Origin of the sequence: Gluconobacter japonicus (assembly GCF_015244665.1) — a bacterium.
GTDB lineage: Bacteria > Pseudomonadota > Alphaproteobacteria > Acetobacterales > Acetobacteraceae > Gluconobacter > Gluconobacter japonicus.
Map to the genome: position 1 here is coordinate 56377 of NZ_JABCQN010000004.1, position 57671 is coordinate 114047.

51 protein-coding genes (2 of these 51 only partly in view) are annotated in these 57671 nt (G+C 53.9%); 38 read left to right on the forward strand and 13 right to left on the reverse strand.

Annotated elements, in window-relative coordinates; all coding sequences use genetic code 11:
- Positions 1–1037, forward strand: partial view of a YihY/virulence factor BrkB family protein gene (locus HKD32_RS09605; RefSeq protein WP_026017465.1) — the 3' portion only. It extends 85 nt beyond the left edge of the window; only the last 1037 of its 1122 coding nucleotides appear in the window; its start codon lies beyond the left edge, outside the window; its stop codon occupies positions 1035–1037.
- A gap of 30 nt (positions 1038–1067) precedes the next feature.
- Here HKD32_RS09605 and HKD32_RS09610 read toward each other — a convergent pair whose 3' ends face one another.
- Positions 1068–1685 (reverse strand): septal ring lytic transglycosylase RlpA family protein, encoded by a 618-nt coding sequence (locus HKD32_RS09610; protein ID WP_010502273.1) that lies wholly within the window; start codon positions 1683–1685, stop codon positions 1068–1070.
- Positions 1686–1839: 154 nt separating this feature from the next.
- Here HKD32_RS09610 and aroQ point away from each other — a divergent pair, with 154 nt between their 5' ends.
- From aroQ to HKD32_RS09630, 4 genes are read left to right on the forward strand one after another with little or no spacing between them, the layout of a single operon-like run.
- Positions 1840–2289 (forward strand): type II 3-dehydroquinate dehydratase, encoded by a 450-nt coding sequence (aroQ, locus tag HKD32_RS09615; protein ID WP_023943307.1) that lies wholly within the window; start codon positions 1840–1842, stop codon positions 2287–2289.
- On the forward strand, positions 2286–2741 hold the full coding sequence (locus HKD32_RS09620) for an acetyl-CoA carboxylase biotin carboxyl carrier protein (protein WP_026017464.1): 456 nt from the start codon (positions 2286–2288) through the stop codon (positions 2739–2741). The genes aroQ and HKD32_RS09620 overlap by 4 nt, the downstream gene beginning before the upstream one ends.
- The gene (gene accC / locus HKD32_RS09625) at positions 2741–4090 is read left to right on the forward strand and encodes an acetyl-CoA carboxylase biotin carboxylase subunit (RefSeq protein ID WP_010502269.1); all 1350 of its coding nucleotides are present in this window, start codon (positions 2741–2743) and stop codon (positions 4088–4090) included. Before HKD32_RS09620 ends, accC begins: the two co-directional genes overlap by 1 nt.
- A gap of 16 nt (positions 4091–4106) precedes the next feature.
- Positions 4107–4676, forward strand: coding sequence for an NIPSNAP family protein (locus HKD32_RS09630; RefSeq protein WP_010502261.1), 570 nt, complete (start codon positions 4107–4109; stop codon positions 4674–4676).
- 61 nt (positions 4677–4737) lie between these two features.
- Here HKD32_RS09630 and HKD32_RS09635 read toward each other — a convergent pair whose 3' ends face one another.
- The 3 genes from HKD32_RS09635 to HKD32_RS09645 form a co-directional block, all read right to left on the reverse strand.
- The gene (locus HKD32_RS09635) at positions 4738–6936 is read right to left on the reverse strand and encodes a peptidase domain-containing ABC transporter (RefSeq protein WP_010502259.1); all 2199 of its coding nucleotides are present in this window, start codon (positions 6934–6936) and stop codon (positions 4738–4740) included.
- An 11-nt stretch (positions 6937–6947) separates the two neighbouring features.
- A complete protein-coding gene (locus tag HKD32_RS09640) occupies positions 6948–8240 on the reverse strand; it encodes an HlyD family secretion protein (protein WP_061932261.1) in 1293 nt (430 codons plus the stop codon).
- A gap of 140 nt (positions 8241–8380) precedes the next feature.
- Positions 8381–8770, reverse strand: a complete 390-nt coding sequence (locus HKD32_RS09645; RefSeq protein WP_061932262.1) for a hypothetical protein — start codon at positions 8768–8770, stop codon at positions 8381–8383.
- Positions 8771–9241: 471 nt separating this feature from the next.
- Here HKD32_RS09645 and HKD32_RS09650 point away from each other — a divergent pair, with 471 nt between their 5' ends.
- Positions 9242–10990, forward strand: coding sequence for a Hint domain-containing protein (locus HKD32_RS09650; protein WP_082905352.1), 1749 nt, complete (start codon positions 9242–9244; stop codon positions 10988–10990).
- An 85-nt stretch (positions 10991–11075) separates the two neighbouring features.
- On the opposite strand, the gene HKD32_RS09655 is transcribed toward HKD32_RS09650, so the two are convergent.
- On the reverse strand, positions 11076–11756 hold the full coding sequence (locus HKD32_RS09655; RefSeq protein ID WP_061932506.1) for a YfdX family protein: 681 nt from the start codon (positions 11754–11756) through the stop codon (positions 11076–11078).
- 428 nt (positions 11757–12184) lie between these two features.
- Here HKD32_RS09655 and edd point away from each other — a divergent pair, with 428 nt between their 5' ends.
- The 16 genes from edd to HKD32_RS09735 all read left to right on the forward strand — a co-directional run bounded on the left by edd (position 12185) and on the right by HKD32_RS09735 (position 29295).
- Entirely contained in the window at positions 12185–14032 is a 1848-nt protein-coding gene (edd, locus tag HKD32_RS09660) for a phosphogluconate dehydratase (RefSeq protein ID WP_062018811.1), read from the forward strand.
- An 11-nt stretch (positions 14033–14043) separates the two neighbouring features.
- Positions 14044–14667: a bifunctional 4-hydroxy-2-oxoglutarate aldolase/2-dehydro-3-deoxy-phosphogluconate aldolase gene (eda, locus tag HKD32_RS09665; protein ID WP_010502249.1), complete on the forward strand. Its 624-nt coding sequence runs from the start codon at positions 14044–14046 to the stop codon at positions 14665–14667.
- A 200-nt stretch (positions 14668–14867) separates the two neighbouring features.
- Positions 14868–15431 (forward strand): metal-dependent hydrolase, encoded by a 564-nt coding sequence (locus tag HKD32_RS09670; protein ID WP_082905353.1) that lies wholly within the window; start codon positions 14868–14870, stop codon positions 15429–15431.
- On the forward strand, positions 15428–17005 hold the full coding sequence (gene purH / locus HKD32_RS09675; protein ID WP_061932266.1) for a bifunctional phosphoribosylaminoimidazolecarboxamide formyltransferase/IMP cyclohydrolase: 1578 nt from the start codon (positions 15428–15430) through the stop codon (positions 17003–17005). The genes HKD32_RS09670 and purH overlap by 4 nt, the downstream gene beginning before the upstream one ends.
- Positions 17002–17355, forward strand: a complete 354-nt coding sequence (locus tag HKD32_RS09680; protein WP_010502245.1) for a hypothetical protein — start codon at positions 17002–17004, stop codon at positions 17353–17355. Before purH ends, HKD32_RS09680 begins: the two co-directional genes overlap by 4 nt.
- A gap of 104 nt (positions 17356–17459) precedes the next feature.
- Positions 17460–18800, forward strand: a complete 1341-nt coding sequence (locus HKD32_RS09685; RefSeq protein ID WP_228118933.1) for a hypothetical protein — start codon at positions 17460–17462, stop codon at positions 18798–18800.
- A gap of 14 nt (positions 18801–18814) precedes the next feature.
- The gene (locus tag HKD32_RS09690; protein ID WP_061932269.1) at positions 18815–19558 is read left to right on the forward strand and encodes a flagellar hook assembly protein FlgD; all 744 of its coding nucleotides are present in this window, start codon (positions 18815–18817) and stop codon (positions 19556–19558) included.
- 165 nt (positions 19559–19723) lie between these two features.
- Entirely contained in the window at positions 19724–21391 is a 1668-nt protein-coding gene (fliF, locus tag HKD32_RS09695) for a flagellar basal-body MS-ring/collar protein FliF (RefSeq protein ID WP_061932271.1), read from the forward strand.
- Between the two features lies 1 nt (position 21392).
- Positions 21393–22406, forward strand: coding sequence for a flagellar motor switch protein FliG (locus HKD32_RS09700; RefSeq protein WP_010502237.1), 1014 nt, complete (start codon positions 21393–21395; stop codon positions 22404–22406).
- On the forward strand, positions 22403–23050 hold the full coding sequence (locus tag HKD32_RS09705) for a hypothetical protein (RefSeq protein ID WP_061932273.1): 648 nt from the start codon (positions 22403–22405) through the stop codon (positions 23048–23050). The genes HKD32_RS09700 and HKD32_RS09705 overlap by 4 nt, the downstream gene beginning before the upstream one ends.
- 16 nt (positions 23051–23066) lie before the next feature.
- Positions 23067–23402, forward strand: a complete 336-nt coding sequence (fliN, locus tag HKD32_RS09710; protein ID WP_026017461.1) for a flagellar motor switch protein FliN — start codon at positions 23067–23069, stop codon at positions 23400–23402.
- Positions 23403–23500: 98 nt separating this feature from the next.
- Positions 23501–25654 carry a flagellar biosynthesis protein FlhA gene (flhA, locus tag HKD32_RS09715; RefSeq protein ID WP_194257923.1) on the forward strand — a complete coding sequence of 718 codons (2154 nt, stop codon included), beginning with the start codon at positions 23501–23503 and terminating at the stop codon, positions 25652–25654.
- A 25-nt stretch (positions 25655–25679) separates the two neighbouring features.
- Entirely contained in the window at positions 25680–26753 is a 1074-nt protein-coding gene (locus HKD32_RS09720) for a flagellar biosynthesis protein FlhF (RefSeq protein WP_010502229.1), read from the forward strand.
- Positions 26750–27616: an AAA family ATPase gene (locus tag HKD32_RS09725; protein WP_228118934.1), complete on the forward strand. Its 867-nt coding sequence runs from the start codon at positions 26750–26752 to the stop codon at positions 27614–27616. The genes HKD32_RS09720 and HKD32_RS09725 overlap by 4 nt, the downstream gene beginning before the upstream one ends.
- Positions 27617–27688: 72 nt before the next feature.
- Positions 27689–28531 carry a carbon-nitrogen hydrolase family protein gene (locus HKD32_RS09730; RefSeq protein WP_194257924.1) on the forward strand — a complete coding sequence of 281 codons (843 nt, stop codon included), beginning with the start codon at positions 27689–27691 and terminating at the stop codon, positions 28529–28531.
- A 5-nt stretch (positions 28532–28536) separates the two neighbouring features.
- Positions 28537–29295, forward strand: coding sequence for an NAD kinase (locus HKD32_RS09735; RefSeq protein ID WP_010502223.1), 759 nt, complete (start codon positions 28537–28539; stop codon positions 29293–29295).
- 2 nt (positions 29296–29297) lie between these two features.
- On the opposite strand, the gene HKD32_RS09740 is transcribed toward HKD32_RS09735, so the two are convergent.
- Genes HKD32_RS09740 through HKD32_RS09750 form a run of 3 tightly spaced genes read right to left on the reverse strand, consistent with a single transcriptional unit; the run spans position 29298 to position 31700 of the window.
- Positions 29298–30230, reverse strand: coding sequence for a 2-hydroxyacid dehydrogenase (locus HKD32_RS09740; RefSeq protein ID WP_061932276.1), 933 nt, complete (start codon positions 30228–30230; stop codon positions 29298–29300).
- A gap of 22 nt (positions 30231–30252) precedes the next feature.
- Positions 30253–30738 (reverse strand): low molecular weight protein-tyrosine-phosphatase, encoded by a 486-nt coding sequence (locus HKD32_RS09745; protein WP_061932278.1) that lies wholly within the window; start codon positions 30736–30738, stop codon positions 30253–30255.
- Entirely contained in the window at positions 30720–31700 is a 981-nt protein-coding gene (locus tag HKD32_RS09750) for an AEC family transporter (RefSeq protein WP_061932280.1), read from the reverse strand. The genes HKD32_RS09745 and HKD32_RS09750 overlap by 19 nt, the downstream gene beginning before the upstream one ends.
- A gap of 32 nt (positions 31701–31732) precedes the next feature.
- On the opposite strand from HKD32_RS09750, the gene HKD32_RS09755 reads away from it, so the two are divergent.
- From HKD32_RS09755 to holA, 6 genes are all read left to right on the forward strand, one after another.
- Positions 31733–32173, forward strand: coding sequence for a hypothetical protein (locus tag HKD32_RS09755; RefSeq protein WP_228118935.1), 441 nt, complete (start codon positions 31733–31735; stop codon positions 32171–32173).
- A gap of 1011 nt (positions 32174–33184) precedes the next feature.
- Entirely contained in the window at positions 33185–35317 is a 2133-nt protein-coding gene (locus tag HKD32_RS09760) for a hypothetical protein (RefSeq protein WP_228118936.1), read from the forward strand.
- 74 nt (positions 35318–35391) lie between these two features.
- The gene (locus HKD32_RS09765; RefSeq protein WP_010502210.1) at positions 35392–35973 is read left to right on the forward strand and encodes a DUF3576 domain-containing protein; all 582 of its coding nucleotides are present in this window, start codon (positions 35392–35394) and stop codon (positions 35971–35973) included.
- A gap of 7 nt (positions 35974–35980) precedes the next feature.
- Positions 35981–38578, forward strand: a complete 2598-nt coding sequence (gene leuS, locus HKD32_RS09770) for a leucine--tRNA ligase (protein WP_061932375.1) — start codon at positions 35981–35983, stop codon at positions 38576–38578.
- Between the two features lie 2 nt (positions 38579–38580).
- Entirely contained in the window at positions 38581–39237 is a 657-nt protein-coding gene (locus HKD32_RS09775) for an LPS assembly lipoprotein LptE (RefSeq protein ID WP_010502206.1), read from the forward strand.
- On the forward strand, positions 39237–40238 hold the full coding sequence (holA, locus tag HKD32_RS09780; protein WP_061932377.1) for a DNA polymerase III subunit delta: 1002 nt from the start codon (positions 39237–39239) through the stop codon (positions 40236–40238). Before HKD32_RS09775 ends, holA begins: the two co-directional genes overlap by 1 nt.
- 203 nt (positions 40239–40441) lie before the next feature.
- Here holA and HKD32_RS09785 read toward each other — a convergent pair whose 3' ends face one another.
- Entirely contained in the window at positions 40442–42919 is a 2478-nt protein-coding gene (locus HKD32_RS09785) for a TonB-dependent receptor plug domain-containing protein (RefSeq protein ID WP_234781793.1), read from the reverse strand.
- A gap of 183 nt (positions 42920–43102) precedes the next feature.
- Here HKD32_RS09785 and HKD32_RS09790 point away from each other — a divergent pair, with 183 nt between their 5' ends.
- Positions 43103–44320, forward strand: a complete 1218-nt coding sequence (locus tag HKD32_RS09790) for an SMP-30/gluconolactonase/LRE family protein (RefSeq protein WP_061932381.1) — start codon at positions 43103–43105, stop codon at positions 44318–44320.
- Between the two features lie 48 nt (positions 44321–44368).
- Here the strand turns inward: HKD32_RS09790 and HKD32_RS09795 are convergent, their stop codons facing one another.
- The 4 genes from HKD32_RS09795 to minC form a co-directional block, all read right to left on the reverse strand.
- Complete coding sequence (locus tag HKD32_RS09795; protein WP_023943159.1) at positions 44369–44731, reverse strand: YidB family protein; 363 nt, start codon at positions 44729–44731, stop codon at positions 44369–44371.
- Between the two features lie 76 nt (positions 44732–44807).
- The gene (gene minE, locus HKD32_RS09800; protein ID WP_010502196.1) at positions 44808–45089 is read right to left on the reverse strand and encodes a cell division topological specificity factor MinE; all 282 of its coding nucleotides are present in this window, start codon (positions 45087–45089) and stop codon (positions 44808–44810) included.
- Positions 45086–45904, reverse strand: coding sequence for a septum site-determining protein MinD (minD, locus tag HKD32_RS09805; RefSeq protein ID WP_061932522.1), 819 nt, complete (start codon positions 45902–45904; stop codon positions 45086–45088). Before minD ends, minE begins: the two co-directional genes overlap by 4 nt.
- A gap of 158 nt (positions 45905–46062) precedes the next feature.
- Entirely contained in the window at positions 46063–46800 is a 738-nt protein-coding gene (gene minC / locus HKD32_RS09810; protein WP_061932383.1) for a septum site-determining protein MinC, read from the reverse strand.
- 81 nt (positions 46801–46881) lie between these two features.
- On the opposite strand from minC, the gene fzlA reads away from it, so the two are divergent.
- From fzlA to HKD32_RS09855, 9 genes are all read left to right on the forward strand, one after another.
- Complete coding sequence (gene fzlA / locus HKD32_RS09815; RefSeq protein ID WP_023943153.1) at positions 46882–47550, forward strand: FtsZ-binding protein FzlA; 669 nt, start codon at positions 46882–46884, stop codon at positions 47548–47550.
- Positions 47551–47564: 14 nt separating this feature from the next.
- Positions 47565–48740 carry an aminoacetone oxidase family FAD-binding enzyme gene (locus tag HKD32_RS09820; protein ID WP_194257925.1) on the forward strand — a complete coding sequence of 392 codons (1176 nt, stop codon included), beginning with the start codon at positions 47565–47567 and terminating at the stop codon, positions 48738–48740.
- A gap of 103 nt (positions 48741–48843) precedes the next feature.
- Positions 48844–49095: a hypothetical protein gene (locus tag HKD32_RS09825; protein ID WP_228118938.1), complete on the forward strand. Its 252-nt coding sequence runs from the start codon at positions 48844–48846 to the stop codon at positions 49093–49095.
- 44 nt (positions 49096–49139) lie between these two features.
- Positions 49140–50366 (forward strand): DNA recombination protein RmuC, encoded by a 1227-nt coding sequence (locus tag HKD32_RS09830; RefSeq protein WP_194257926.1) that lies wholly within the window; start codon positions 49140–49142, stop codon positions 50364–50366.
- Between the two features lie 47 nt (positions 50367–50413).
- Positions 50414–51145 (forward strand): response regulator transcription factor, encoded by a 732-nt coding sequence (locus tag HKD32_RS09835; protein WP_026017459.1) that lies wholly within the window; start codon positions 50414–50416, stop codon positions 51143–51145.
- Positions 51132–52556 carry a sensor histidine kinase gene (locus tag HKD32_RS09840; protein ID WP_061932526.1) on the forward strand — a complete coding sequence of 475 codons (1425 nt, stop codon included), beginning with the start codon at positions 51132–51134 and terminating at the stop codon, positions 52554–52556. The genes HKD32_RS09835 and HKD32_RS09840 overlap by 14 nt, the downstream gene beginning before the upstream one ends.
- A gap of 170 nt (positions 52557–52726) precedes the next feature.
- Positions 52727–55894, forward strand: coding sequence for an efflux RND transporter permease subunit (locus HKD32_RS09845; protein ID WP_061932387.1), 3168 nt, complete (start codon positions 52727–52729; stop codon positions 55892–55894).
- A 23-nt stretch (positions 55895–55917) separates the two neighbouring features.
- Complete coding sequence (locus HKD32_RS09850) at positions 55918–57183, forward strand: efflux RND transporter periplasmic adaptor subunit (protein ID WP_373317466.1); 1266 nt, start codon at positions 55918–55920, stop codon at positions 57181–57183.
- A protein-coding gene (locus HKD32_RS09855) for an efflux transporter outer membrane subunit (RefSeq protein WP_023943140.1) crosses the window boundary here: on the forward strand, positions 57183–57671 show its beginning. 1128 nt of this gene lie beyond the right edge of the window; 489 of the gene's 1617 nt are visible here — the first part of the coding sequence; it begins with the start codon at positions 57183–57185; its stop codon lies beyond the right edge, outside the window. The genes HKD32_RS09850 and HKD32_RS09855 overlap by 1 nt, the downstream gene beginning before the upstream one ends.

Here is a 57671-nt window from a genome sequence, read left to right on the forward strand (position 1 = left end):
CGCCGGAGCCGGATGAGGAGGATATTCGTCAGGCTCGCAAACTTGGGCCAGATGCGCCGGGAACCGGAGCTGCGTCTCCTCTCGCTATGCCAAAAGCGGGCTGGAAGATTGTCTTTCGCCAGGTCTTTTCTGAAGTGGGGTCTTCCCAAACCTCCTTGTCAGCAGCAGGCTGCGCTTTTTACGCGACGTTGTCGCTTTTCCCGGCCATCTCCAGTCTGATTTCGCTTTATGGGTTGGCGTTTGACCTTCAGACTGTTGAGCCACAGCTTGAAGTGTTGCGTCATCTGCTGCCACCCACGGCTTATTCGTTGATTGGGAACCGCATTCATGAACTGGTTTCTCAGCCGCATACCTCTCTGACGATAGGACTGATTTTTTCCCTGTCTGTGGCGCTCTGGTCTGCGTCGGCCAGTACAAAGTCGATTCTGTCTGCTCTGAACATGGCTTATAATGCGACCGAGACCCGGAGTTTCCTGCGCTTTCAGGCAACAGCACTGGCGACGACATTCATGGCTGTGTTTGGCGCAGCGCTTACACTGGCTCTGATGGTTGCGGCTCCTGCGCTTGTTGATTATCTGCCGCGCATTTTGGGTTTCCGGAAACCACCACCACCCTTTGACCTGCTGGTTTCCTATGGGGCACCGCTGGTGGTGCATACGCTCGCGCCGCTTCTGATGTTGCTGTTCGTGTTTGTGGCTGTGACGATGCTCTACCGTTTTGCACCGTGTCGTGATGCTGTGAAGTGGCGTTGGATCGTGCCCGGCTCTGCAATCGCGACAGTCCTGTGGGTTCTGCTATCCCTCGGATTTTCTTGGTATGTCGCACATTTTGCGAGTTATGGCGCAACGTACGGACCCTTGGGCGCCGTTGCCGCCATCATGATGTGGTTTTTCGTGAGTGCGTATGTTGTGCTGTTCGGTGCGGAATTGAATGCCGGGCTTGAAGAGCGGGCTCGGGGCGCACACCCGCGCATTGCCGGGCTGCCCCAGCCTGATCCACTAGTCGCTGAGGCTGTTACCGCAGAACATTCACCCTGATCGTTTCAGGGTGAATGTTTCTCTCCTCGCTTAAGGTTGGCGAGAAGCTTTTCTTGAAGATGTCTGACCCGAAGCAGCCTGAATGGCTTCTTCGCTGGTGTCATGCGATTCGGCTTCAGCCACTTCGCTTGCGGCATCCGTTGCAGGCTGGTTGGCAACTTGAGCAATCGTCACATGCGCGGTGCCGCTGTGCAGCATACCGATCCGTTCGGCTGCAGCATGGGATAGATCAATGATCCGGCTGTTGAAAGGCCCACGATCGTTGACTGTAACAATCACTGAGCGACCCGTATCTTGAGATGTGACAAGCAGCTTCGTACCAATCGGCAACGAAGGGTGGGCTGCCGTCATGTCATTGGTATTGAAAACCGCACCACTGCTAGTGCGATGCCCATGAAAATGGCGTCCATACCAGCTTGCAACACCATGCTGCGTCCAGGAGGCAGCTTTGTGCGCCCTGTTTGCCAGCGCAGTCCGAACCGAATCTGCCCAGCTTGTTCTGACTGTTCCTGCTGAACCATCCGGAGACTCGTCAGCCGCATGGGCGATCGAGGCGCCGCTCATTCCTGCCAGGGCGACAGCAAATGTCATGCCGCGCAGAGGAACCAGACGTAGGGACGGACGTAGGGCAGACAGGACAAATTGCACTAGACTGGTATCTTCTCCAGTTGACGAAAGCGGGCTCGAACCATGCTCGATAGCATAAAACCGAGGCCCTGTCCCCCTTTGAACCCTGCGAAGACGGCAGGAATAGGGCGATGACGCTTTCATGACGGCTCCGAAAGTGCTATCGCGCGGCCAGATGAAACGTCCTCTCATAGCCGTTCTCAACGGCCCGAACCTCAACATGCTGGGTCTTCGCCAGCCTGGAATCTACGGTCACGCTACGCTCGACGATGTTGAGCAGGTGTGCATTCAGGCTGCTGAACGCCTGGACGTTGCTATTGATTTCCGCCAGACGAACGGGGAGGGCGAACTCGTGTCCTGGGTGCAGGAATGTCGCGGCCGTGCTGATGGAATCGTGATCAATCCTGCCGCCTATGGGCATACCTCGATTGCTCTGCTTGATGCGCTTCTTGCCGTCGAGCTGCCAATCGTTGAAGTTCACATCTCGAATATTCACCGCAGGGAGCCATTCCGGCATCATACCTACGTCTCGCAGGCCGCCATCGGTGTGATCTGCGGCCTCGGCGTCAGGGGATACGCGCATGCGCTTCAGGCAATAACCGACATGATCGAAGACGAAGGATGAGCCGTATGCTCGTGGACAAAGATGCCATTCGGGCATTGGCCGATATTCTGACGGAAACCGGCCTGACCGAAATCGAGATCTCTGAAGCGGACAGCCGCATCCGCGTGGCGCGCAATGTCAACGTGGTTCAGGCAGCTGCTCCAGCTGTGGCTGCAGTTGCTCCTGTTGCCGCAGCGGCGGCTCCTGTTGCTGCGGCTCCGGCTGATCTGGCTAAGCATCCGGGTGTCGTCCCCAGCCCGATGGTGGGCGTGGCTTATCTGACGCCGGACCCCTCATCCCCGCCGTTTGCGCAGGAAGGCCAGCCGGTAACTGCCGGTCAGACGATTATGCTGATCGAAGCCATGAAGACTTTCAACCAGATCAAGGCTCCCCGCGCTGGCACACTGACGAAGTTCCTCGTCGAGTCCGGCAGCCCGGTTGAGTTCGGTGAGCCGCTGGCGATTATTGAGTAATGTTTTCCAAAATCCTCATTGCCAATCGTGGTGAGATCGCGCTGCGTATCCAGCGCGCCTGCCGAGAGATGGGCATCAAAACCGTAGCGGTTCATTCCACGGCCGACGCCGACGCCATGCATGTGCGTCTGGCGGATGAAGCTGTCTGCATTGGGCCGCCAAGCTCCCGTGATTCCTACCTCAATGTTGCTGCCATTCTTTCGGCGGCTACGATCACGGGTGCGGAAGCCATTCATCCGGGTTACGGCTTCCTGTCCGAGAATGCCGAATTTGCCGAAACGGTTGAAGAGCATGGTCTGGCCTTTATTGGTCCGACGGCACAGCACATCCGCATGATGGGCGACAAGATCACGGCCAAGACGACCATGCGTGAGCTTGGCGTTCCACTGGTTCCGGGGTCTGATGGTGCTCTGCCGGATCTGCAGTCTGCTCGTGAAGTGGCTGAGCGCGTCGGTTATCCTGTGCTGATCAAGGCCGCTGCTGGCGGTGGTGGTCGTGGCATGAAGGTGGCCAAGACGGCGGACGAGATCGAGGAAGCCTGGACCGTTGCCCGGACTGAAGCCCGTGCGGCTTTTGGGAATGACGAAGTCTACCTTGAGAAGTATCTCAACCGTCCGCGTCATATCGAGCTTCAGATCCTTGGCGATGCCCATGGCAACGTGGTGCATTTCGGCGAGCGTGACTGCTCCCTGCAGCGTCGTCACCAGAAGCTGCTCGAAGAGGCTGGCTCTCCGGCTCTGACGGATGCTGAGCGTGAAGAAATCGGCCGTACTTCGACCGAGGCTCTGGCACGCATGGGCTACCGGAATGCTGGTACTCTTGAGTTCCTGTATCAGGATGGCCAGTTCTGCTTTATCGAGATGAATACCCGCCTTCAGGTGGAACATCCGGTGACGGAGATGGTGTGCAGCGTCGATCTGGTCCGTGAGCAGATCCGGATCGCCGCTGGCGAGAAGCTTGGCTACACGCAGAAGGACATCAAGATGTCCGGCCATGCCATCGAGTGCCGTATCAACGCCGAGAACCCGGAAACCTTTGCGCCGAGCCCTGGCACGGTCAATGTCTTCCATGCTCCGGGTGGTTTGGGTGTGCGAATGGACAGTGCTCTTTACGCTGGCTATCGCATCCCGCCGTACTACGACAGCATGATTGCCAAGCTGATCGTTCATGCCCCGACCCGTCAGGAAGCCATCGCCCGCATGCAGCGCGCGCTGGACGAATGTGTGGTTGACGGTGTGCAGACGGTGATCCCGTTGCATCGGAAGATCCTTGCTGATCCGTCTTTCCAGAAGGGTGACTACACCATTCACTGGCTGGAAAATTTCGTCGCTGAGCAGACGAAGTCCTGATCTGGAGACCATGGCGATGAGTTACGCAGAAACTGTCTTTCTGGATGTTCAGGTCGGACACGTCCCGCAGGTTGTTTCTGCGCTCTCTGGTCTCGAAGGGACCGGAGCGTGGGTGACGGAGATCGGTCGGCTCAACCGGATCACACTGTTCCGGACGGCTGGAACCTATGCTGACCTTCTGGAAGGACGTCCGGAACTGCTGGCGTCTCTTCCGCACGAGCATCTGGTTCGGGTTGAAGTGACGTCCTGGCGCGTGATTACACCTGTCGCCGAGCCGGGAACTTATGGTGCTGTCTATGAATGGCGCTGCTATGAAGCTACGCCTGATGGTATGGCAGATCTGGAAGAGCGTTTTCTGGCTGCCGTCCCGGAACGGACAGAGCTTTCGGCATTGACGTGTACGTTGGTCTCGCTTGAAGGGACTCCGCGTTTTGCCCATTTGTGGCCTTATGTAGATCTGAACCAGCGTGCTGAAGTTCGCGCGGCTGCAGTTGCAAAAGGGACGTGGCCGCCCAAGGTTGCGCCTTTTCTGACGCAGATGGACAATGAAATTCTTGTTCCGCTTCCAGGATCTGCTTGGCGTTAAGGTTCACGCTGATTTAGGGAAAAAACCGGGCTGCAGGAATGCGGGCCGGTTTTTTTATGCCTTATCCAGCTGCGGGCTGTGTCCATTGAGCATACTGGCCCAGCCCGACAAATTTGGACGTTGCAGATTGTGCGTCACTCACGGGACTATGGCTTTCCCGCTCAATCTTTAGACCCTCTGCTGTGAGGCGGAACACAATATCTGCGTGGGCGATGGTTGCGGGGCGATGTGCAACCATAATACGTGTCGTGTTGAGCTGCCGCAGTGCCTTGGCCACTTTTGCTTCGGTGGCTTCATCCAGATGGCTGGTCGCTTCATCAAGGAACAGGATCTGTGGTGTGCGATAAAGCGCGCGGGCGAGAAGGACGCGCTGCTTCTGACCACCAGAGAGGCTGGATCCCATGTCACCGACAAGAGATTCATACCGCATGGGCATGCGCTGGATATCCTCATGGATAGCGGCCCGTTTGGCGCAGGTTTCGATCAGTGTCTGATCAGGGCTTTCGGAGAAACCGCAGATATTGTCTCCGATTGAGCCGGAAAACAGGCCATCATCCTGAAGTACGCCGGCAATCTGGGAACGGTAGCCATCCAGTGTGAGATTGCGGATCTCCGAGCCGTCCATGAAGATTTCTCCCTCACTGGGCTCCTGTAAGCCCATGAGAGTTTTCAGAAGCGTCGTTTTGCCACAGCCGGAAGGACCAACAATGGCTACGCTCTGTCCGGCAGGAATATCGAAGGACAGGTTTCGGAAAATCCAGGGTCCGTCAGGGCTGTAGCGTACGGAGAGATTGCGGACTGCCAGAGTACCGCGGCCTGTCTCATGAGACGATGGCGAAGGCAGAGGGATGCCTTGAGGTTCGGGATCGCTCATGACGATATCCGAGAGACGATCCGTCTGGATGCTCAGCATCCGGAGCTTGAAGCCGGTATTGATAAGGCTGCTGATCCGGCCTGCAAACTGGTCCTTGTAGGACAGGAATGCCACAAGCATACCGACGGACATATGCCCGCGCATGACCATATTGGCTCCCAGAACCAGCATGATCAGGCGGTCTGCACCGAAGATCATATCGGCGAGGCGGCCAAAAATCAGATCGAAGCGCTGTAGCCGTAGATGAATGTTCATCGAATCAATGACGCTGTTTAGCCACGCGGTCTGGCGGCGCTCCCGGAGGTTCAGGAGCTTGACGGTGGCCATGTTGCGCAGCGTTTCGATGAAATGCGTCTGGCTTTTTGCATCCTGTACGACGGCTTCTTCCGATGCGCGGCGATAGGTGCCGTAGGTCGTCAGGCGTAGAAGGATGTCCAGCCCCATGGCGATACAGGCAATGACGCCGAGCCAGCCTCCATAAAGGAACAGCATCACGCCCATCCCGACAGCCATGATACCATCCAGAATGGTCTGCACGAGATCGGTGGTCAGCGTGTGCTGAATGGCAGACAGCGCCCCGAAACGGGAAATGACGTCTCCGATGTGACGGCGTGCAAAATAGTCCAGCGGCAGGCGTATCAGATGCTCGAAAAGCGAGCTGTTCCATTTCAGGGAGACGCGACTGCCAAACATGACGACCGCCCAGCTTCGAACACTGGCCACCAGCATCTGGAGCAACAGGAGCACGACCATGGCGCAGGCGACGGTCGTAAGAAGATCGTGGTCGCCTGTGACAAGCACTTCATCAATGATGATCTGACTGACCATCGGTGAAAACAGAGCGATAACTTCTAAGCCTAAGGAGAGCGCAAAAAGGTAGGCAAGCGCAGGTTTGAGGCCTGAAACATGGCGGAACATGTCCCTTAGTCGTAGGGTTTTGCGTTCATCTTTTCGCTCAAAACGTTCAGTCGGTGTGACTTCCAGCGCGACACCAGTGAACTCCCGTGACAATTCCTCCGAACCGATTTCGCGCCGACCTATGGCAGGGTCATGAATAATGACTGTCTGTTTTCGCTGCTCGGTTAAAACCACAAAGTGGTTCATGCCCCAGTGCAGGATGCATGGTAGTGTCAGCTTATTGAGGTCTTCAATTTCCAGCCTGACAGCGCGGGCGTTGAGGCCTACACGACCTGCAACCCCTACGATTTCCCGCAGCGTGGTTCCTTGAGACGATGTTCCCTGCTGCCGACGGAAAGTAGCAATATCAATGGGGTGATCATGATACCCCATGACCATGGCGAGGCAGGCAAGGCCGCACTCCGCAGCTTCGGACTGAAGAACGACTGGGACATGGCGGCCAAAGCCGAACTGGAGATCACGCAGCATCCGGGTTCTCCTTATCGCGGGCCAATAGTGGTGGTGGTCAGGGTGTTACGGACGCTGATGACAGGATCAAGCAGCCACTGCCAAAGATGCCTGCGGTCTGTCGCAATATCGGCGGAGACCGTCATGCCCGCTTCAAGCGGGTGTCGTATTCCGTAGGTCTCGACATAAGCCTGATCTGGTTGGACGCGGATACGATAAATGTCCTGCGGAGAGCTGTTTTTCTGGTCGTTGTCCTGAGCAGAGCGGGGTGTCTGTTGTGCCCCGTTGGTGACGGGGGCATGCGTGATTTCCGCAATATGACCGTGATGAAGACCGAATTTCTGATAAGGAAACGCATCGTAGCGCAGGAGAACGGGTTCGTTTTCTTTAAGAAATCCGATCGAAGCACTGTTGACGTAGAGTTCAATCTGCAGAGCCTGATCTGTTGGCAGAAGGGTCACGAGAGGTGTGCCTGCTGCAACCTGTTCTCCAAGATAACCCCGGACACCCGTCAGGATACCGTCTTCCGGAGCAAGAACAATATTACTGCGACGGCCTTCGTTTTCGGCAGTTTGCTGATCGATGGCGGCAATCTGCTTATCCAAGTCATTCAGGTCGTGGGAAAGTTCGCTATCAAACCGGGCAAGCTTGGAGGCGAGGTCTGAAATCTTGCTTTCTGCGTCCGTGCGAGACTGAAGGGCCTGCGCGTGGGAACTGAGAAGCTGCGCATAGGTGTAAAGCTGGCTCTGGAACTGGGTCTCTGTAATCAGATGATTGTTCTGTGCCCCTTGCATTTTCGCGAGCGCTTTTTGCACCAGTGGCAGGACACTTTCGTCATTGGAAAGCTGTGCGGAGATCTGTTCCCTTTGGCGCGTCAGAAACTGGATCTGGTTTAAAAGAGCCTGATGCTCAATGGGAGCGGATTTTTCACGCAGGGTGTGCTGGTTCTCAAGAAGCGTTTTCTGTCGCAGAAGATCTGCCAGAACCTGCTTCTGGGTTGGCCCGGTCAGGGATGTTGTTTCCAGATCCTCTGTGAAGAGCACATCGCCTTTCCGGACGTGTTGTCCTTCTGTCGCGTGGATAGCTGAAATCGTTCCGGGCTGAATGGCGCCAAGTATCAAAAGGCCACTTTTGGGCATGACCTGTCCCGTTGCGTGAACGCGGCGGGTGTAGGTACCGAATATGAGCAGGAGTGCTGTTGCAAATGTCAGTGCCACACAACTCCAGGCCACAATCCGCACGGGAAGGGGCTGACTGATCTGGACCCGGCCAAGCCATGCGTCACGACGGGCATCCAGGGCTTCACGGCGGAAAAGAGAACTCATGGGTAACGATATGAACCAGAATAAATGAAAAGAAAGTAAAAGTGCCCAGATAACACTAAAGGCTCTCCGGCATTTAACGGAGAGCCTTTAAGGACAGGAGACTTCGTTCTGCTATGGCGAAGTCCAGGGAAATAGAAAAATCAGTCTACGGAAGGTGGAAATGTAATTTTTGTACCACCATTGGACAGGGAGTTCGAAATTGCACTTACGACGCTTTTGTAAATAGAGAGGCCGTTTGTTGCATTTTGTGCCCCGATCTGGGCGCCCAGCTGGACATAAGACGCAATGTTTTTGATATCTGTCGCGATAACGGACTGGCTTGCTGACTGAGCCAAATCAGCAAAAACGTTATAGACGCCAGCCAGATACCCGCTGTATGCGCCTAATTTTGTTGAATAAAAAGAGGCGTAATTTGAATAGTTGCAGCCAAAATTAAGAGAAACAGAGCCTACAAAATTATGATTATATCCAATGCAGCCTCCAGATACCTGATTTAATTCTGAAGAGGAGAGTTCTATCAGGGATGACATTGATATTAATCCTTAGGATTATTAAGTATTGCGCTGTAAATTTAATATTTACCTAGCTTTATTGAGAATTATTGAAAAAATTACTCAATCACAGGAGAATATAAGAACCGACAGCAGTTTTGTGTTGAATCATAGTACTGAAAGAGATTCCCAAAGATAATAAATCGTTAAAATGACAGAAAATGAAAATATTTTTCGAACACAAAGAATCGATATGGAAAAAATTACTCAAAAAACCGCATTATTCCGCCAAAAACGAGAATTTTATTAAGGTTAGTTTGGAAGAAGAAAATTTAAATCTGCAAAAAAATGGTTAAATATGAATTTTATTCGATAAAAAAACGTTAAAAATACCCTTTTACTACATTAACTCTTTATTCAAAAAAAATTAACGCTATCAGTTATGTGCGTGACGAAAGGTTTCTTTCTGTTGCCCTGACCTAGTTTTGAAATATGTGAAGGGAAATAAATATGTCGTCTCCTAAAAAAACCGGTGACAATTCCACAACTGCCATGGCGCGGGCAGTATCTTCAGCGCCCGTTACAAGTGGTGGGAGCGGGATAAAGGCTGATCCTTATATCCTCTCCGGTAATACGGGAACGATTACTCTTCAGGCTGGGAAATACTATATTGTTCCAGACGGTGTAACGATTGGAAAAGCTGTAACCAACAACGCTGCAAATAATGCTAGTGGGGGCATTAATCTTAACGGTGCCTACTTGGAAATTGCTTCTAAGGCTCATGTTAACGGTACAATCAACATGAGTGTTTCTGGGTCATCCCTGAAGCTGGATGCAACGCCAAAGTGGGTTTATAGCGATTACAACCCGGGTAAAGCAGGCGTTGGGCAGACGACATGGACATGGCAGTCCATTCAGTCTGCGGTTATCGATGGTCTGATTACGAGTGACGATAAACCTAATACCGCGGTGAGTATCGTTGCTGAGGGTGTCGCGAGCGACGGTTCTGTACGTGTCCTTGGTACCTTTGGAACAAGCACCAGTAATGGATCTGAAATGATCTATAACAAGGCGTTCAAACCTGCTGGCAGCAACAGTAGCGGCCATCTGGGGTTTGAGGTTCTTGTCCCGTCAAATAGCTCTGTTCTGCAGCAAAAGGCGGCGACTTTGCCGTCACGCGAGACGAGTGATGGTGCATACATTGTCGGGGATACGGGCTCGGATGTGTATGTCTGCTTTCTGGCAGGTGCAATGATCCGAATGGCTGATGGTTCTGAAAAGGCCGTTGAAGACATTCTGGTTGGTGACCGGGTTGCTGCGCTGGTTGACGGGCAATCTGTAGCGCGTGAGATCATCTGGACCGGCCGAAAATTTGCTTATACGCGTGCCGGGTGTCCTGCTGATGAAGCGGGTTATCCGGTTCGTATTGCCGCCGGGGCTCTATCAGAAGGTGTTCCTTCGCATGATCTGTTTGTCACGTCGGAGCATAGCCTGTTTGTGAATGGTGGTTTCGTTCCGGTTCGCATGCTCGTTAATGGCGGTTCGATTGCTTACGATCGCAGCCAGAGCAGCTTTTTTTATTATCATATCGAAACATCAGATCACTCTGTGATTTTTGCAAATGATTGTGCGACCGAGTCTTTTCTGGATACGGGGCACAAGAACATCTTTGACGGAAGTGACAATGTCATTTCCTTGCGAGCGAAAACGTGGGCGGATGCTGCGGCGCCTCTTACGACTGCCCGGGACGTTGTTGAGCCTCTTCATGCGGCTTTGGCTACACGCTCCATTGAGCAGGGTTTTGGTGAGCAGGGCGCTCCTGTGGTGACGGATGATGCTGATCTGCACCTGGTCACGACCGAAGGTGTAATGGTTCACGCGCTACGCCAAGTTGGATCGTGTGTGTCATTCATGTTGCCGCCAGGAACGCGTGGTGTTCATCTGGTGTCACGTGCCAGTCGTCCTTCTGATACGATTGGTCCGTTCGTGGATGATCGTCGTCAACTTGGCGTCCTTGTTGGTGGTGTGCATCTGGCGACGACTCATAGTGGTCAGCGGCAGATTGTTTCGCACCTGGATCGTCAGTTTTCTGGCTGGAATGCCCCTGAAGGCACGCATCGCTGGACAACGGGTTATGCCTTTCTCGCTCTTCCCGAGAGTGCAGCGGAGGCCAGCAGCATCCTGACGATGGAAATTGTGGGAGCTGGCCCGTACCTCGTTATTGATGGTGCAGAGGATGCTCAGGCGCTGTTTGCCTGATTGCTCTTTCGAGGCTAAATCGGAAAAGGCGACACATCTTTTGGTGTGTCGCCTTTTTTTATGAGTTGGTGTGTAGCGGGAAAAATTACTTGGCAGCTGGGTGTGTGTTGTTGGGAACCATGGTTGTTACGAAGTCTTCGGAAACAAATATGATGGAATTCAGCGCTTCGTTGAGAGCCTCTAAAGCTTCCTGTGGATGTCTTCCTTCTGTGAAGACTGTCGCACGGTTGATAGCGCCCTGAAACGGCGCGATGGGGGCAAGTGCGAGAATGAAGTCTGCATTCTGACCGACGACTTTCATCGTCTGTGCGGCGCTGGCTGTGTCGCCGTTCTTTAACTGCGTATTTGCGGATTCAACAGCGGCTTTTTGCTCTGGGGCAAGGGTTTCACTAGCAATGAATTCGCCGCCTACGGGTAGCCAGTCAATCTGGCCTGTAGAAACGTGATGTTCCGGGGATGCCGGATGACCAGGGGCGGTATGGAGGTCACTTTCAGCGGCCTGAAATTTCTGACTGGCCTTTGTGGCTGCGGCAAGACGCTTTTGCGCATCATAAAGAGCGGGAATGGCAGCGTCGGTCTGGCCGGCCGACAGAAGTTGGCGGGCTTTCAGAAGATCCGTCATGGTGTGCTGACCATCGCTGGACAGATGATGAAACGCCCGATGCGCTTTAAAAGACTCCCAATCCTTATGGAGAGAAGAAGCCTGAGCGGGGAGTGTTGAGAATGTTAAAACTGCAGATGTGGCTAAGGAAAGCAAGAGTTTCATAGAAAAATCCATAATCAACGGGTATATTCCACTCATATGTAAGGGGATTTAGGGCTCTTTCAATTGAAAGATGATTTATTTTTTGTCTGTAATGAGGATTATTTTTGTACGAATTATTTCTGTCTATTTTTGTTCTTATTTGATTTTGTAGCGAGCGTCATTGGAAAATGTCTGATTTTTAAAATGTCTGCATGACTTTTCTTGGTATTTTATTTAATTTTTTTATGGATTTTATGTTCTAAATGGAAAGAAAAAACTCAACGATAAGAAATAAAATAAAACTTTTTCACCAAAGTTGATGAGATGGTGGTTGCCGTTGAGGGGCTGGTTCCGTATGAACAGAGCCCCTTCACGAGGCTGTGTCTTGCAGCGGAAAGAGCTTTTTTCCGTCTGGCAGCGCGTGTGTCAGTCGAGCAGCGAGTGTTCCAATGTCTTTGAATTCCGTCGTCGAGAGTGTGACCGCCCGGATTATCGAGCGTTCGAAAGTCTCCCGTCGCCGTTATCTTGCTCTGATGGAGCGGAACCGGGCGAAGGGCGTTTCACGTCCCCGACTGGCCTGCGGAAACCTCGCCCATGCTATCGCTGCTTCCGCGTCTGATAAGCCGGAGCTCATGCGCCCCACGAGCACCAATCTTGGGATCGTGACGACTTACAATGACATGCTGTCCGCGCATCAGCCTTATGGCCGCTATCCGGACCAGATCAAGTTATTCGCCCGTGAAGTTGGTGCGACGGCTCAGGTCGCCGGTGGTGCGCCTGCCATGTGTGATGGTGTGACGCAGGGACAGGAGGGCATGGAATTGTCCCTGTTCTCCCGCGACGTGATTGCCATGTCCACGGCTGTCGGGCTGAGCCATGGCATGTTTGAAGGCGTTGCTCTGCTTGGCATTTGCGACAAGATCGTGCCGGGTCTTCTGATGGGCGCGCTTCGTTTTGGCCATCTGCCGACCATTCTCATTCCTGCTGGTCCAATGCCGTCTGGGCTTCCCAATAAGGAAAAGCAGCGGATCCGCCAGCTCTATGTTCAGGGCAAGGTCGGGCAGGATCGTCTGATGGAGGCTGAGAACGCGTCCTATCACAGTGCTGGAACCTGCACGTTCTATGGTACGGCCAACACAAACCAGATGATGGTTGAAATCATGGGTTTGATGATGCCGGATTCCGCCTTTATCAATCCAAATACGCCGCTCCGTCAGGCAATGACGCGCTCCAGCATTCACCGTCTGGCAGAAATCAGCCTGAATGGTGAAGATGTTCGCCCGCTGGCGCAGTGCGTGGATGAAAAGGCCATTGTGAATGCGGCAGTTGGGCTTCTGGCAACAGGGGGCTCTACCAATCATACGATTCATTTGCCAGCGATCGCGCGTGCGGCGGGTATCATCATTGACTGGGAAGATCTCAGCCGTTTGTCCGCTGCTGTGCCGTTGATGACGCGTGTTTATCCGAGCGGGTCGGAAGACGTGAATGCCTTCAATCATGTTGGTGGCATGCCGACCGTGATTGCCGAATTGTCCCGCGCTGGTCTGCTGCACACGGATATCATGACGGTTTCCCGCGGCGGTTTCGCCGACTATGCCTGCCGTGCCAGCCTGCAGGATGATGAAGTGGTGTACACGCACGCCAAGCCGTCACTGGATCGGGATATTCTTCGGGAGGTGAGTGCCCCCTTCAAGGCGGATGGTGGCATCAAGCTCATGAAGGGCAATGTGGGACGCGGCATTTACAAGAGCAGCGCCATTTCCGAAGAGCATCTGACGGTTGAGGCTCCTGCGCGCGTTTTCCACGATCAGCATGACGTGGCGACAGCATTCCAGAATGGTGAACTGGAGCAGGACGTTGTTGTGGTGGTGCGTTTTCAGGGGCCGGAAGCCAACGGTATGCCGGAGCTTCACAAGCTGACGCCAACCCTCGGTGTGCTCCAGGATCGTGGCTACAAGGTTGCGCTGCTGACGGATGGTCGCATGTCTGGTGCGAGCGGTAAGGTGCCGGCAGCTATTCACGTTGGGCCGGAAGCTCAGGTCGGCGGTCCGATTGCGAAAGTGCGGGACGGTGACATGATCCGCGTCTGTGCTGTTACGGGCCAGATCGAGGTTCTGGTGGATGCGGCTGAGTGGGATGCGCGTGATGTCGTTCCGCCGCCGCCGCCAGCACTTGGGACGGGCCGTGAGTTGTTCGCACTGATGCGTTCGGTGCATGATCCGGCCGAGGCAGGGGCGTCTGCCATGCTGGCGCAGATGGACCGCGTGATCGAAACCGTTGGCGATGATCTTCACTAAGGACGATTTTCATGACTGATACCGCAAAACTCGATGCCGTCATGACCCGCTGCCCGGTTATTCCGGTGCTGGTGGTCAATGATGTGGCACAGGCCCGTCCGCTCGCAGAGGCACTCGTTGCCGGTGGTCTGACCACGCTTGAAGTCACGCTGCGGACGCCCTGTGCGCTCGAAGTAATTGAAGAAATGTCCAAGGTGGATGGGGCCTTCGTCGGTGCAGGGACGGTTCTGAACCCGACGGATCTGGAGCGTTCGGTCAAGGCAGGCTCGCGTTTCATCGTCAGTCCGGGTCTGACGGCATCTTTGGCAGATGCGGCCCGTGACCATGATATGCCGTTCCTTCCGGGAGTGGCGAATGCTGGCGACATCATGCGGGGTCTGGATCTGGGCCTGACACGGTTCAAGTTCTTTCCGGCTGTGACCAATGGCGGCATTCCGGCTCTGAAGAGCCTGGCGAGCGTGTTCGGAAATGTCCGTTTCTGCCCGACGGGCGGCATTACGGAAGCGAGCGCACCGGAATGGCTTGCCCTTCCATCGGTGTCCTGTGTTGGCGGCTCCTGGATTACGGCTGGCGAGTTTGATGCCAAGACCGTCACGCAGCGTGCGACGGCTGCTGCGTTGCTGCGTCAGAGCTAAAAGGCAGACTGTTCGTGAAGACAAAGGCGATTCGGAAAAACACCGGATCGCCTTTTTTTATTGCTGCGACAGTGCTGGGCGCGCGCCATGAACGGATTAGGAACATCATAATGAGCCCTTTTACGGTATTTAAGGAATTTATCGTGAAAAAATAAGGGATTATCTCTTTTCTGAAGCGATGAAGCGGATCATAAGAGCGCGTGACTGGACGCTCTCATCTCCTGATCGGTGGTTTCGCCGTACTCTGTGCCATGCGCTGGCACATTCTTGCATCAGAGCCGCTTTCCGTGTGTACGGGGCTCCTCGGCAGTTTGCTGCCCGATATTGATACGGAACGCTCAATGCTTGGCGCGAGGGTGAAACTCCTGTCCCGCTTTCTGGCTCGAACGGTAGGTCATCGTGGACTGACGCATTCTGGCGTGGTCCTGCTTCTGGCTTCGTGTCTGGTTTCCGCGACGATGGGCAAGGATGCCCTGTATGGACCGATGGGCGCCCTCCTTCTGGGCGCTGCCACACATATTGCGGCTGATCTGCCTACCGGTGGTTGCCAGCTTCTCGCGCCGTTGAGCCGTTCCCGACTGTCTTTCTGGCCCTACGTCCGTACGGGCGGCGTGGGTGAGATCATGCTTCTTCTGCCTACCTTGTTTTTGTTGGGGTGGGCAGGGTTCGCGGGCCGTGATCCTTTCCTGGGTCATGCCCCTCCCGCCATGCATCACCAGCGGTTGCATGGACATGTTTTGAAGGATATTGCAGTTCCATCATGACTGAGACCCGACTCCCCGTCCGTCGCGCCCTTCTCTCCGTCTCTGACAAGACGGGACTGATTGACCTGGGGCGTGCACTTGCAGCCCACGGTGCAGAACTGCTTTCGACGGGGGGCTCGGCACGGGCGCTGCGTGAGGCGGGCCTGACAGTCAAGGATGTTTCCGAACATACCGGCTTCCCTGAAATCCTTGATGGTCGCGTCAAGACGCTGGTGCCGCAGGTACATGGTGGCATTCTGGGGCGTCGCGATCTTCCGGCTCATCTGAGCCAGATGGAAGAACACGGCATTGCCCCAATCGATCTCGTCTGCGTCAATCTTTATCCGTTCGCGGCGACAGTGGCGTCCGGTGCTGGTGACGAGGATTGCATCGAGAATATCGATATTGGCGGTCCTGCCATGATCCGTGCGGCAGCCAAGAATTTCGGGCACGTCGCGATCCTGACATCACCGGATCAGTACGGTGACTTCGTAAAGTCGCTTGAAGTTGGTGGAACCTATCTGAGCGAACGTCGGGATTATGCGGGCGCTGCCTATGCGCATACGGCGTCTTATGACGGCATGATTTCGCGCTGGTTTGCAGAGCGGGCAGGGGAGCTTCTTCCGCCAGTTCTGACACTGAGTGGTTCGCGGGACGAACTGCTGCGTTATGGCGAAAACCCGCACCAGAAAGCTGCTTTCTATCGGGATGGCAGCACACGGGCAGGGATTGCGACGGCACGTCAGATTCAGGGCAAGGCACTCAGCTACAACAACCTGAATGATACGGATGCTGCGTTTGAAGCGGTGGCAGAATTCGATGCGCCTACCGTTGTCATTGTGAAGCACGCTAATCCATGTGGTGTAGCTTCTGCGGCCACTCTGGAAGACGCCTGGATCGCTGCTCTGCGGTGTGATCCGGTTTCAGCGTTTGGTGGTATCGTTGCGGTGAACCGCACTCTTGATGCGGCTACTGCCCAGCGGATCAGCTCTATCTTCACGGAAGTGATTGTGGCGCCTGATGCAGACGAGCGGGCCATCGAAATTCTGTCGCGCAAGAAAAATCTGCGCCTACTGCTGACAGGTGGTATGCCCGATCCGACAGCGGAAGGACTGGCGTTCCGTTCAGTGGCGGGTGGTTTCCTGGCACAGAGCCGCGATGCGGGCCGTGTGACGGAACAGGATCTGAAGGTAGTCACCAAACGTGCGCCGAGCGCTCAGGAAATGAAGGATCTGTTGTTCGCTTTCCGTGTGGCCAAGCATGTTAAGTCCAATGCCGTCATTTATGTACGCGATAACGCGACTGTTGGTATTGGTGCCGGCCAGATGTCACGGGTCGACAGCGCACGCATTGCAGCGCGCAAGAGCCAGGATGCAGCAGACGTTGCGGGTGAAGCGGCACCTTTGACCAAGGGGTCTGTGGCGGCTTCGGATGCATTCTTTCCCTTCGCGGATGGTCTGGAAAGCGTTGTCGCTGCCGGTGCTGTCGCTGTGATCCAGCCCGGTGGTTCCATTCGCGATCAAGAGGTAATCGATGCTGCAGATGCGGCGGGTATTGCCATGGTCTTCACAGGCATGAGGCACTTCCGGCATTGAAAATTCTTCCTATCGCCAGTCTTCTGCTGGCTCTTTCCGCTCCCATAGTCGCTGAGGCTGCGCCCTGTCTTTATGACATGTCGCCGCTTCCAGTTACGAAGGGTATTGTCTCTCGCATCACGCCAAACGGTGTTCTGCTGAGGGACGGGACAACAGTCATCCTGCCAGAAGAACTCTTGGCAAATGTTCGACTGGCGCAGCCTTTGGCTGTTCGCGGTCTAGTAGCTCAGTCTACTCACATGGTTCAGGCTTTTGCTCTGGATGGCAATCCGCCTGTTTGCCCTAATCCTGCGACAGTGGCGCGCGGTCCTTTTCCAGGGTCGCCGGGGTATGATCACATTCAGAACTGAGTTCGTGAGACCCCTTTTATCAAGAGGGTTCTCGTAAACCTTTTCTTTACATCTGGTATGCAATTCTCCTCCTCGAGTGTCCGTTATTCGCAGTCGGGGAGGGCTTGGCATTGTCACAAATTCTACCCTCCACACATGTGGGAGAGGGGCAGAACTGGGCATCTGTTTCTGTAGGAGCGCAACTTGCGTCTACAGAGCGATTTCAGGATTTTCTCAAGAGCTACATTCACACTGCGGAAGAACCGTCCGTAAATAGACCTGCACGAAAGAATGTGGTGCAGGACGTAAAGAAGAAAGATCCAGATACATCCGCAGAAACGCGTCGTATCACTCGAACTGACAAAAACCAGAGCGCCGTAAGTTCAGGCCGCGAAAATCGGGTTGGGTTGGGTTCTCAGGTTAATCGGAAGGCTTCCGCAACTCCAGAGGTAGGAGCGGATATCCGGTCCATTCAGAGTGGGGCGGATAAAAGGTCATTGGCTCCGATAGCAACAGGCTCTTCGGTATTGAGTGAAGAGCCTATGCAGGGCAAACCATCGTCTCGACAGGAGGGACTGCAGAGCGATCCTTCAACGCCTTCTGTGGATGTTGATAATATTTCTGCGTCTTCTGCTGACAAAGGTGCCTCTGATCAGGCATGCAATTTTACGACGCAAATATCTGCCGAGAGCGAGCAGGTTTCGCTCTCTCAAAGTGTCCTGAAACAAAACTTGGCACTTGGGGGCGGGGCTCTGGCGATGACATTGCCTTCAGAGGAAACCATAAGTTCCTCTGTCGCTTCAAATGATCTGTTAGCAGAAAAAACTCTGAGTCCTGAGGATAATTTTTTTGTGTCTGAACAAGGTTCAGAACAGGAAAATATGTCGTTTTCTGAAACTGTTTCATCGCTTTCAGATGCTTCTGTTCCGCATCCGCGTATGGAAATTTCTGATGTGACGAATGGCCGTAAAGAACAGACGCATTTTAACGAACCGGTGTCTGGGCGTTCTGAGGTTCGTGTTGCTCTCGTACAGGATATGCCGATCATTTCCCATGCTTCAGCCGATCGCCGTCTCAATACGGAAATCGAGATGTCTTTGGGAGAAAGCGGGAGAGTTCATGTTTCCATTGAGGAGGCTGAAGACGGCGAGCGGCATGTTCATATCCGCGCTGAAAACCCTGATGTTCTTCAATCTCTGGCGGATGGCAAAGAGAGTCTTTTTGCCACGTTGAACCAGAGTATCATTCCAATTTCGACGGATCAGCCCGTTATTCCAACGGATCTGACGTTAAGCCTGATGGGTAATTTTTCTCAGAATTCTGAGAATGGATCTGCTCAGGAAAGACATTCGATAACAGAGGATGCCGAGCATCCTACATCGTCTTCAATTTCCAGAAACACGACACAAGCATCCATTCAATCGTCTCAAAGAATGCTTCGTAGCGTTGTTGATCTGACAGCCTGAAGGAAGGTTTTTTTATGGTGTCTTCTGTCAGTACCACGTCTAGCAGCACAACCTCGCTTCTTAGTCAGGCAGTTTCTGCGGCCAAGTCAAATGCTGCATCGCAAACATCCAGTGCGGCTTCGTCGACGTCTACGGCGAGTAGCGTTGCAAGTGCTGCACTCTCCTCTTTGGCTGGGAATTTCAATCAGTTCCTAACACTTCTGACAACTCAGCTACAGCATCAGGATCCAAGTAACCCGACGAGTACAGACAGCTTCACCAGTGAATTGGCTCAGTTCGCAGGTGTTCAGCAACAGGTACAGACAAACACCAATCTGACCAGTCTGATTTCGGCCACGCAGGATACCCAGATGACATCTGGTATCGGGTTGATCGGCAAAACAACCACAGCAACATCGTCCTCTCTGCCATTGCAGAATGGGAATGGTTCAATGAGCTTTACTGCGGCAGTAGCTGGCCCTGTTGCGATTGCCGTCACGGATTCAAATGGTCAGGTGGTCAAGACTGATACTGTGACAGCGCAGGTCGGTATAAATTCCTGGTCTTGGGATGGTGTGAGTGACAGTGGCACCAAGCTGTCAGACGGGCAGTATTTTGTTGCTGTAGAGGGGACGGATACGTCGGGAAGTGCCACAGCTCTTTCGACAACAGTTTCCGGTACGGTCACGGGGCTAACGCGCACATCCAGCGGACTGAATGTGCAGATGGGAGATACGTCGATTGCGTTGAGCAATCTTGAGGGCTTTTCGGGAACGTGACCACTCGGTGAGGAAAATGCTTTCGTTTTAAGTAGGCGTTAATCTTTCCCCGTCACAATGCTCTTCAATGATCGCAGCGTTAAAGGTGACACGCATGTTGGTGGGCAGAGTGCTGTTGCCAGGTAGAGTTTCAGGCGGTTTTGCCTTTACAGGGCGGAACTGCCAGTGAAGGCTTTTCTGGAAAACCTTAAGCAGCTTGGTCTGCCGCGGCTGGCCGCACTCGGAGGCGTGGGGGCGGCTATGCTGATCCTTCTGGGTGTGCTGGTCATGCATGGAACAAACTCAGCCAATTCGCTTCTCTACCGGGATCTGGACCCACGGGAAGCTGGCGAAATTGTAGATCAGCTTTCCAAAGAACATATTGCTTACCATCTTCAGGATCAGGGAGCCACGATCATGGTTCCGGACGAAGATGTCGCTAAAGCACGTCTCCTGCTCGCTAAAAACGGGCTGCCTTCTGGCGGTTCTGTAGGATATGAAATTTTCGATAAGGGCAACAGCTTCACCGCGACCCAGTTTGAACAGACAATTAACGAAACCCGTGCGCTGGAAGGTGAACTCGAGCGTTCTATTCGCTTGATTCATGGCGTCAGAAATGCACGTGTTCATCTGGTTCTGCGTCATCGGGAACTTTTCTCCACTGATGAACAGGGGGCGCAGGCAAGTGTTCTGCTCTCAATGGATGGTGCACGCCGCCTAGATGAAGAAAGCGTAGCAGCGGTGGTAAACTTGGTCTCTGCTGCCGTTCCTGGTCTTGATACCAAGAATATTTCTCTCGTGGATAATCGTGGGCACGTTCTTCTTCGCCAAGGTGGGGGTGGGCTGGATAGTAACCAGACGGCTGAAGCACAGCGTCAGGCGTTGGAGCAGCGTATCTCGCGCGAAGTGGAGGATATGCTGGGAGCTTCGGTGGGTATTGGCCGTGTACGTGTTGATGCCACCGTCGCAATGAACAACGATCACGTCAAAGAAACCCAGGAAAGTTACGACCCTGATCAGCAGGTTCTTCGGTCGCAGCAAACAAAGAACGAGAAGAACATTAATACGCAGGCGTCAAATAATACGACGGTCGCTAACAACCTGCCGAACGCCAATGCAGGCCAGCCACAGAATGGCAGCCAGAGCAGCCGACAGGAACAGACTGACAATTATGAGATCGGCAAGAAGGTTCGCACACTTGTGCAAGACCAGCCGCGTATAGCACGGATTAGTGTTGCTGTGATGGTGGATGGGGTTAATCAGACAGACCCGAAAGGTCAGCATCTTTGGCAACCGCGTAGTCAAGCAGAACTAGAGCGCCTGACAGCTCTTACAAAGAGCGCCATAGGTTTTGATCAGACCCGTGGGGACGTTGTTACGGTCATGTCCATGCAGTTTTCTGATCTGGATGCGGCGATGCCTGCCGCTTCAACGGGTTTCATGAATGGGCTCTTCAATCGCTCGAATGAAATGGAAGCCATTCGCTTTGGTATTTTCTCTTTGTGTCTTCTGATGGTTCTCTTTTTTGTCGTGCGACCATTGCTGAGCCCGGTGACAGCAGCCAGTGCTAACAATGTTGCTGCATTGTCTTCGGATGTGGGGGCAGGAGGGCTTGCCCTTGCGGGGCCTGCCAACCGCGCCAATGGAAATCAGAGCGCGAGCTTGATCAACGCTCCATACGATATTGTAGATGCTGAGCTCCAGGATGGAGAAGAAACAATCACTGTTAATGGGGTGGCGGGCAGAATTCGTGCGTCTTCGGTGCAGAAGGTTGTGGATCTGGTCGAAACGCATCCGACGGAAAGCATTGCTTTGATGCGGAGTTGGCTCATGCCTCAGCAGGAAGGGCGCTGAAATGATTGGAATGGAAAAAGCCGTTACGGGCGCTCAGAAGGCAGCCATTCTTATGATGGCGCTAGGCGAAGAAAACTGCGCGCGGCTCTTCGAGCAGATGCATGAAGAAGAAATTCGGGAGATTTCTTCCGCCATGTCGCAGCTTGGAATGGTTTCGGCTGAAACTGTTGAAAGCGTCTGTCACGAATTCAGTCGAAGCCTAGGGTCTTCCGAAGTGCTGATTGGCGATATTGAGACAACTGAACGACTTCTGAAGAATGCCCTTCCGGCGAGCCGGGCCGCAGCTATCATGGAAGAAATCCGTGGACCCGCCGGGCGGACTATGTGGGATAAATTGGGTAATATTTCTGAGTCCGTTTTGGCAAATTATTTACGTAATGAGTATCCACAAACAGTTGCTGTTGTATTGAGTCGTATCAAGGCGGCTCATGCAGCAAAAGTTCTATCACTTCTTCCGGAGGATTTCTCTCTGGATGTTATGACGCGCATGCTGAAGATGGAAAATGTTCAGAAAGGAGTTCTGCATAGCGTTGAGCAGACGTTGAGGTCGGAATTTGTTTCGAATTTGCCTCGAGGTTCTCATCGCGACAGTCATGAAGTCCTTGCAGATATTTTCAATAATTTTGATCGTCGTCTGGAAGCACGTTTCATGACTGCCCTTGACGAACGCAGTCATGATGACGCCGAGCGTATCAAAAGCCTCATGTTTACATTTGAGGAATTGGCTCAGGTGCCGCCTGAAGGACTTATGGTGCTGTTGAACCAGATTTCTAGAGAAATTCTTCCTGTGGCTCTGAAGGGCGCAAGCGAAAAGCTTAGGAGTGCATTTCTCGCGGCAATGTCCGAGCGGGCCGGACGTATTCTTATGGACGAAGTAGAAGCCTTGGGGCCGGTGCGTATCAAGGATGTGGATGCAGCGCAAAGTGAGATTGTTGGTATAGCTAAGGGGCTATTGGACCGTGGGGAAATTGAGCTTGTAGATCAGGAGCAAGCAGGTAATGAGATGCTTCTATGACTACGATGGACTACGAAAGATCAGATCGGGTTGTTGGCGTTCTTTACGCGGAAGATTTTGATCTGCCAGCTTTCAACGACGTCCCGGTGATCGAAGTTGAAGAGCATGATGATAGGCCGGAAGTTCTGTCTCCATCTTATACCGAAGATGATTTGGAAGAAGCACGACGTTTGGGGGAAGAAACAGGCAGGCGCGAAGAACAGCGGCGTTTGGCGCTTGAAAAAAAAGAGTGGCATCAGAGTCTTGAGAATAAGACACTGGATTTTATCGACCGATTGAATGCTCAGTCCGAAAATGTGGTCCGAAAAATATCGGAAGAAGCTGTTACGGTATTGATTTCTCAAATGTCTGCGTTGTTTCCATCATTGCTAAAAAGTATTGGAGTAAAAGAGCGTGATGCTGTTATGAATAAAATTCTCCCTTCACTTAAGCGATTAGCAAAAATTCGCATAGAGGCGAGAGAAGAGGAAATCAATTATCTGTCCAGTCTTTGTTTGAAAGCAGGAGATATGGAGTTGGATTGTCATGTTAATGATGCTTTGGCTCCTGGGGATTTTTGCTTTTCGTGGCCTGAAGGAAAAGTATTTCGAGATGCAGGAGTTATTGCTCAGAGTATTATATCTGAATTTGGAAAATTAAATTGAATAAATTGGGGTATTGATGATGTCTGATACGAAAAAAGAATTTGATCTAGATAATGTTGAGCATGTTGTCTCCCAAACAGCAGAGGCGCCTAGGTTTGCTCATGATTTAGAGGCAATTTATGACATACCTGTGACGGTCAGTGCTGTTCTTGGAAGAACAACGATGCAGGTAAGCCAGCTTTTGCGCTTGGGCCGTGGCGCTGTCGTAGAACTGGATCGTAAAATTGGAGATTCAATTGATATTCTGGTGAATAATAGATTAATCGCAAGAGGCGAGGTTGTCATGGTCGATGAATCTCGTTTGGGCGTAACGATGACAGAAATCATTAAATCCGAAAAAGTGAAAAATTAGGCAGTATTTTTACGAATAATTAAATTTGTGAGGGGATACTTCTTACATTCGGAGTGAAAATAGATTCCTCCGGTCTTTTTTGTGGCGGAGAGAGGCAGATGAGTGGTAGCGCGCGCGGTAATCTTCCTGCTGTTCTGAAAATGCCGGCGATTTCTGATGCTTTCCAAAAAATTCCCCTCCCCAATTGGCTGCGAGGGCAATCGCGTTGGCTTCCAGGGTCAGATGTTGGGCTGGCTCTTGCTGTCGTGGCGCTCCTGTCTGTACTGGTCTTGCCGCTTCCAACATTTATTCTGGATGTAGGATTAGCTCTTTCTGTTACTGCATCTGTATTGGTTCTTATGGTCGCGCTTTTTCTTACGCGACCTTTGGATTTTACGTCATTTCCAACATTATTATTGCTGACGACTCTGCTTCGTCTTTCTCTTGAGGTTGCCACAACACGCCTTATTTTGAGTCATGGATATGAGGGAGCTTACGCGGCAGGTCACGTTGTGGCTGCTTTCGGTGGCTTTCTTATGGGGGGCGATGTTGTCATTGGCGCTATTTTGTTTGCCATCCTTCTGGTGGTGAACTTTATGGTAATTACCAAGGGCTCAGGACGTATTGCCGAGGTCGCGGCGCGGTTTTCCTTGGATGCAATGCCTGGGAAGCAGATGGCGATTGATGCTGAACTGTCGTCTGGTGCAATCAACGATAGAGTGGCACGCCAAAGGCGCAAAGAACTTCAAGAAGAAAGCGGATTTTATGGTGCGATGGATGGTGCCGCCAAATTTGTGCGAGGCGATGCTATTGCCAGTTTGATTATTACGGCGATCAATATTGTTGGTGGCTTGGCCATTGGTATTGGCCGACACGGAATGTCTGTTTCTGATGCTGCATCGGCGTTTACAACGCTGACAATTGGAGACGGACTGGTCTCACAAATTCCTGCTCTTCTTGTTTCGACGGCTTCCGGTATTGTTGTGACAAAAGGAGGCACCGAAGGAGCCGCAGATGTCACGCTTGTTCGGCAGCTTGGCGGTAATCCGAAGCCATTAGCATTGGCTGCAGGTTCTGCTGCAGTTCTGGCTCTTATGCCGGGTCTGCCAGCTTTGCCTTTTCTCGCGCTTGCTGGCTTGGCGGGAGCTGGGGCCTGGTTTCGATATCGATCTCCGATTCAGGAGCAGGACTCCGATGGAGATGCTGTCAGTTTACCTGAAAACACTCAGTCTGCTGAAGCGCCGATCTCGGACAGTCTGCGTGTTGACTTACTGCGGCTTGAACTTGGATTTAACCTTTTATCGATTGCTAGTGGCGATGGTGCGCGTCTGACAGAACAGATCAAGGTTTTAAGGCGAACAATTGCTGGAGAAATGGGGTTTATTCTGCCCCCTGTTAGAATTCAGGATAATCTTCAACTTTCTGCAGATGCTTATTCTGTGCGGATAAGGGAAATAGAAATTGGTCATGGTGAAGTACAGATAAACCGCCTTATGGCCATGAACCCCAAAGGGGGATTGCCTGACTTGCCTGGTGATCAGACGCGGGAGCCAGCATTCAATTTACCGGCACTCTGGATTGATCAAAGTTTGCGCGAAAAAGCAATTATGCAGGGATACACAGTGGTGGATCCTGCGAGTGTGATCATCACGCATCTGACTGAACTCGTGCGCGAAAATATGTCTGATCTTCTTTCTTACACGGAGACGCAAAAGCTTCTTGATGAACTGCCCCGCGACCAGCAAAAGCTGATTGTTGATCTTGTGCCGTCCCAGGTTTCCGTCAGTGTCATACAGCGTGTTCTTCAAGGACTTCTTGCTGAAAGGATCTCGATAAGAGATCTGTCAGGTATTCTTGAAGCACTTCAGGAAGGATGTGGGCAGGGTCAAAAATCCGTTTCTGCTCTTACAGCGCATGTGCGTGTCAGGCTTGCTCGCCAGATCAGTGCGGCGGTGACCGGGCCTAAAGGATATATTCCGATCTTGACGTTAAGTCCGGACTGGGAAGTCGTTTTTTCTGAAAATATGGTTGGACCGGCGGATGATCGCCAAGTTGCACTTCCTCCGTCACGTCTTAACGAATTCGTAGGGAAGTTGCGCCAAGCTCTCGATATGGCGCTTGGTCAAGGTGAAAACCCGGTTATTCTTGTGGCAGGGGGTTTCCGCCGCCCGGTCCGGATGATTGTCGAGCGGATCAGACCGGCAACTATGGTTCTTTCTCAGGCTGAAATTTCAACCCGGGCAAAGATATATACCGTAGGGGTGATTCAGTGAGGCAAAGTATAAAGGAGAGTGGATCATGCGCATCAAGCTGATCCGAGGTGCCTCAATGTCTGTTGCAATGGCGACGCTACGTGAAACGCTGGGTGAAGAGGCTTTTATTCTTTCATCGCGTATTATGCCAGATGGAGAAATAGAACTGACTGCTGCGCTTGATCCGGAGGAGGAAGAAGCAAAAGAGATAATCAAGTCGCACTTTTCAGTCCAGGTAACTCCCAAGAAATCATTGCACGATTGGCATGGACTGGATCTTGGTTGCCTGGTTGGGAAAGAGCAGGATTTAGATTATGAAAAATTTCTTTCGGAAAATATTTCGTTTAAAACTTTAAATCTCTCAGTAAATGCGCCGCCTCTCATGGTTTGTGGTACCCCTGGTAGCGGGAAAACCTTGACAATTGCTCGTCTCGCCACGCGTTTGGCTCTAACGGGTGCGTCTCCTCTGGTTATGACTACGGATACGGAGCGATCTGGAGCACTTGAGCAACTGGCAGCCTGTACCAGAATACTTGGCCTCGACCTTATCGCGGTGGAAAGTTCTGAAATGTTGGAAAATCTTTGCCGTACAAAAAGAGGCAGGACGCCCATACTCATTGATACCGCAGCGACTGTTCCTTTTGATGAAAAAGGAATGAAAGTATTGGCTACATTACAGCGTGCTGCCCAAGCAGACCTCACTCTTGTGCATCCTGCCGGAGAGGACGCCATCGAGACAGAAGAAACAGTCTCATGGTTTCGGAAAAATGGCGTGCGTAAAATGATTGTATCCCGGACGGACTGCGCGCGCCGCTTGGGTGGAATTGTCAGAAGCGCGATGGCTGGTATGTCCTTGGTGGAAGCGAGTACGGGAAGCCAATTGATTGGAGGACTTCGTACTCTGGACGCCGCTAGTCTAAACGAATTGATGACGTTCAAATGGGAAGCTGCATCAAAGGTCGCTGCTGACGGTACGAGTAAGGCACTTTCGCCAAACTCTATACCTGTTGTTTCAAAGCGCCCGACCCACTCAGGTTCAGGCGTAATAAAAATGAACGCGTCCAGTGTGACGGGAGCGGCAGCCCTTATGAAACATATTGCTGCGCAGGGGAGTGTATGATGGCTCCCTTTATGGATCATTGCATGAAGGCGCAGGTACCTGATGCCGCAATGGAAGTCCCTTCTGCTTCATGCCGTACAAGAATTATCGCTGTGGCATCCGGGAAAGGAGGCGTCGGTAAAACGTGGCTTTCTATTTCATTGGCACAGGTTTTGGCCTGTTCCGGATACAAAGTTCTTATTCTTGATGGCGACTTTGGTTTGGCCAACGTGGATATTCAGCTTGGGCTTGTTCCAACGCATGACGTGGTGGATATTTTATCCGGAGATGTAACGATCAAAGACGGCGTTCAGCATTTTTGTGGTGGGACCGGAAAGACTGCTTATTCATTTGATGTGCTTGCAGGACGGTCTGGTGTTTCGGCTGTTTCCGGTATGAACCGTGATGCTCTTGATAAGCTGCTGCTATCTCTCAGGTTAGCCAGGCAATATGATTTTATTTTAGTGGATCTTTGTGCCGGAATTGATCCGATTACCCGGCATCTGGCGGCTATTGCTGACCAGCTTCTTGCCGTCACTACAGATGAGCCTACGGCTTTGGCAGACGTTTATGCCATCATGAAGCTCTATCTGCGGGATCGGCGGCGTGTGGGTGGTGATGATATGCACTGTCAACTCGTCATCAATCAGGCATCGAGCCATCGGAGTGGTGTTCAGACATATGAAAAACTTCTGCAAGCTTGTCGTTTCTTCCTGAAATGGGAGCCACAACTCGCAGGAACAGTGCGCAAGGATAGCAGGGTGCCCGCGGCAATCCGGATGCAGTCAAGTCTTCTGGAAAATTTTCCCGCTTCCCCGGCTGCTGTAGATGTTGGGCGTCTGGTGCGTCAGGTGGTTCAGGGCAGCCTACCGGCTGTTGCGTAAATCGCGGCTTACGTCTCTTTAAGGGATCGCTTATGGTTCGGGAACTACTGTTCCCAGGAAATGTATCAAACCATGCGCGTTGCCCTGATTCAGATGGCCCCTTCGGCTGATCGAAGTGCCAACATTCTTCAAGCTCAACGGCTGGTTTCAGAGGCTGTGCAAGCTGAGAAGCCTGATCTCGTTGTTCTTCCTGAAATATGGAGTTGTTTGGGGGGATCGCCTGAGACCAAGCAGGCGAATGCAGAAGGTTTTCCCGCGCCGGGCGGTACGGGAGGGGTGCTCTATGAAGCGTTGAGGGCAATGGCTCGCGAGCACAAAATCTGGGTTCATGGTGGGTCGATTGGAGAACTGGCTACACCGGACTCTGGCGACAAGCTGGCCAATACCTCACTTGTCTTTAACCCTGATGGTGAAGAATGTGGGCGTTACAGGAAAATCCATCTTTTTGACGTCGTTACGCCTAATGGGGAGGGTTATCGCGAGAGTGACAATTACGTTCCCGGCGAAACGGTTGAAGTTGTCGATATTGATGGTGTTCCGACGGGTTTGGCGATTTGCTATGATCTGAGGTTTGCTGAACTCTTTCTTGCACTCCGGGCCGCTGATGTGGAGATGATTATTCTGCCTGCGGCCTTCACACAGCAGACGGGTGAAGCACACTGGAACATTCTTGTTCGTGCTCGTGCCATTGAAACACAGGCATGGGTTATAGCGTGTGGGACGACGGGATGGCATGTCGATGGGCAGGGTAATCGACGCCAGACTTATGGTCATTCCATGATCGTCAGTCCGTGGGGAGACGTTGTTCTTCAATTGGGAAGTGAGGAAGGTTGGGGAGTGGCCGAACTGGATCTGGATGAGGTCCAGCAGGTTCGGCAGAGAATGCAGGTTCAGGCGAACAGGCGGTTGATCTGAACATCATGAAAATCGCTTTTACCGCTGCTGCTACTGATGCTGCGCAAGATGCACTCGCAACCTTCTCGGCTCGTTATGGCAATGTTCCTCTGGAAAAGGCAGATGTGGCGGTCAGTCTTGGGGGGGACGGATTTATGCTGGAGACCCTCCATCGGGTATTGGGTCTCGACCTGGCCGTTTATGGTATGAATTATGGGACCATCGGCTTTCTCATGAACACTCCGGACGAGGATAATTTACCGGAGCGTTTGCTCAACGCTCAGCCTTCTCTGCTTCATCCACTTCACATGACTGCCACAACCGTCAGTGGCGAAGTCGTTGAAGGGAAAGCTTTTAACGATGTGTTTCTCTTTCGTCAGACGCGGCAGACGTCCAGGATACGGATTGAGATTGACGGCCGGATAAGGCTTGAGGAACTGATCTGTGATGGGGTGATTGTTGCTACACCAGCAGGTTCAACGGCCTACAATCTGTCCGCGCATGGCCCGATTGTCCCTTTGAGTGCAAACATTCTTCCGTTAACCCCAATCTCAGCGTTTCGTCCAAGGCGATGGAGAGGGGCTCTTTTACCGTCAACGGCGGTCGTTCGACTGACATTGTTGGATACGGACAAGCGTCCGACAGCAGCAGTCGCGGATTTCAAGGAAATTCGGGATGTTGTGGAGGTTGTGGTCAAAGAGGACCGAAAGCAGCATGCTACGGTTCTCTTTGACCCGGATCATGGTCTGTCTGAACGGATTATCGCCGAACAGTTTTTACCCTGAGGTCAGAGGATTGGGGTTAGGAGAGGCTTGCCTTCAAAATGGGCTTTGAGGTTATCCACCATCAGATTGCCCATCAGTGTTCTTGTTTCTACGGTTGCTGAGGCCTGATGTGCTTGGAGTACGGCATTATCCAAAGTGAAAAACTCTGAATTGATATTGGGCTCGTTTTGGAAAACATCGAGGCCTGCTCCGAAGATGCGTTTTTGCTTCAGGGCCGCTAGTAGGGCAGCTTCATCAACGACTGAACCGCGTGCAATGTTGACGAGAACACCGTTTGGCCCGAGTGCGTCCAGAACATCAGCGTCGACCATGTTCGCTGAGCGTGGGCCGCCGGAAACAGCCAGAACAAGAACGTCGGACCATTCTGCCAGAGCCTTCAGGTCAGGCTCGAAGCGAAGTGTGCTTTCTGTCCGGGGGCGGGAATTGAAGTATGCTACTTCCATGCCGAACGCGGCGGCACGGTGTGCAATGGCCTGACCGATCTGGCCAAAACCTGCGATACCCATACGCTTTTTGGTAACACTTCTGGAAAGGGGCAGTGGTTGTTTTGACCATTGTCCCGCGCGAACGAAGCGATCATTCAGAACCGTTTCTCGCATGACGGAAAGCATGAGGGCTATGGCCATGTCCGCCACGTCGTCTGTCAGCGTTCCAAGTGTTGTTGCAACACCGATTTTGCGCTGACCGGCTTCTTCCAGATCAATTTGGTCAGTGCCTACGCCGTTGACTGAAATAACCTCAAGAGCAGGTAATGCATCCATGATAGGGCGTGGAAGACCTGAACCGCCTCCCGTCGCGACGCCGCGGATTTTGTCTGCATAAGAAGTAAGAGTCTCGATCCCCTCATAAGGATGGACTGTAAACAGGCTTTGCAGTCGTTCTGTAATGGCTGGAGGGAACTGATCGATTGCCAGAATGTCGGGACGGGAAGACAAAGCGGTTCTCCAATCTGGGATGTTAAGCCTCAACCGGGCCAAGTTCTTTTTCGGCAAGATGATGGCAGGCGGCTTCGACTTCCTGCCAGGTGACATCAAAGCCTTCATCCGAACCGTAATACGGATCGGCGACAGCATCCCCGTGACGGCCGGGAAGGTGATCCAGCATCAGGGAGACGCTGGCTTTGCTGCCATCGGGCTGGAGATCGCGCAGGTAAGACAGATGAGAATGATCCAAGGCAAGAATATGATCAAAGCGCTCGAAGTCTTCGCGTGTCACCAGTCGCGCCCGAAGATTTGACGCATCCAGTCCATGCTGCCGTGCGACGCGGCAGGCTCGGGGGTCGGGAGGGTAACCGAGATGCCAGTGGCCCGTTGCGGCGGAATCAATATCGAGTGTCAGGCCTCGGATCATAGCTTCACGGCGCATGGCAAGTTCTGCAAGTGGGGAGCGACAGATGTTGCCTGTGCAGACAAACAGGAAACTCTTCAAGCGCCGGTGAGCCATATAAAAAATGCCATTGTTGCGATGGAACTGAGTGTTCCGAAAAACAGGACCGATGCGATTTCTCTTTCGAGCACATGATAGCGCATCGCCAGGATAACGTTGATGGAGGCGCTCGGGATTGCCATCGTCAGCACACTTTCCTGAAGCGCTTGTAGGGGAAGGTGCCACAGACGGGCGAGAATGTAGATTGTGCCTGGGATCACAATGTTTCGAACGACGACAATCGTGCCGACCAGTGGGCTGAAGCGGACCTGTCTGGTAAACAGCACAACGCCGGATGCGAAAAGTGCTGCACCGCCTGTGGTCCGTCCCAGCAACTGGAGAGAGCCTTTCAGGAAGTGCGGAATGAAAGCGCCTGCACTGACAAGGACCAGGGCCATCAGCGGAACCCAGACGACGGGTTCACGACAGGAGTGCAGAAGGTGCCCGACCAGTTCTTTCAATTCGTCGCGTCGTTCCGCCGAGGGGGATCGGGGTTGGCGGCCTTCATGATCATGACCCATCATGATGAGTGTGATGGGAAGCTGGATCAGGTTCATTGCCAGTGCGGCGATGGAAATGGGAACGCCGCTGGCTGCGCCGAAAATCTGCCCAAGGACCGGAATGCCAATGAAGGGTACGGAAGGCCCTGTCACGGTCATGGCGATCATGGCTGCTTCGCTCATGCGACGTTTGAATGCAAAACGGAAAATTGAAAAGACAATAAAATACCCGCCGATCATCGCAAGCAGGATGAGGGCGGCAACTGGTCCGGCGGAAAGGACTTGAGCTTTTGGTGTGCTGAGAATGGACACCAGAAGCTCAAGTGGTAGGGCATAGAGCATGACCAGTCGCGTCAAGACGCCTGCTTGCTGGGCATCGAAGTCTTTACGATAAGCTGCGAAGTAACCGAAGCCGAGCGTGACCAGGATCGGAAGGATTGCTTCGACGATCGTGAGCAGCAGGTTGGGAGAACTGGTCATGTGATGCTCATAAAAATACGGAAGTTCCAGCTGTGTCAGGGTTCTTTCGTAATGACATCGTTACCATCCGTCCATCCCTGCCGGGCCAGGTAATGATTGACCTGATGGCCTGGAAGTGTCTTTTTGGAGCAAATCTGTCCCATTTCTTTTACGGTCAAATCATGCAGTCCATTCTCGATACATTGGTCGGCTTTATTCTGATGCTGATGGGGCTGATTGTGGCTGCGATCAGCTTTGTCGAAGTGATTGCGCGGAATGCGCTGAACAGTGTTGGAATTCATGGGACGATCCAGACGATCGTTCTTCTGCTGCTGTTTGTTGCCCTTGTTGTTGGAGCGTTCCGTGTTTTTGGCCGGTTGCTGGCCGTTCTCCTTCTGGCAGCGTTCATCGTCTATGGTGTGCATGCCCTTTTGGGGATACCGCACAATATTTCCGCGCAGGTTGTGCCGCAGGAAAAAACGATTAATTTTTGACGGTTATGTGGTGTCCGCGAGAGGATTCGAACCTCCGGCCCCAGGATTCATACCACTTCGACTTTCGCCGCCGCACTCATGATTGAGTGCGTTCGTGGTCTGGACTGTCTCTTCGCCAAGGCCTTTTTTCAGGTCTAGGCGTCGCCCGTACAGTCTCTACACCTTCTTTCTGCCGCAACAGAAAGCTTGGCTCGGGATTGGCACGACCCGAGAGGGTCAGAGCGTTCCCCGAATTTGAGCGAATCCACTATGGAGTTTCCAACCATAGCGCCCAATTCAAACTTAGGAATCCTGTGCTCTATCCTGCTGAGCTACGCGGACACACGCTGCGAGTGTTATCGCACGGTCATATTTTTCGCAAGGTAATGAAGAGAGAGCTAGAATATGAAAAAATACGTTAGGAATAAAAAAACCTAATTTTCTCAAACATTATTTCGGATGGGAACATATGAAAATTAAATTACCAATTTGTCTAAGTTTACTAAAAATTATTTCAAAGCCTCTAATGGCAAAGGGTAATTTTGCTAAAAATATGCCGCTTTGACGGGGGGATGATTCTTGCGCTTTTGTTTTTGCTGTGCTTCCAGTCACCGTCAGCCTGCAAGGCTTTCTGATATTTAACCTATAGAAGCGTTATATATCGAGAAGCTGGTTTCAGGTGACTTTCTGAGAGTAAGTTGCTTTCCGGCAGCATCGTACGAAAGAAATCGTCTGGAGGGCCTACCTGTTCATCCTGTTCCGATGATGTGCAGTTTTTGAACCTCCAAAAAAAGGCCGCAATCCATCGTGAGTTTGAAGCGCGTATGGCGGAGAGGTGGCCGTTAGGTATGGTCAGCATTTGGGTAGGAAGGATGGCAACGCCGCAACCCTGTTCCTACAGCGTGCGCTTTGAGGCGCAGCTCCAGGTTTGCTTTGATTGAAGGTGCTTGTCATGAGTTCGTATCAGATGTCTGTTCAGGGTCGGTCTCATTTTCGTCCGGAACCATGTTCTGATTACGGGCATTGATGGGTATGACCAAAATGCTTTCCGGTTCCATACGTCAGGCTCGCGAAACTGATCCCACATTACTTCGCCTCAAACTGATTGGTCAGATGGAGGCGCGTACCCTGACAGGAGAGAGTGTTCTTCCTGTGGGTGGGAAAACGCGTGCGCTTCTTGCTATTCTTGCCCTGTCGGACAGAAAGCCCGTTCTGCGATCGCGGCTTGCGGAGTTGTTGTGGAGCAGGCGGCCGGAAGATATGGCTCGTGCTTCACTGCGGCAGGAAATACACCGCCTTCTTGATGCGTTGAGCCCTGTCGGGGTGGAGCTTCTGGATGTGCAGCGTCATTCCTTGACGTTGAAGCCTGCCCTGACATCTGTAGATGCTGAACGTATTCTGACAGCTAGCGTCCGGACTATTGATAGTATTCCGGCTCCTGAGGAAATTCTGCTTGGTGAACTGAGTGGCATAGATCCGGCTCTTGATGAGTGGCTGGAACAACAACGGACAAGGTTGTCCCATCATCTGCTGACGCTTTATGAAGGCTGTCTGCGGGAATTGACGGATCCCGAACAGGTTGATGATGTGACAGATCGTCTTCTCAAGGTTGATCCACTCAATGAAGCTGCTTGGCGCGCCAAGATTCAGAATGCTCTGCGGAGGGGGGAACATGCTCGGGCTATGGCTCTTGCAGAGCAGGCTACGCGGGTTCTGGGTCAGGAAGAAGGGTATATTCTTAATCCCCTGACCCATGGGGTGCTGGCAGGGGTTCTGAATGGGCCTGCTTTAGATGGGGCGGTCACGGTTTCGGAAGCTGTCGGGCCAGAAGATGTTTCGGTTCAGTTCTCGGGAGAAGAAAACCAATTCTCGAGAGGCCCATCTTATCAGCGACCTGACCCCATGCTGGCGTTGCCCTTGCATCTTGCCAGAGCGGCTGCAGGGCAGGTGCGTAAAATTTCTCTGCTGATTTTGACACCTTTTGCAGTGGATGGAGGCAATGACACGGCACTGAAATGTGCCATCAGTCTCGGGGATCAGTTCGAACTATTGTTCGTCCATGTCGAAACGTTCGATATTGTTGCAAAGCCCGAGGGGTTCGTGGCTGATCCTGTGAACCCTATGGCGTCCTATCGTAGCCTTGGTGCGGATTACGTTATCACGGGAGCTGTTCGTGCTGGAGCTTCGGATCATGCGCTTCGCCTGATCTTGAAGGTTATGGATGTGCGTGCGGGTGGTGTGATTGTCTGGGGCGCGCATTACGATCTTCCGGATGGAGATCTGAAGTCGGTAGCCTCCGGATTGATTGGTCCGGCAGCGGCGATGCAGTGGGGGCTGTTGTTGGCTGAAGCGCGGAGGGTTGCCAATCGGGCGGATGGCGAGCTTTCAGCTCTTGGAAAAGTTGCTCGTGTTTTCAAGCTTCTGCTGAAAGGCAGCAACGAAGTTTTTCCCAATGTCAGCCAGCTTCTGGATATGGCTGCTGCAGAGGATCCTCGGGAAGGTAATGTCGCCCTCATGCGGGTCCTTTACTGTCTGATCCGTTATGAAAATGACTGGAGCGACGAAGGGACGGAACTGCTGGCGGAAGGTGTTCGGTTTGCGCGGCAGCTTGTCACTCTCAAACCCGATGCGTCGGGAGGCGCGCTTCTTCTTGCGACGTTGCTGATGCATGACCGGGCCTCTTTTCCGATGGCGCGGTCTATTGTCCGGATGGAGGCAAAGGCTCTCGAGGAGCTGGAATGTGGGCGCGGCCTTCCGGACTATTTGCTGTGTCAGTTGCTGCTGCGTTTGTTTGATGAAGATTTGAAAGGAGCGGCAGAACTTGCCGGGCAGCTTCGAAACAATCCGTATCATTCGCCTTTGTATATTCTGATCCGACCATTTTTCATGATGGTTATGATGCTGGGTGGCGAACGTCGGGATGTTATCGAAATGGGTCGTCTGATGGCGGGTCTGTACCCTAATTACCCGAGCGCTCTGGTCTACTATCTTGTTGCTCTTGTTGAAGAAGATGAAAGTGCGGAAGAAATTCGGCATGTTCGGGATCATCTGGCCAGACTGGTTCCGGATCTGACGATTGCAAAGATTTTGAGCCGTTTTCCTTATCTTGGAGATGAGAAAAAGGCTGAACTCCATCAGGCTTTTCTGACCGCAGGTCTGTCATAAGGTCTCTATAAATCGGCAGGGCGCTTGGCCTTGTCCGATGGGCGCGATATGAACACGGAATTGATGTTGTCCGGATGCAGGTTTCGCCAGTCTGTATCCATGCCCGTGACGGCCTTGGCCCGGCCCGCAGGACCCCCATGATGTCTCGTACACAGATGACTGTTTCCCGCTCTTTCCACCGCTCCGCAGTTCGCGTGGCTCTCGGTATGCTTGCACTCGGAACTGTCGCTGCCTGCGGCGGCGCACGTGATCCCAGCAGCCTGACCGCGCCTCGCAATCATCTTCTGGGTGTCGATCGTGGCGCGGAAGGTGGCGCTGATCAGCTCAAGGGCGGTGTGAACGCCTATCTCTGGCGTGGGGCGATTGACACTCTGTCCTTCATGCCGCTGGCATCAGCCGATGCTGTTGGTGGTGTTATTCTGACGGACTGGTATCAGCCGCCTGCCAGCAAGGATGAGCGCTTCAAGATTGCAGCCTATGTGCTTGATCGCCGGATGCGCTCCGATGCCTTGCGCGTTTCCGTTTTCCGTCAGGTCCGTCAGGATGGAGAATGGCAGGATACGCCGGTCTCCGCGACAACGACTTCCGATATTACCACCCGTATCCTGACCCGTGCCCGCCAGTTGCGTGCGGAAAATGGCGAGCGGGGCAACTGAGTTAGACATGAGCGATTCCACGACCCCGGCTTTCGATTTTCACTCAAGAGAGCCGTTCTGGCAGGCCGAATGGAAACAGCGGAACGTCTTTGCTGTTCCTGACGTACCTCCTGCTGATCGTCCGAAGTACTACGTCCTTGAGATGTTTCCGTACCCTTCCGGGCAGCTTCATGTCGGGCATGTGCGGAATTATACGCTTGGAGACGTCGTAGCGCGTTACAAGCGTGCGCGTGGCTTCTCTGTGCTGCATCCGATGGGATGGGATGCGTTCGGACTTCCAGCGGAAAATGCTGCCCGGGAGCGGAATGTACACCCTGGCAAGTGGACGATGGAAAACATCGCCACCATGCGTGGAACATTGCAGCGTCTGGGTTTCTCGCTGGACTGGGATCGTGAAATCGCGACCTGCCTGCCGGAATATTACGGCAAGCAGCAGAAGCTGTTTCTGGACATGCTGGCTGGCGGTCTGGTCGAACGTCGTGATTCGTCGGTCAACTGGGACCCGGTGGATCAGACTGTTCTGGCTAACGAGCAGGTCGTTGAGGGGCGCGGCTGGCGTTCAGGGGCACTGATTGAGAAGAAGGTTCTCTCGCAGTGGTTCCTGAAGATTACGAAGTTCGCGGAACCTTTGCTCGACAGTCTGGGGCAGCTTGATCGTTGGCCCGAGCGTGTCCGCACCATGCAGGAGCGCTGGATCGGTCGTTCTGAAGGTGCGCGGGTGCGGTTTGCGCTGCATAATCCGCCTGCCGGATTCGACATGGATCTGGACGGCATCGAAGTCTTCACGACGCGTCCTGATACACTGTTTGGTCTGAGCTTCGTTGGCATCGCTGCGGACCATCCGCTCGCGGCCAAGGTTGCGAAAACCAATCCGGCCGCTGCCGAGTTCATCGAAGAATGCCGCCGTCTCGGAACATCCGAAGAAGTAATCGAAGCGGCCGAAAAGCGTGGTTTCGATACTGGTCTTCGTGTCAGCAATCCGCTGGACCCGGATCAGTCTGCTCCGATCTGGATCGCGAATTTCGTACTCATGGATTACGGAACAGGCGCGGTATTCGGTTGTCCCTGTGGCGATCAGCGCGACCTCGATTTTGCCCGTAAGTATGATCTGGCTGTTCCGCAGGTGCTGCTGCCCTCTGGCGAAGATGCCGAGACGTTCACGGTTGGCAAGAAAGCCGTCACCGGAGACGCGAAACTCTACAACTCGGGCTTTCTTGATGGGCTTGATGTCGCTGTCGCCAAGAAAACGGTCATTGAGCGTCTGGAAGGCATGGGTGTCGGGCACGGTGTCGTAAACTGGCGTCTGCGTGACTGGGGCATTTCGCGTCAGCGGTACTGGGGTTGTCCGATCCCAGTCATTCACTGCGACAGCTGTGGTGCGGTGCCGGTTCCTGATGATCAGCTGCCCGTTGTCCTTCCTGAAGACGTGACGTTTGAGCGCCCGGGCAATCCGCTGGATCATCATCCGACGTGGAAACACGTTGCCTGTCCGAAGTGTGGTGCTGCTGCGACCCGCGAGACCGATACATTCGATACGTTTGTCGATAGTTCCTGGTATTTCGCGCGATTTACGAGCCCGCATGCTGCGACCCCGACGCTGCCGGAGGCCGCTAATGGCTGGCTCCCGGTTGACCAGTATATTGGTGGTATTGAGCACGCGATCCTGCATCTGCTGTATGCGCGTTTCTTTACCCGGGCGATGCATGAGACGGGTCATCTTGGAATTGATGAGCCGTTCGATGGCCTGTTTACGCAGGGCATGGTGACTCACGAAAGCTACAAGGATGCGAGCGGCTGGCTCTATCCGGAAGAGGTTGAGCGTCGTGGAGAACAGGTTGTTCGCCGCGATAACGGAACACCGGTTCAGGTGGGCCGGTCAGAGAAAATGTCCAAGTCCAAGCGCAACACGGTTTCCCCTGTGGAAATCATTGAGCGGTTCGGCGCGGATACGGCCCGTTGGTTCGTGCTGTCGGACAGTCCGCCAGAACGCGATATGGAATGGACGGCGTCCGGTGTTGCGGCTGCGGCCCGTTTTGGTCAGCGTCTGCATCGTTTGGTCTCAGCAGTTGCGGGTGCGGATGCCATTGACAGCGCCCATGGTGTCGCAGGAGATGATCTGCGTCGCGTGACACATCGGACGATTGCAGCTGTCACAGAGGCGCTGGAGGCTTTCACGCCTAACGTTGCGGTTGCAAGGTTGCACGAATTGACGTCCGCTCTGGCTGAGGCGCAAGGCAAGGATGGAGAAGGGCTGGCAGCGGCCCGTCGTGAAGCTGCGTCGACTCTGTGTCTGCTGACCGCTCCCATGATGCCGCATCTGGCGGAAGACATGATGGCCGTACTTGAGCCGAATGGTGATCTCGTTGTGGACAGGGCGTGGCCGGAAGCCCAGGATGAATGGCTGGTGGTACAGAGCGTCACAATTGGTGTTCAGGTTCTTGGAAAGCTGCGTGGCACCATCGAGGTGCCGCCGGATGCGCCGAAGGACCAGGTGCTGGCTGCCGCGAAAGCCGAGCCGAACGTGGCCCGAGCGCTCGAAGGCAAGCGTCTGGTGAAAGAAATCCACGTTCCAAATCGGATCGTCAATTTTGTAGTGGCAGGCTGATCGTGAAGCGTCGCAGTGTTCTGACCATGGCAGGCTTTCTGATGTTGGGAGGGTGTGGCTTCACCCCTCTCTATGGAAAGCTCTCTCCGACAACGGATGTTTCCGCTGAACTTTCACAGGTTTATGTGGCGAATATTCAGGGACGCTACGGTCAGCAACTGCGTTTGGCTCTTCAGAAAAATCTTTCAGGTGCAGGACCTGAAAACCCGCAGCGTTACACACTGCGGGTCAATTCCGGAGCCAATACGGAAGCTATTGATATTCACCAAGACAACACGTCTGGTCGAAATCGTGTAACGGGTAACGCGCATTGGCAACTCTTCACGGTAGAACAGTCTCCCCAGCTTCTGACGCAGGGAGATGTCAATACGCTGGATGGATACGATACGACGTTTGAGCAGTACTTTGCCCAGACGCTGAACGATGAAACGGTCAAAGGGCGCGTTGCTCAGACTCTGGCGCAGAATTTGACCCAGCAATTGGCAATCTGGTTCAGATCCCATAATACTCCTTCCAAAAATACTCAGGAAGATCTGCCGCGTTATATCAATACCGACAGAATGCCTTCTGATAACGGCACTTCAACAGAAAAGGTGGGTGCTGATGGCTTCCCGGCATCGGCAACGGGACGAATTTCTCAGGGAACCATCACCAACTAATGAAGGTTGAGACCCGTAATATCGGGCGTGCCTTGGCTGATGCGGGGACATGGCGCGCCATTCTCCTCCATGGAGAAGATTCTGGCCTGATCCGTGAACGTGCTGCACACTCTGTTCGTCTGGTAGCAGAAACGCTCGATGATCCTTTTCGTGTGGCGCAGCTGGACCGGGATACTCAGGACCGTCTGGAAGATGAAGCAACGGCGCTCTCCCTGATTGGTGGGCGACGTGTGGTCTGGGTGAGGGACGCGCAGGATTCCGTAACGCCTCTTTTGGCGCGGGCTCTGGAGACGCAAACGGATACTCTCATTGTCATTGAGGCGCCGGGGCTGTCCTCCCGGTCCAAATTACGAGCCTTGGCGGAAAGCCGCAAAGATGTTGCCTCCATCGCCTGTTACCCGGAAGAGGGACGTGCGCTTTCCCAGACTGTTACGGAAGCTTTGTCACAGGCGGCAGTTTCGATTGATCGGGATGCCTTGACCTGGTTGATGGGGCGACTGGGGGCTGACAGGAGCGGAGTCCGGGGCGAAATCGAGAAGCTTGTTCTCTACGCAGGCGCTAACGGACGGCTGGATCTGGATGCGGTTCAGGATTGCGTGGGAGATGCCGGAGGAAGCTCTCTGGAAGATGCCGTATTCGCGGCATTGTCTGGCAATCGGGAAGAGGCAGATCAGGCTCTTGAGCGTGCTCTTGCTGATGGCGCGAACCCGGTCGCTGTGGCTCGTGCTGTTCTGGGAGTTCTGGTGCGGTTGCAAAAGGTGGCGCTTGCCGTGAAGAGCGGGCAGGGACGCGCAGAGGCGATGAAATCTCTTAAGCCGCCTGTGTTTTTCAAACGGACGGCCGCTTTTAATCACGCACTTGATCGCTGGACGAGCGATTCACTGGCACGGGCCATGCGGGAAACGCAGGCTTTTGAGCTGGCCTGTAAGCAGAGTGGGACGCCTGATATTGCGCTCTGCCGGAGGCATATTGCGTCTCTCTGCGGGATCTGGAAGCGCTGATCCGTTTTTCCCAAGATATTCTTAAAATAATGGGGTGTTGTGGCTGTAACCGAACGATGTGTCTGTGTGCAGCGACAGGGAAAAAAAGCGCCTTAATTCAATAAAATAAAGTGCCAGTCTCGGACAGCACAGGCGTCCGATGTGGACGCCGAAAATGTTTGAGAAGACTGACGGAGAAGAGAGTCTCCGCCAGTCTGAAGGTGTTAGAAACGGGCGGAAACGTCGAGGTAGTAATAGCCTCCCGTAATTCCGAGCTGATTGGTGCTCATGTAATATTTTGGAGCACCGAGGTAACGGTTTTCTTTTGGTACGGCGGATGGGTATGCGGCGAAGATGTTGTTGCCACCGATCGTCGCGCTCCAGCGCGTGTTGATGTTGTATGTGACGGAGGCGTTGGTCGTCCATTTCGGGGCATTCTGGAACTCACGATAGTTCGTGGTCGAGAACGCATTGGGGCCTGTGTAGTAAGTCAGGTTCGATGTGGTCTGGCCATAGCGGATCTCGTGAATGGAGACGGCCCATGTGTTGTTCGGGGAGTGCCAGCGGCCGCCAAAAATAATCTTGGAGCGTGGGTAAGCCGTTGTCAGATAGGCGACATACGGCACACTCAGCAGGGCTGCACCGGTGGTGCTGGTGCCCTGATGACGCAGGCGCGTGCGGTTCAGGTTGATGGCGACATCCCAGTCTACGTGCCCAAAGCGACCGAATTCGCTCGGATAGGTCGCATTGATATCGAGACCCTGCGTGCGCGTGTTGGCGACATTGGCAAACCAGTATGTAGAGAGCTGACCCGCGCTCCAGTTCTGTGAACCGTCTGGCAGAGGGAAGTTGTTGGCCTGAAGCGCCTTGTAGGCCTGCGCGCCATAGATGTTTCCGCCTGGCTGGATACGGTCGCGCAGATCGATCTGATAGGCATCCACTGTTACATGCAGCTTGCGGATTGGTTCGACTACGATGCCGCCTTCCACACTGGTGGCCTGTTCCGGCTTCATCTGAGAGGCGCCGTTGGCCAGTGCGCCGGGGGAGTTGGCTGCAATCAGGCCACGGGCGGCCGTTGGTGAGACAGCCAGAGCGGAATAATGCTGCTGGGCCAGTGTCGGTGCGTGGAAACCGCTGCTGAAGGTTCCGCGTACGGCAAAGCGCGGGCTGAAGTCATACCGTGTGGAGATCTTGCCGGTCTTCGCGTTGCCCACATCCGTGTAGTGTTCAATGCGCCCAGCCAGGTCGACCTGCCAGTTCTTCATCAGATGCGTTGCGATGTCGATATAGCCGGACGCTACATCACGCGACCAGTTGCCCGCATTATATTTTGTCGTGCCAGGAATGCCGTCAGATCCTGAGCCTGCTGTGCTGTCGGCTGACCCTGTTCCGATGGAATAGGATTCATACCGGTAGGCTGCGCCGCCCGCGATATTGATGCTGTGCGGCCAGAAGGAAAAATTGAGCTTCCGGGACAGGTCGAAGCTGCTTGTCCACTGGGAGTTGTTGTATCCCTGAGCGTTGTAGAAGTTCGTGGGCGTGCGACCATCCGCTTTGTAAACAGCGCTGTTGATCGTGCTCAGAGCGTCGAAACGGTCAAAATCGCGACCGTAAACGGTTGAAAGATCCCAGTGCCAGCCAGCCAGCATGCCCTTGAAGCCAGCGGTGAGTTCATAATCGTTTTCCTCAAGGCCCATGATCGGTGAGTAGCCATAAGGATATTTTGCGGCGTATCCCGGATAGGCGGTGAGGGTCGTAGGCAGGCGGTAGTTCTGGTAGGATTCTGCATGGCGATGCGCATAGGTCGCGCTGGCATAGGCCTGTACGTTTTCGGTCAGGTCATACCCTGCGGTGACGGCTACGCTCTCACGCGTTTGCTCTGGTGTGCTCAGGAGCTGGTTGGCATAGGTGTTCGTCCGGCTGTCTTTTCCGGATCGGAATGCATGATCCTGATGAACGAAATCGCCACCGATATGCACGTAGCCGCGGTTGTTCAGATTGAAGCCGCCATCAAGATAGACGCCTTGCTGAAAGCCGTCTCCATCACTGGTAATGCCCGTGTTGGAGCGCATGCTCAGGCCGTGGTCCTGCTTTTTGGTGATGATGTTGACCACACCTGCGATGGCATCAGAGCCATACTGGGCAGAGGCGCCATCACGCAGGACTTCGATATGATCGATCATGGACATTGGCAGCATGTCGATATCGACAGGCGTTGCACCCTGTGACGGACCTGGATCGGCATAGATATTGGCTGTCGTATGACGGCGCTTGCCGTCCACGAGCACAAGCGTCTCGTTGGGGTTGAGGCCGCGCAGGGCAATCGTGTCTGTCAGGGCGCCTGCGTCGAAGCCAGCTGTTGGAACTGTCAGAGACGGCAGCAGGAGGGACAGGGCGTCACGCAGGGTTGGCTGACCTGTGGCTGCGAGTTGCCGGTTTGAAACAACGTCGATCGGGGAAATCGAATCGCGTGCTTTCTTGCCGAATTCGCGTGTGCCGGTGACGATGACAGACTCATTGCCACCGGAAACATCCCTGATCCGGTTTGACGAGACGGATGTACGGTTTTTTGTCTTCTTGTGTGGGGTTTCGGCTTTTGCCGTAGGCGCTGCACAGAGTCCTGTAACCGGCATGGCAAGGGAGGAGCCAAGAAGAGTGGTACCTAGAAGCACGATATGCCGGGAGGAAAAACGTACAGACACGATTTCACGATCTCACAAGAGTGAATTAACTATTAGACAGATTGCTATCGTGTATCGGTTTGGTCAACGGAATTTCTTCCGTTTCAATAACATTTGCGTATTTCTTGCTTCAGTGTGGCGCCGTTCCATCACTTGAAGCGTTATGACACAGAAATGTTGTAATGAAAAATGGGAGTTTGATCTGTGAAACGTCGCCATTTTCTGCGAACGGCCTCGATAGCCCCTGCATCTCTGGCCGCTGCGCCATGGGGAATGTCTTCTGCTTTTGCTGATTCAAATGAAGACAGGGGAACTGTGCCGCATGGTATTTTCGAAGTTGTTGCAAGGTTTGATGGTCCTGGTCCGTCCGGTGTTGTGGTGTTGCCAGAAGGACGCATTTTCGTTGGCTTTCCAAGACATGCCGTGAACCATAAAGGCGCGACGCTTGGAGAGTTGGTGAATGGAAAGGTAGTACCTTATCCCTCGAAAGAAGAAAGCCTTCCCAGTCATCGTTCTGATGCAGAGTGTCTTGTATCCATTCACGGAATGACTTTGGATCGTAATGGACGGGTCTGGGCCATTGATGATGGAAAACGAGCTGGTCATCCGATTGGGGCAGGGGCAGCAAAAATTGTCTGCATTGATCCGAAAACCAACACCATTGTGCACAGGATCCTCCTCAAAGCGCCTGTTCTGCTTTCTGACAGCCACATGAATGATCTGCGTGTCTCTCTGTCACATGGGGCGGAGGGAACGGTTTTTGTGACGGACTCTTCATTTGGCACGAAGCCTGCTCTGGTCGTTGTGGATGTCGCAACGGGGCAGGGACGACGGGTTCTGGCCCAGAGTAGGGCTATTCTGCCAGAGCAGGGCTTTCTGGCGATTGTTGAGGGAGAGCCTCGCCAGTATCTGCCTAAAAAGCCACAACTGGTTTCTGGTGGGGTAGATGGGATCGCCCTTACAAAGGACGAGCAGCGGCTTTATTTTGCGCCTCTGACAAGTCGACGTCTTTACAGTCTCCCCGTAGATCTTCTGGCAGATCCCGCGTCAGATGACGCTAAACTCGAAGCGGCTATTCGTGATGAGGGGGAAAAAGGCGTAGCGGATGGCTTAGATTTTGACAGTCATGATCGTCTGTATACCACCAATTATGAACATGACTGTATTCTGCGGCGGGACCCGGATGGATCGTTCAAACTGATGCTTCGTGATCCCCGGATAGTGTCGCCGGACGGGATCTTTGCGTCCGAGACGCATGTTTACTGTACGTTTGGTCAATGGAACCGGCTTGCATCTTTCAATGATGGGAAAGACCGGCGGGAGCCCCCTTATCTTCTGGCCCGGTTCCCCATCGAAGAGCCGGAATCCTACAATGCCTTGCCTGATGCGGCTTTGACCAAGGCTGGAACGCCAGGGGACTGAATGAAAAAGCTCCGACCAAGGAATGTTGGTCGGGGCTTTTTAGACTTTTCAGGCTGTCTGCTCTGGGGGAACCTGTGTGTCAGTCGTGTGCTGATCCACCGCTGCCGGAAGAAGCTGGGCCAGAGCCGGAAGGATTGTCGCTGCCGGTAGGCCCGTCTTGGAGACGAGCATCTGGACCTGCTGATCCGTCAGCAGGTTGCGAAGTTCATCCGTGGAAATGGGCAAATTTTCACCGTTCCCAATCCAGGAATGGATCTTCTCTTCAAGTCCAGCACTTTTAGCCTGATTGATAAGCATGTTCAGGCCTTCGCCTTTGAGCATGTCACCAAAGCTGCCACCGAGTTTGTCACCCAACTGGCCACCAAGGGCGCCCATGGCTTGATTGACGATGTTTCCGAAGAAGCCGCTCATAAATGTGTTCCGTACTCTAGTGCGACCAAGTGGCCGCTATGGAAAGATCGCCTGCTGTGTCAGGCCTGCTAGATAATCAGGATGCGCGCTTGTTGCTGAGTTCCTGCGGGACTTCGACGTCGATTTCCAGCATGGAGCATCCGCTGCCACGGTCCAGTTTGATCTGGACCTTGTCCTGATCGACGGCAACATGGCGTGCGATGACTTCCATGATCTCTTTATGAAGCTGCTTCAGGAGGTCGGATTCACCTTCTTCTCCCGCACTGCGTTCATGAGCCAGAAGGATCTGGAGCCGGTCACGCGCAACAGCGCTGCTGGACTGCTGCCGTCGCGTGAAAAGGTTTGCGAGAAAGCTCATGCCGCACCTTTCTTGCCAAACAGCCAGTCGAGAAAGCCGCGCTTCTCAGTCGGCACGGAAACATCAATTTTTTCACCAGCCAGACGGCGAGCGGCTTCAAAATAGGCTCGGGCCGGGAGGCTTTCAGGAGAAGATAGTGTGACAGGGGCGCCGACATTCGACGCCTTCAGGACATCTTCGCTTTCCGGAACGATGCCCACGAGCGGGATGGACAGGATTTCCAGGACGTCTTCAACGCTCAGCATTTCCTTGCGGGCTGCGCGGGCCGGATCGTAGCGGGTCAGCAGCAGGTGCTTTTCAATCTTCTCGCCGCGCTCTGCTTTCTCTGTTTTGCTGTCCAGCAGACCGATAATGCGGTCTGAGTCACGGACGGAGCTGACTTCTGGATTGGTCACGATGACTGCAGCATCGGCATGATACATGGCAAGCTGCGCGCCACGTTCGATACCGGCCGGGCTGTCACAAATGACCCAGTCAAACTTTTCGCGAAGCTCTTCCATGACGCGGGCCACGCCTTCGGATGTCAGGGCGTCCTTGTCGCGCGTCTGGGAGGCGGGAAGGATGGAGAGTGTTTCGCAGCGCTTGTCGCGGATCAGGGCCTGTGGCAGGCGGGCGTCACCCTGTACGACATTGATGAGATCGAACACCACACGGCGTTCTGCGCCCATGACCAGATCAAGGTTTCTGAGACCGACATCGAAATCCACAACGACAACATTTTGCCCGCTCTGTGCGAGTGCTGCGCCGAGGGCAGCAGTTGATGTCGTCTTGCCGACGCCACCCTTGCCTGAGGTGACAACCAGAACCTTGGCCATGAAAACTCCAAAAACTGCGTCTGCGGCCATTTGCCGCGTCCTGCACGAAAATCGCGCCTATTCCCTGTATCCTATGGGATAGTGAAGCCTTCCGGCAACACGGGAATAGGGGCAGTTTCGTGGCATGAGATCACTTTGATAACGGATCAGCCAATTTCTCAGCGCGGAAGTGGGAGGACCCTGACCCTGTCTTCATCAAGAAGTGCCTGCGCGGCCTGTCCGAAAACGGTGGGGTCGATATCTTCCGTAACGGCGTAGAAACCATCCAAGGCCAGTAATTCGGCTTCCATTCGGGAGGCAAAAATTCTGGCATCTGACTTGCCGCCGACCCCCGCGATCGCCCGACCTCGGAGGATGCCATAAACGTGGATTGATCCTGCCGCCACGATTTCTGCTCCAGACGAGACGGCTCCCAGGATAACGACGTCTCCTTGCATATGCTGGATGCATTGGCCGGAACGGATCGCGCCTTCCAGAACCAGGGTTTGCCCACCTGATACGGATGACGCTGTGGCTGTGTCTGCTTCTGTTGCCTGCTCCGGGAGGTCAACTTCGCCAGACGGACGACCACCTTCGAAGGACGCTGGCCAGTCCCAGCCGGCAACGGCGGGCCAGGAGCGATCACCGCCCTCAATGCTGATGATACGAACGCCGCGGCTGCGGATGTCGTCAAGGAGGGTGGTCAGACCGGTCGTGTCCGCTGCAAGAAGTCCGAGGTCAAGAATTACCGGCTTCCCGCTGAAAAGGCCGCCGGATCGTACGATCTGCTGGTCGAGGCCAGCCAGCCAGAGGTTCAGTGGCGCTTCTGGCGACAGGACGAGCGCCAGAAAGGAACGGCCACGGGCGCGGATACGCATCGGGGTGGCGGCGGGGGAAGCGGATGCAGTGTCTGACATCGGAAAATTCGTTGGCCCTGTAAGGAAAGCGGTGACGGAGGCTCTTGTGAGCGGGTAGTGGCTGACTTAGAACATGAAGTTATGCGTATCCTGCATCACCTTCCACTCTCCCCGCAATGCCGTCTGGTCCGGCTTGTGCTTGGCGAGAAGAGACTGCCCTGTGAACTCGTGATTGAACGGGTCTGGGAACAGAGTGAGGAATTCCTCGCTCTGAATCCGGCTGGCGAAGTTCCCGTCCTTGTTGAAGAGAATGGTCTGGCCGTTCCCGGAGGACGGGTCATCTGTGAATATCTGGATGAAGCCTATCCGGATACACCCCTGATGGGACGCACATTGGCAGAACGTGTTGAGGTTCGCCGGTTGATGGACTGGTTTGACACGCGCTTCGCACAGGAAGTCACACGTAATCTGCTTGGTGAGAAAGTGGACAAGCGGTTGTATGGACGTGGTCATCCGGATGGCAATGTGCTGCGGGCTGGTTACGGCAACATGCGCTTTCATCTGGATTATATTGGCTGGCTTGCGGAAACGCGTTCCTGGCTTGCGGGGTCATCCATTTCCATGGCTGATTTTGCCGCCGCCGCGCATTTGTCAGCACTGGATTTCATCGGAGACGTGAACTGGGCCAAGGCGCCTGCTGCCAAGGACTGGTATGCACGGGTTAAATCCCGCCCATGTTTCCGCGGACTTCTGACAGACCGGATGAGTGGCATCACCCCGCCCGGCCATTACGCTAATCTGGATTTCTGAACAGGAATTTGCTTGTGACGTATGATGTGGTGGTCCTTGGGGCTGGCGCGGCTGGCCTCATGGCTGCTGCGAGCGCCGGGCAAAAAGGTGCAAGTGTTCTTGTTCTGGATCATGGGCCCGAGCCGGGTCGCAAGATCCTGATTTCGGGTGGTGGCCGGTGTAATTTCACGCATCTGGAGACCGGGCCGAACTGCTTTATTTCCCAGAATAAACATTTTGCCCGGTCCGCGCTGGCCCGTTACACGCCGCGGGACTTCGTAAAGCTGGTCGATCGTTATCGCATCGCCTGGCACGAGAAATCCAAGGGCCAACTGTTTTGCGATGGGTCTGCCCGTCAGATCGTGGACATGCTGATTTCCGAATGTCAGGCAGCGGACTGCGAAGCGCGCATGCAGACGCGAATTCTGGACGTTCGTTCTGATGGAAATGGCTTTGTGGTGCAGACAGATGCAGGGGATGTTCAGGCGCGATCTGTCATTCTGGCGACGGGTGGCCTGTCTATTCCCAAGCTGGGAGCCTCTGATCTTTCTCTGCGGATTGCAAAGTCATTCGGTCTGAAGATCGTGCCGACGGCACCGGCACTTGTTCCTCTGGTGCTGGCGGATGCTGATCCGTCTCTAGCTGGGGTGTCTCTGAATGTGGTCGCCACGACGGGCAAGAAGGGACCGCGTTTTGAAGATGGTATGGTCTTCACGCATCGTGGCGTCTCTGGCCCCGCGATCCTTCAGATCTCGTCCTATCTGGACAATGGCGGCTCAGCTCAGATCGATCTGCTGCCGGGAAAAGATGCGTTGAAAATGCTGCTTGAGATCAAGCAGGCGCGTCCGAAGGCTTTGCCTCCCAGCCTGCTGGATGCGCTTCCGTCTCGCCTTGCCAAAGAGCTTGTTGTTGATCTCGGGGATACGATGCTGGCTAATCAGCCGGACAAGAAACTTCGTGCATTGGCGGATCGTCTGTCCCGTTGGGAGATATCTCCTTCTGGAACCGAAGGGTATGCCAAGGCGGAAGTCATGCGAGGAGGGGTCGATACCAGCGGTCTTTCGTCACAGACGATGGAAGCACGTGATGTGCCAGGGCTTTATGTGATTGGCGAAGCTGTGGATGTGACGGGCTGGCTCGGGGGGCACAATTTCCAATGGGCTTGGTCTAGTGGCGTTGCGGCAGGGCAGGCAGCGGCTGAGCGCAAATAAGCTGGAACAATTACGCCACAGGATTGCCATACCGGCGTAGGATGCCCGCAACTGACGCAGTGGAAATCCGTTTTCCGCTCATTCATGTTGTCTTGAGAGGGTCATGCCGATGTCTCGTTCCATTCGCCGTTCTGCACTCCGTGTCGCAGCGGGACTTTCTTTTCTTGGGCTGGGCGCCTGCGTGGGAACGGCCGCTTCAGGGCCTGTGAACCCGTCTGCTCCGGTTGCCGGCTATGGGTACACCTGTAAGGCTGGGATCTACACCTGTAAGATGCCAACTCAGGTCCCTCTGGGCACATCCTGTTCCTGCCCGGGCCTGGGTGCCGCCAGTTACGGCAATGTGCACCAGCCATAATCCCTGACATTGGCCCTTTGGGCTGAAGGGGATAGAACCGCGCCATGCAGGATGGGATTTCCGGTATGGCGCAGTTTGTTCCATGGATTATTGTCGCAGTTTCGCTCGCTGTTGCGGCTCTTGCGATCATGCGGGGCGGGAGTGGCGACATTGCGCGCCTTCTGGACCGCGAAGCGGACGAACGGGCACGGGATGCCGAGTATCAGCGCGCTCATCTGGCAGACGTCGAGCGGGCTCTTTCCGGTCGGATGGATCAGCTTCGGCTGGAAACCAACGATCGTCTAGGAGATCTGACCCGGAGGGTTGGGCAGGATCAGGCTGAAGGGCGTATCCTGCTGTCCGAAGCGCTACGAGACATGGCTCAGACCCAGAATGTGCAGATTGAGCGCATTCGTGTTGCCGTGAACGAACAGCTTCATGGTGCTGTCGAAAAACAGATGCAGACCAGCTTTCAGCGTGTGGTTGAGCAATTCAGCGCCATGCAGAAAGCTTTGGGTGAGGTGACCAACGTCACGGCGCAAATTGGTGATCTCAAGCGTCTGTTTTCCAACGTGAAGACGCGTGGTGGCTGGGGCGAGGCTCAGTGTCGTGCCATTCTGGATGATGTTCTGCCGGAAGGGAGCTACGACACGAATTTCCGTCTCGGGGAGGGTGGAGAGTCTGTAGAATTCGCTATCAGGATGCCGGTGAAGGGCCATGTTGCGCCTCGTCTGGCTATCGACAGCAAGTTTCCGACTGAAGCTTATGAGCGCCTGTTGAATGCAACTGAGCTTTCGGATGTGAGTGCTGAGAAGGTGGCTCGGAAGGAACTTGAAGTCACGATAAAGTCTGAGGCGCGCAAGATTGCTTCCAAATATATCTGTCCGCCGATCACGGTTGAATTCGCGGTGCTCTATTTGCCGACTGATGGCCTCTATACGGAAATCGCCCGAATGCCTGGCGTCATTGATGAAATCGGACGTTTATATCGCGTGATCGTCATGGGGCCGTCGTTGCTTCCTGCCATGCTTCGGACGGTTCATCTCGGTTATGTGACACTCGCGCTTGAGGAGCGGACGGAAGCGATTGCCAGTCTGCTTGGAGCGACGCGACAGGAGATGCTGCGGATGGACCAGGTGCTGGACAGATTGCAGCGGAATGCAGGGACAATGGGCAACACGATTGAGGAAGCGCGTCGTCGGACACGCGTTCTTGGACGTCGCCTGAGGGCGCTGGATGGGGTGGAAAATCTCGAAGATGCGCAGGATGATCTTGAATTTCCGGAAGTTTAAGACTGATTTTAATGGGATGACATCTGATATTCCCCCATGTGACAGTCATGAGCATGATGCCCGTATCTGAACACGAGGCGGCCTCCCGCCCGATCGAGTCTGCCATTCGTCTGCTTCTGATTGAGGACGATGACAGTATCGCCATGGAAGTGGCTGAGGAACTGACGTCCCGCGGTTATGCCGTGACGCGCGTCGATAACGGTCTGCGTGGTCTTGAAGAGGCTCAGTCTGGCCGATACGACCTGATGATCGTGGACCGGATGCTGCCGGAGCTTGACGGGCTGAGCGTCATCGAGTTGCTGCGGCGTCAGAAAATCATGCTGCCGGTTCTGGTTCTGTCGGCGTTGTCAGCGGTGGATGACCGGGTCAATGGCCTGAAGGCTGGGGGAGATGACTATCTTACCAAGCCTTTCGCCATGGAAGAACTGGCAGCTCGTCTTGAGGCTCTGCTCCGACGGCCGACCGATAGCCGAGAGACGGTTCTGCGGGTTGGCCCGTTGGAGATGGATCTCATTGAACGGAAGGTGTTCCGGAACGGACGTGAGATCGAGTTGCTTCCGCGCGAGTTTCGTCTTCTGGAATATATGATGCGCCGACCGGGAACGGTTCTGACGCGCACCATGTTGCTGGAAGACGTCTGGAATTACCGCTTTGTTCCGCAGACCAATCTGGTGGACGTGCATATTGGTAAGCTTCGCCGAAAGATTGATGTCGCAGGAGAGCCTGCGTTGATCCAGAGCATCCGTGGCGCAGGGTTCAGTCTGCGTGTATCGGACTGACATTTTCCGGACCGCCACGTTCCGCCTGACGCTGGCGTTCGTGGTGGCAATGATTGGCGGTATCCTGCTTCAGTTCGGGCTCGTTTATGCCCAGATGAATGGGTACGAGAGTGCGCGTTCCAGTGATCTGCTTCGGCGTGAGGCGGCTCTTCTGGTTCAGGAAACGCCTGAGCGACTTGAAGATGAAGTTCGCGAGCGGAGCAAGACAGATCTGCGCGTCATCCTCAATGGCGCCAGTCTGTTCGATCTGAACCATAACCGGATTGTTGGAGATATCCGTCACTGGCCGGAAGGACTGGAAGTTTCTGATAGGACCCGGCGGCTCACGGTCGCTCCTCCGGGGGATACGCCTTACGAGATGCGCTATCTGGCCATCGAAGTTCCTGGTCCAGATGGAAGCAGCGGGGATCGCATTTTGGTTCTGGCCCGTTCGATGCATATGGCAGATGAGCTGCGGTATATCATCAAGCGTGCAGCCCTGATTTCGGTCATTCCGATGGTGCTGTTTGCGTTGCTGGCCGGTCTGTTTCTCAGCCATCGTGCCTTGGGGCGCGTCAAGGAGATGCGGCAGGCAATCGAGCGTATTATGGCGGGTGATTTGCATGAGCGTCTGCCTGCCGGGCGGGAGTGGGATGACATCGAGCGTCTGGCGGGTGCGGTGAACCGGATGCTGGATCGCCTTGAGCACCTTCTGGATGAAATCCGGGATGTGGGGAATGATATCGCCCACGATCTGCGAACCCCTTTGGCTCGTGTGCGGGCGCGTCTTGAGCGGGCGCTGTCGTCTCAGGATGATCCAGAACATCTCAAATCCATCATTCTCCGGGCTACGCAGGATCTGGATCAATGTTTCTCTGTCATTACTGCGCTGTTGCGCATTGGTGAGATCGAGAATGGTCGTCGTCGAGCGGGCTTTACGATGATGGATCTATCTGAGTTGGCCGCAGGTATTGTGGATCTTTATGAGCCTATTGCCGAGACGCAGGGACTGGCTCTCACGGTTGGCGGCATCGACAGACCGATTCCTCTTTATGGTGATACGGATCTGTTGAACGAAGTTCTTGCCAATCTGGTTGATAATGCCATCAAGTTTACGCCGCCTGGCGGTGAGGTTGGCCTGATCGCTGGCAGCGATGATGCAGGTTGTGCCTGGCTGAAAGTGTATGACACAGGCATCGGTATTGCGGAGGATGAGCGAGGCGCCGTTCTGGGGCGTTTTTACCGTTCTGACAAAAGTCGTCATATTCCCGGAAGTGGTCTTGGTCTGAGTCTGGTTTCTGCCATTGTGGATTTGCACGGAGCATCTTTGAAAATCAGCGCTTATCGCCCGAACAGAGAGATGACAGGATCAGTATTCACCATCCATTTCTCCGCCAGGAATGGCGTGGATCAGTCCATCAATATTACATGACATTTCTGTTTCAGGGCTGAATCCGGGCGTTCTTAAACTCAATTTTGCTTGTCGCACCACATATGTCCGGTATGACTTGTCTCAATTTGAAGGGGACGCCCGTTGAGACTGACCAAGACTGACGCAGCCGTGCAACTCCTGTCATTCAGGAACAGGAGCACCGTAGGCGTATGAATGCCATCGTCGTAACTGCCCTTAAAAGGCCTTACACGTTCGTAGTTCTGTCGATCATGATCCTGATTTTCGGGATCAAGGCGATCGTCTCGACGCCGACGGACGTTTTTCCTTCCATTAAAATTCCAATTGTTGCGATTGTCTGGTCTTATACCGGGCTTATGCCGGAAGATATGTCCGGTCGTGTCGTTTATTACTATGAGCGGTCCCTCACGGCGACGGTCAGTAATATTGAGCACATTGAAAGTTCGTCTTATTACGGACGAGGTATTGTAAAGGTTTTCTTTCAGCCTGGGACGGATACCGCTGTCGCCCAGACGCAGATTACCTCTGTGTCTCAGACTGTTATCAAACAGATGCCAACGGGTGCGACGCCTCCGCTGATTATTGCGCTGGATGCATCGTCTGTCCCGGTTCTGACTCTGCAGGTGAATAATCCCACCATGTCCGGGTCGGAAATTTACAACATGGCGTCCAACCTGATCCGGCCTGCGCTGGTGCCGGTTGCGGGGGCGGCAATTCCAAATCCGTATGGCGGTCTTGCTCCGGACATCATGGTGGACATTGATCCCATCAAGCTTCTGGCGCATCGGCTGTCTCCCGAAGACGTGGCGAACGCTTTGAACCGGCAAAACATCGTCCTGCCTGCTGGTGACCAGAAGGTTGGTGCGATTGACTGGATGGTAAAGACCAACTCCACGCCGCTGGACCTGTCAGTCTTCAACAAGATGCCGATCAAGCAGGTTGGTAATTCGGTCATCTATTTGCGTGATGTTGCGTGGGTGCACAGGGGAGGACCGCCACAGATCAACGCGGTGCTGGTGAAGGGCCAGCAGGCTGTTCTTATTGTAATCCTCAAGAGCGGGGATGCATCTACGCTTTCTGTTGTGGCAGGCGTGAAAGCCCTTCTTCCTCAGATCAAGGCAACGCTTCCGGCTGGAACGACCCTGAACGTACTGACGGACGCGTCAGGTTTCGTGAAGGAATCCGTGTTTGATGTGGTCCGTGAAATGATCACGGCTGCGATCCTGACGAGTTTGACGGTTCTGCTTTTTCTGGGATCCTGGCGGTCTACGGTGATCGTCGCGACCTCCATTCCACTGGCGATGTTGTCATCCATGATCGGCCTGAGCATCGCTGGGCAGTCGATCAATGTCATGACACTGGGTGGTCTGGCTCTTGCCGTTGGTATTCTTGTGGATGACGCGACGGTCATGATCGAGAATATTGATGCTCACCTTGAAATGGGGAAAGAGCTTGAGGATGCGATCATTGACGCATCCAACCAGATCGTTGTGCCAACCTTCGTTTCGACCACCTGTATCTGTATCGTCTGGCTGCCGTTGTTCGAACTGACGGGCGTTTCGGGCTGGCTATTCATGCCTATGGCTGAAGCCATCATCTTTGCGATGGTTGCGTCGTTTATTCTGTCGCGGACGCTGGTGCCGACGATGGCGAACTGGCTGCTTCCGGCTCAGGTCCAGATGCATCGTGATCCGGAATGGCATCATCGCAAGCCCGGCATTTTCGGACGTTTCCAGCGGGGTTTCGAAAAGCGGTTCAGCAGCTTCCGGGAGCATTACAAAGGCGTTCTGTCTGGACTGATCGCCATTCGCGGGCGGTTCGTGACAATGTTCCTGCTGGCTGCTGTGGCCTCCATGGCGCTGTTGCTGTTCGTCGGACAGGACTTCTTCCCGGAGATCAAATCCGGAACGATCCAGATGCATATGCGGGCGCCCATCGGAACCCGTATTGAAGAGACGGGTAAGATTGCCGGTCTGGCTGAGAAGCGACTTCGCAAGATTCTGCCAGGTCAGGTCGAGAATGTGGTGAACAACTGTGGTCTGCCGTTCAGTCAGCTGAACCAGGCCATGGTGCCTTCTCCGACGACGGGAGCACAGGACTGTGACATCACCATCCAGCTGAAGAATGATGAGAGTCCGATTCCAGAATATCGTCAGAAAATCCGTAAGGGTCTGACCGATGCTTTCCCTGGAACGATCTTTACATTCCAGCCAGGAGACATGACGGCGAAGATCCTGAATTTTGGTTTGCCGTCCCCAATCGACGTACAGATTTCTGGACGTGACCTGCAGGCAAATTTTGCTTTTGCAACGCGTCTGGCCAAGAAAATGCGTCATATTCCTGGCATTACGGATGTATCGATACAGCAGCCGATGACGCAGCCGACGCTGATGGTGAACAACCGTCGAAGCTTTGCGCTTGGTACAGGCATCACGCAGCGGGATGTGGCGCTGAACTCGCTTGTGACGCTGTCGGGTAGTGCCCAGGTTGGTCAGACTTACTATCTGAATGCGCAGGGAACTTCACAGCTTATCGATGTGCAGACTCCGGCGAACTATCTTCAGACGATGAACGATCTCGAAATCGTTCCCATTGACAAGGGCGATGGCAATCCAACGAACCAGACGCCTCAGCTTCTGGGGGCTCTGACTGAGCTTCAGCAAACCGGGACGCCAGCAGAGGTCTCGCATTACAACATCATGCCTGTGTTCGATATCTATGCTGCCCCGGAAGGTACGGATCTCGGTACGTTGTCCCGCACTGTAAAAAGTGTGGTGGAAAGTGAGCGCAAGAATCTGCCGCATGGCTCGACGCTTGTCGTGCGCGGTCAGGCGGTAACGATGAACGATGCCTATGTGCAGTTGATTGGTGGTCTCGCGCTGTCCATTGCGCTGGTTTATCTGATTATCGTCGTAAACTTTCAGTCCTGGCTTGATCCGTTTGTCATCATCACGGCGCTTCCAGGTGCTTTGGGTGGTATTTCCTGGAGCCTGTTCCTGACGCATACTGCCTTGTCGGTGCCGGCGTTGACGGGTGCCATCATGTGTATGGGCACAGCGACAGCGAATGCCATTCTGGTGGTCTCATTCGCCCGTGAACGTCTGGACCATCATGGAGATGTTCTGCTGGCCTCGCTTGAGGCCGGGTATGAACGTATCCGACCGGTTCTGATGACGGCGCTTGCCATGATGATCGGCATGATTCCGATGTCGATCAGTAATTCTTCCAACGCCCCCTTGGGCAAAGCTGTTATTGGCGGCCTGTTGGTAGCAACCATTGCTACTCTGCTGTTCGTGCCCTGTGTTTTTGCCCTGATTCATTACAAGCGGCCTGCTGGGCCAGAAGGAGACCGCGCGTGAACCATTCTTCTGAACAGGGCCAGATGATGCCTCAGGGGCAAGAACCGAAGAGTGGCAGCGCTCTGCGTAACAGGTTGATCCTGCTTGGTGTCGTTCTCGTGGCCATTATCCTGGCGGCATGGGGGATCATCGAGCGCGGTGTGCACTATCACTCGTTGTCTGGTGTTACCGAGGAAGCGGCCATTCCACCGGTAACGCTGATTTCTCCGCAGGATGGTCCAAAGACACGACAGGTCGATCTGCCAGCTAATCTCGCGGCCTGGTATGAAGCGCCGATCTACGCACAGGTCTCTGGCTATGTGAAAATGTGGTACAAGGACTATGGTGCGCATGTGAAGCGTGGCGATGTTCTCGCCGAGATCAGTACGCCAAGCATTGATGCCCAATTTCAGGCGGCCAAAGCTCATTACAATGTTATTCTTGCCCGCTATAACCTTGCAGTTATTACGACGCAGCGTTGGACGGCGTTGAAGGGGACGCAGGCAGTTTCCCGGCAGGAAGTGGATGTTCAGGCTGCTAACGCTGCGGCGCAGAAAGCCGAGCTTGAAGCTGCTGAACATGAGGTCGAGCGTTTTCAGGCGCTGGAAGACTTCAAGAAGATCGTTGCGCCGTTTGATGGCATCGTGACCTCTCGCCTGGTCAATGTCGGTGATTATGTTAATGCGGGCGGCGGCAACGTAAATTCACGTGGTTCAGCATCCGAACTGTTTTCGGTGGCGGACGTACATCGGATGCGTGTGTTCGTATCGGTGCCACAGGACTTTGCAAGCGTAATTTCCCCAAAAATCACGGCTGATCTGTCTGTTCCGCAGTATCCTGGCCGTCGTTTCAAGGCGACTTTCCTTGCGACGGCCAACGCGTTCAATGCGGCGACCCGTACAGTGACGACAGAGTTGACGATTGGGAACGAAGATAATCTGCTGTGGCCGAACTCCTATGCAACAGCCCACATTTCGGCGCCTGGCAATCCGGATATTCTGATTCTGCCGGAGGGTGCGATTATTTTCCGGGCACAGGGTATGCAGGTTGCTAAGGTCATTAACGGACATGTGCATCTGGTGAATGTAACGGTGGGAATCAACTTCGGCACGACGGTTCAGATCCTGAGTGGTGTGACGAAGGATGACCAGCTTATTGCCAACCCGACGGCTGATCTGCTGGAAGGGGATGAGGTTCGCGTTGTCCCGACAACGCCGGGCTACAATGTTCCGACCAAGGCCCAGCAGGAAGAGGATCAGAAATCGGTGCGTTCGCATGATGCCAATCCGGATGAGGCTGGATCCCGTTGATGAGACTGACCGATCTGAAGCGCGGATATTTTACGCGGCCGCGCCGTCATGTTGTGACGGCTTTGGCAGGCGTCCTGTCCATTGGGCTGGCGTCCTGCAATCTGGCGCCGGACTATCATCCTCAGAAGTTCCTTTATCCGGAAGGATGGGAAGGAAAGGGGGTCATGGCCAATGCTCATCCTGCGGATGACATGATCCGCAGTGATTGGTGGACCATGTTCCATGATCCCATACTGAACGGCATGGAAACCAAGATGCTGCAGGTCAATCCAGATCTGCAGGTTGCGGCAGAAGCGTTCACACAGGCGCGTGACGTGGCGAGGGAGGCGGAAAGCAAGCTCTACCCTCAACTCACTGGCTCTGCACATATGAGCTACAACAAAGGCTCTCTTGGGCGGCTCTTCAATAACCCGAACAGAAGTACGTCGCTCGTTTATGAGTCCAACCAGGCCTATAGCGGTGCTGCGACGTGGGAGCCAGATTTCTGG

What these genes read in the sequence shown, in the direction of transcription:
- HKD32_RS09640 (WP_061932261.1), bottom strand. Translation starts at nt 8,240, where the DNA reads ATGAGTTCTCTTTTCCGCCGTGAAGCCCTGGATGCCCGTCGTGACGCA.
- eda (WP_010502249.1), top strand. Translation starts at nt 14,044, where the DNA reads ATGACTGATACCGCAAAACTCGATGCCGTCATGACCCGCTGCCCGGTT.
- HKD32_RS09720 (WP_010502229.1), top strand. Translation starts at nt 25,680, where the DNA reads ATGCGCATCAAGCTGATCCGAGGTGCCTCAATGTCTGTTGCAATGGCG.
- HKD32_RS09690 (WP_061932269.1), top strand. Translation starts at nt 18,815, where the DNA reads ATGGTGTCTTCTGTCAGTACCACGTCTAGCAGCACAACCTCGCTTCTT.
- aroQ (WP_023943307.1), top strand. Translation starts at nt 1,840, where the DNA reads ATGAAACGTCCTCTCATAGCCGTTCTCAACGGCCCGAACCTCAACATG.
- minE (WP_010502196.1), bottom strand. Translation starts at nt 45,089, where the DNA reads ATGAGCTTTCTCGCAAACCTTTTCACGCGACGGCAGCAGTCCAGCAGC.
- accC (WP_010502269.1), top strand. Translation starts at nt 2,741, where the DNA reads ATGTTTTCCAAAATCCTCATTGCCAATCGTGGTGAGATCGCGCTGCGT.
- minC (WP_061932383.1), bottom strand. Translation starts at nt 46,800, where the DNA reads ATGTCAGACACTGCATCCGCTTCCCCCGCCGCCACCCCGATGCGTATC.
- HKD32_RS09725 (WP_228118934.1), top strand. Translation starts at nt 26,750, where the DNA reads ATGATGGCTCCCTTTATGGATCATTGCATGAAGGCGCAGGTACCTGAT.
- HKD32_RS09850 (WP_373317466.1), top strand. Translation starts at nt 55,918, where the DNA reads ATGATGCCTCAGGGGCAAGAACCGAAGAGTGGCAGCGCTCTGCGTAAC.
- HKD32_RS09655 (WP_061932506.1), bottom strand. Translation starts at nt 11,756, where the DNA reads ATGAAACTCTTGCTTTCCTTAGCCACATCTGCAGTTTTAACATTCTCA.
- HKD32_RS09750 (WP_061932280.1), bottom strand. Translation starts at nt 31,700, where the DNA reads ATGACCAGTTCTCCCAACCTGCTGCTCACGATCGTCGAAGCAATCCTT.
- HKD32_RS09825 (WP_228118938.1), top strand. Translation starts at nt 48,844, where the DNA reads ATGCCGATGTCTCGTTCCATTCGCCGTTCTGCACTCCGTGTCGCAGCG.
- HKD32_RS09845 (WP_061932387.1), top strand. Translation starts at nt 52,727, where the DNA reads ATGAATGCCATCGTCGTAACTGCCCTTAAAAGGCCTTACACGTTCGTA.
- HKD32_RS09745 (WP_061932278.1), bottom strand. Translation starts at nt 30,738, where the DNA reads ATGGCTCACCGGCGCTTGAAGAGTTTCCTGTTTGTCTGCACAGGCAAC.
- minD (WP_061932522.1), bottom strand. Translation starts at nt 45,904, where the DNA reads ATGGCCAAGGTTCTGGTTGTCACCTCAGGCAAGGGTGGCGTCGGCAAG.
- HKD32_RS09760 (WP_228118936.1), top strand. Translation starts at nt 33,185, where the DNA reads ATGACCAAAATGCTTTCCGGTTCCATACGTCAGGCTCGCGAAACTGAT.
- edd (WP_062018811.1), top strand. Translation starts at nt 12,185, where the DNA reads ATGTCTTTGAATTCCGTCGTCGAGAGTGTGACCGCCCGGATTATCGAG.
- fzlA (WP_023943153.1), top strand. Translation starts at nt 46,882, where the DNA reads ATGCGTATCCTGCATCACCTTCCACTCTCCCCGCAATGCCGTCTGGTC.
- leuS (WP_061932375.1), top strand. Translation starts at nt 35,981, where the DNA reads ATGAGCGATTCCACGACCCCGGCTTTCGATTTTCACTCAAGAGAGCCG.
- HKD32_RS09830 (WP_194257926.1), top strand. Translation starts at nt 49,140, where the DNA reads ATGCAGGATGGGATTTCCGGTATGGCGCAGTTTGTTCCATGGATTATT.
- HKD32_RS09700 (WP_010502237.1), top strand. Translation starts at nt 21,393, where the DNA reads ATGATTGGAATGGAAAAAGCCGTTACGGGCGCTCAGAAGGCAGCCATT.
- fliN (WP_026017461.1), top strand. Translation starts at nt 23,067, where the DNA reads ATGATGTCTGATACGAAAAAAGAATTTGATCTAGATAATGTTGAGCAT.
- HKD32_RS09645 (WP_061932262.1), bottom strand. Translation starts at nt 8,770, where the DNA reads ATGTCATCCCTGATAGAACTCTCCTCTTCAGAATTAAATCAGGTATCT.
- HKD32_RS09835 (WP_026017459.1), top strand. Translation starts at nt 50,414, where the DNA reads ATGAGCATGATGCCCGTATCTGAACACGAGGCGGCCTCCCGCCCGATC.
- HKD32_RS09705 (WP_061932273.1), top strand. Translation starts at nt 22,403, where the DNA reads ATGACTACGATGGACTACGAAAGATCAGATCGGGTTGTTGGCGTTCTT.
- HKD32_RS09795 (WP_023943159.1), bottom strand. Translation starts at nt 44,731, where the DNA reads ATGAGCGGCTTCTTCGGAAACATCGTCAATCAAGCCATGGGCGCCCTT.
- HKD32_RS09730 (WP_194257924.1), top strand. Translation starts at nt 27,689, where the DNA reads ATGCGCGTTGCCCTGATTCAGATGGCCCCTTCGGCTGATCGAAGTGCC.
- HKD32_RS09765 (WP_010502210.1), top strand. Translation starts at nt 35,392, where the DNA reads ATGCAGGTTTCGCCAGTCTGTATCCATGCCCGTGACGGCCTTGGCCCG.
- flhA (WP_194257923.1), top strand. Translation starts at nt 23,501, where the DNA reads ATGAGTGGTAGCGCGCGCGGTAATCTTCCTGCTGTTCTGAAAATGCCG.
- HKD32_RS09650 (WP_082905352.1), top strand. Translation starts at nt 9,242, where the DNA reads ATGTCGTCTCCTAAAAAAACCGGTGACAATTCCACAACTGCCATGGCG.
- HKD32_RS09635 (WP_010502259.1), bottom strand. Translation starts at nt 6,936, where the DNA reads ATGCTGCGTGATCTCCAGTTCGGCTTTGGCCGCCATGTCCCAGTCGTT.
- holA (WP_061932377.1), top strand. Translation starts at nt 39,237, where the DNA reads ATGAAGGTTGAGACCCGTAATATCGGGCGTGCCTTGGCTGATGCGGGG.
- purH (WP_061932266.1), top strand. Translation starts at nt 15,428, where the DNA reads ATGACTGAGACCCGACTCCCCGTCCGTCGCGCCCTTCTCTCCGTCTCT.
- HKD32_RS09620 (WP_026017464.1), top strand. Translation starts at nt 2,286, where the DNA reads ATGAGCCGTATGCTCGTGGACAAAGATGCCATTCGGGCATTGGCCGAT.
- HKD32_RS09735 (WP_010502223.1), top strand. Translation starts at nt 28,537, where the DNA reads ATGAAAATCGCTTTTACCGCTGCTGCTACTGATGCTGCGCAAGATGCA.
- HKD32_RS09630 (WP_010502261.1), top strand. Translation starts at nt 4,107, where the DNA reads ATGAGTTACGCAGAAACTGTCTTTCTGGATGTTCAGGTCGGACACGTC.